This is a genomic window from Mycobacterium scrofulaceum (genome assembly GCF_002086735.1).
In the GTDB taxonomy this organism is placed as follows: domain Bacteria; phylum Actinomycetota; class Actinomycetes; order Mycobacteriales; family Mycobacteriaceae; genus Mycobacterium; species Mycobacterium scrofulaceum.
This window is the reverse complement of the sequence record NZ_MVIJ01000008.1, coordinates 56,076-113,746: the sequence shown is the minus strand read 5'-3', so window position 1 is coordinate 113,746 and position 57,671 is coordinate 56,076. Positions and strand designations below refer to the sequence as shown.

General features: G+C 69.9%; 47 protein-coding genes and 3 tRNA genes (2 of these 50 cut by a window edge). 21 read left to right on the top strand and 29 right to left on the bottom strand.

Going from position 1 to position 57,671, the window contains the following annotated elements; genetic code table 11:
- From BST44_RS07720 to BST44_RS07705, 4 genes are all read right to left on the bottom strand, one after another.
- Positions 1–3,560 carry the 5' portion of a DNA-directed RNA polymerase subunit beta' gene (locus BST44_RS07720; RefSeq protein ID WP_083176289.1) on the bottom strand. It extends 391 nt beyond the left edge of the window, so 3,560 of the gene's 3,951 nt are visible here — the first part of the coding sequence; it begins with the start codon at positions 3,558–3,560; its stop codon lies off the left edge, out of view.
- A 41-nt stretch (positions 3,561–3,601) separates the two neighbouring features.
- On the bottom strand, positions 3,602–7,132 hold the full coding sequence (gene rpoB / locus BST44_RS07715) for a DNA-directed RNA polymerase subunit beta (protein ID WP_142274395.1): 3,531 nt from the start codon (positions 7,130–7,132) through the stop codon (positions 3,602–3,604).
- Between the two features lie 394 nt (positions 7,133–7,526).
- Complete coding sequence (locus BST44_RS07710; protein WP_007167801.1) at positions 7,527–8,537, bottom strand: ABC transporter ATP-binding protein; 1,011 nt, start codon at positions 8,535–8,537, stop codon at positions 7,527–7,529.
- A 169-nt stretch (positions 8,538–8,706) separates the two neighbouring features.
- Positions 8,707–10,188, bottom strand: a complete 1,482-nt coding sequence (locus tag BST44_RS07705) for a carotenoid oxygenase family protein (protein ID WP_083176285.1) — start codon at positions 10,186–10,188, stop codon at positions 8,707–8,709.
- A gap of 62 nt (positions 10,189–10,250) precedes the next feature.
- On the opposite strand from BST44_RS07705, the gene BST44_RS07700 reads away from it, so the two are divergent.
- Entirely contained in the window at positions 10,251–10,961 is a 711-nt protein-coding gene (locus BST44_RS07700; protein WP_142274394.1) for a TetR/AcrR family transcriptional regulator, read from the top strand.
- 58 nt (positions 10,962–11,019) lie between these two features.
- Here the strand turns inward: BST44_RS07700 and rplL are convergent, their stop codons facing one another.
- The 5 genes from rplL to BST44_RS07675 form a co-directional block, all read right to left on the bottom strand.
- Entirely contained in the window at positions 11,020–11,412 is a 393-nt protein-coding gene (gene rplL / locus BST44_RS07695; RefSeq protein ID WP_007167798.1) for a 50S ribosomal protein L7/L12, read from the bottom strand.
- A 45-nt stretch (positions 11,413–11,457) separates the two neighbouring features.
- The gene (gene rplJ / locus BST44_RS07690) at positions 11,458–12,075 is read right to left on the bottom strand and encodes a 50S ribosomal protein L10 (RefSeq protein ID WP_083176283.1); all 618 of its coding nucleotides are present in this window, start codon (positions 12,073–12,075) and stop codon (positions 11,458–11,460) included.
- 275 nt (positions 12,076–12,350) lie between these two features.
- Entirely contained in the window at positions 12,351–13,259 is a 909-nt protein-coding gene (locus BST44_RS07685; RefSeq protein WP_083176281.1) for an ROK family protein, read from the bottom strand.
- Between the two features lie 5 nt (positions 13,260–13,264).
- On the bottom strand, positions 13,265–13,876 hold the full coding sequence (locus BST44_RS07680; RefSeq protein WP_083176279.1) for a DUF7158 domain-containing protein: 612 nt from the start codon (positions 13,874–13,876) through the stop codon (positions 13,265–13,267).
- Positions 13,873–18,030 carry a glycoside hydrolase family 38 N-terminal domain-containing protein gene (locus tag BST44_RS07675; RefSeq protein ID WP_083176277.1) on the bottom strand — a complete coding sequence of 1,386 codons (4,158 nt, stop codon included), beginning with the start codon at positions 18,028–18,030 and terminating at the stop codon, positions 13,873–13,875. The genes BST44_RS07680 and BST44_RS07675 overlap by 4 nt, the downstream gene beginning before the upstream one ends.
- Positions 18,031–18,068: 38 nt before the next feature.
- Here BST44_RS07675 and BST44_RS07670 point away from each other — a divergent pair, with 38 nt between their 5' ends.
- The 8 genes from BST44_RS07670 to BST44_RS07635 all read left to right on the top strand — a co-directional run bounded on the left by BST44_RS07670 (position 18,069) and on the right by BST44_RS07635 (position 25,935).
- The gene (locus BST44_RS07670) at positions 18,069–18,662 is read left to right on the top strand and encodes a DinB family protein (RefSeq protein WP_083176275.1); all 594 of its coding nucleotides are present in this window, start codon (positions 18,069–18,071) and stop codon (positions 18,660–18,662) included.
- Positions 18,663–18,703: 41 nt separating this feature from the next.
- Entirely contained in the window at positions 18,704–20,050 is a 1,347-nt protein-coding gene (locus BST44_RS07665) for an ABC1 kinase family protein (protein WP_142274393.1), read from the top strand.
- Between the two features lie 8 nt (positions 20,051–20,058).
- Positions 20,059–20,976, top strand: a complete 918-nt coding sequence (locus BST44_RS07660) for an alpha/beta fold hydrolase (protein WP_083176273.1) — start codon at positions 20,059–20,061, stop codon at positions 20,974–20,976.
- Between the two features lie 87 nt (positions 20,977–21,063).
- Complete coding sequence (locus BST44_RS07655; RefSeq protein ID WP_083176271.1) at positions 21,064–21,924, top strand: cyclopropane mycolic acid synthase family methyltransferase; 861 nt, start codon at positions 21,064–21,066, stop codon at positions 21,922–21,924.
- A 117-nt stretch (positions 21,925–22,041) separates the two neighbouring features.
- On the top strand, positions 22,042–22,923 hold the full coding sequence (locus tag BST44_RS07650; protein ID WP_083176269.1) for a cyclopropane mycolic acid synthase family methyltransferase: 882 nt from the start codon (positions 22,042–22,044) through the stop codon (positions 22,921–22,923).
- Between the two features lie 83 nt (positions 22,924–23,006).
- A complete protein-coding gene (gene mmaA4 / locus BST44_RS07645) occupies positions 23,007–23,903 on the top strand; it encodes a hydroxymycolate synthase MmaA4 (protein ID WP_083176389.1) in 897 nt (298 codons plus the stop codon).
- A gap of 105 nt (positions 23,904–24,008) precedes the next feature.
- The gene (locus tag BST44_RS07640) at positions 24,009–24,707 is read left to right on the top strand and encodes a YciI family protein (protein WP_083176267.1); all 699 of its coding nucleotides are present in this window, start codon (positions 24,009–24,011) and stop codon (positions 24,705–24,707) included.
- Positions 24,708–24,717: 10 nt separating this feature from the next.
- Positions 24,718–25,935 carry an RNA polymerase sigma factor gene (locus BST44_RS07635; RefSeq protein ID WP_083176265.1) on the top strand — a complete coding sequence of 406 codons (1,218 nt, stop codon included), beginning with the start codon at positions 24,718–24,720 and terminating at the stop codon, positions 25,933–25,935.
- A 73-nt stretch (positions 25,936–26,008) separates the two neighbouring features.
- Here BST44_RS07635 and rplA read toward each other — a convergent pair whose 3' ends face one another.
- The 12 genes from rplA to BST44_RS07575 all read right to left on the bottom strand — a co-directional run bounded on the left by rplA (position 26,009) and on the right by BST44_RS07575 (position 31,040).
- Positions 26,009–26,716, bottom strand: coding sequence for a 50S ribosomal protein L1 (gene rplA, locus BST44_RS07630; RefSeq protein WP_073878352.1), 708 nt, complete (start codon positions 26,714–26,716; stop codon positions 26,009–26,011).
- 76 nt (positions 26,717–26,792) lie between these two features.
- On the bottom strand, positions 26,793–27,221 hold the full coding sequence (gene rplK, locus BST44_RS07625; protein ID WP_068087268.1) for a 50S ribosomal protein L11: 429 nt from the start codon (positions 27,219–27,221) through the stop codon (positions 26,793–26,795).
- A 30-nt stretch (positions 27,222–27,251) separates the two neighbouring features.
- The gene (nusG, locus tag BST44_RS07620) at positions 27,252–27,995 is read right to left on the bottom strand and encodes a transcription termination/antitermination protein NusG (protein WP_083176263.1); all 744 of its coding nucleotides are present in this window, start codon (positions 27,993–27,995) and stop codon (positions 27,252–27,254) included.
- Between the two features lie 27 nt (positions 27,996–28,022).
- Positions 28,023–28,478: a preprotein translocase subunit SecE gene (gene secE / locus BST44_RS07615; RefSeq protein ID WP_083176261.1), complete on the bottom strand. Its 456-nt coding sequence runs from the start codon at positions 28,476–28,478 to the stop codon at positions 28,023–28,025.
- Between the two features lie 199 nt (positions 28,479–28,677).
- A tRNA-Trp gene (locus tag BST44_RS07610) sits at positions 28,678–28,750 on the bottom strand.
- A gap of 144 nt (positions 28,751–28,894) precedes the next feature.
- Entirely contained in the window at positions 28,895–29,395 is a 501-nt protein-coding gene (hadC, locus tag BST44_RS07605) for a (3R)-hydroxyacyl-ACP dehydratase subunit HadC (RefSeq protein WP_083176259.1), read from the bottom strand.
- A 4-nt stretch (positions 29,396–29,399) separates the two neighbouring features.
- Complete coding sequence (hadB, locus tag BST44_RS07600; protein WP_065442249.1) at positions 29,400–29,828, bottom strand: (3R)-hydroxyacyl-ACP dehydratase subunit HadB; 429 nt, start codon at positions 29,826–29,828, stop codon at positions 29,400–29,402.
- On the bottom strand, positions 29,815–30,294 hold the full coding sequence (gene hadA, locus BST44_RS07595; protein WP_083176257.1) for a (3R)-hydroxyacyl-ACP dehydratase subunit HadA: 480 nt from the start codon (positions 30,292–30,294) through the stop codon (positions 29,815–29,817). The genes hadB and hadA overlap by 14 nt, the downstream gene beginning before the upstream one ends.
- Before the next feature lie 48 nt (positions 30,295–30,342).
- Entirely contained in the window at positions 30,343–30,510 is a 168-nt protein-coding gene (gene rpmG, locus BST44_RS07590; RefSeq protein ID WP_007167776.1) for a 50S ribosomal protein L33, read from the bottom strand.
- A 44-nt stretch (positions 30,511–30,554) separates the two neighbouring features.
- A tRNA-Met gene (locus BST44_RS07585) sits at positions 30,555–30,628 on the bottom strand.
- Positions 30,629–30,680: 52 nt separating this feature from the next.
- Positions 30,681–30,753: transfer RNA gene (locus BST44_RS07580), tRNA-Thr, on the bottom strand.
- Between the two features lie 77 nt (positions 30,754–30,830).
- Complete coding sequence (locus BST44_RS07575) at positions 30,831–31,040, bottom strand: type II toxin-antitoxin system VapB family antitoxin (protein WP_007167775.1); 210 nt, start codon at positions 31,038–31,040, stop codon at positions 30,831–30,833.
- Positions 31,041–31,150: 110 nt separating this feature from the next.
- On the opposite strand from BST44_RS07575, the gene BST44_RS07570 reads away from it, so the two are divergent.
- The 3 genes from BST44_RS07570 (at position 31,151) to BST44_RS07560 (ending at position 33,479) form a co-directional block, all read left to right on the top strand.
- Entirely contained in the window at positions 31,151–31,864 is a 714-nt protein-coding gene (locus BST44_RS07570; protein ID WP_083176255.1) for an MBL fold metallo-hydrolase, read from the top strand.
- Between the two features lie 65 nt (positions 31,865–31,929).
- The gene (locus BST44_RS07565; RefSeq protein WP_083176253.1) at positions 31,930–32,763 is read left to right on the top strand and encodes a DUF8453 domain-containing protein; all 834 of its coding nucleotides are present in this window, start codon (positions 31,930–31,932) and stop codon (positions 32,761–32,763) included.
- A 20-nt stretch (positions 32,764–32,783) separates the two neighbouring features.
- Positions 32,784–33,479 (top strand): crotonase/enoyl-CoA hydratase family protein, encoded by a 696-nt coding sequence (locus tag BST44_RS07560; protein ID WP_083176251.1) that lies wholly within the window; start codon positions 32,784–32,786, stop codon positions 33,477–33,479.
- A gap of 113 nt (positions 33,480–33,592) precedes the next feature.
- On the opposite strand, the gene cynS is transcribed toward BST44_RS07560, so the two are convergent.
- Both cynS and BST44_RS07550 read right to left on the bottom strand, forming a co-directional pair.
- Complete coding sequence (cynS, locus tag BST44_RS07555) at positions 33,593–34,048, bottom strand: cyanase (protein ID WP_083176250.1); 456 nt, start codon at positions 34,046–34,048, stop codon at positions 33,593–33,595.
- Positions 34,049–34,094: 46 nt separating this feature from the next.
- On the bottom strand, positions 34,095–34,610 hold the full coding sequence (locus tag BST44_RS07550) for a nitroreductase family protein (protein WP_083176249.1): 516 nt from the start codon (positions 34,608–34,610) through the stop codon (positions 34,095–34,097).
- Positions 34,611–34,785: 175 nt separating this feature from the next.
- On the opposite strand from BST44_RS07550, the gene BST44_RS07545 reads away from it, so the two are divergent.
- The 5 genes from BST44_RS07545 to BST44_RS07525 are packed head-to-tail and all read left to right on the top strand — an operon-like array spanning position 34,786 to position 44,733.
- Positions 34,786–35,652 carry a cyclopropane mycolic acid synthase family methyltransferase gene (locus BST44_RS07545; protein WP_083176387.1) on the top strand — a complete coding sequence of 289 codons (867 nt, stop codon included), beginning with the start codon at positions 34,786–34,788 and terminating at the stop codon, positions 35,650–35,652.
- 49 nt (positions 35,653–35,701) lie between these two features.
- The gene (gene recC, locus BST44_RS07540; RefSeq protein WP_083176248.1) at positions 35,702–38,971 is read left to right on the top strand and encodes an exodeoxyribonuclease V subunit gamma; all 3,270 of its coding nucleotides are present in this window, start codon (positions 35,702–35,704) and stop codon (positions 38,969–38,971) included.
- Between the two features lie 13 nt (positions 38,972–38,984).
- The gene (recB, locus tag BST44_RS07535) at positions 38,985–42,284 is read left to right on the top strand and encodes an exodeoxyribonuclease V subunit beta (RefSeq protein WP_083176385.1); all 3,300 of its coding nucleotides are present in this window, start codon (positions 38,985–38,987) and stop codon (positions 42,282–42,284) included.
- Positions 42,281–43,999 (top strand): exodeoxyribonuclease V subunit alpha, encoded by a 1,719-nt coding sequence (recD, locus tag BST44_RS07530; protein WP_083176247.1) that lies wholly within the window; start codon positions 42,281–42,283, stop codon positions 43,997–43,999. The genes recB and recD overlap by 4 nt, the downstream gene beginning before the upstream one ends.
- An 8-nt stretch (positions 44,000–44,007) precedes the next feature.
- A complete protein-coding gene (locus tag BST44_RS07525; protein WP_083176246.1) occupies positions 44,008–44,733 on the top strand; it encodes a TVP38/TMEM64 family protein in 726 nt (241 codons plus the stop codon).
- Here BST44_RS07525 and BST44_RS07520 read toward each other — a convergent pair.
- On the bottom strand, positions 44,730–45,677 hold the full coding sequence (locus tag BST44_RS07520) for a class I SAM-dependent methyltransferase (protein ID WP_083176383.1): 948 nt from the start codon (positions 45,675–45,677) through the stop codon (positions 44,730–44,732). The genes BST44_RS07525 and BST44_RS07520 overlap by 4 nt on opposite strands.
- 158 nt (positions 45,678–45,835) lie before the next feature.
- Between BST44_RS07520 and BST44_RS07515 the strand changes: the two genes are divergently transcribed.
- Positions 45,836–48,211 carry a lysylphosphatidylglycerol synthase transmembrane domain-containing protein gene (locus BST44_RS07515; protein WP_083176381.1) on the top strand — a complete coding sequence of 792 codons (2,376 nt, stop codon included), beginning with the start codon at positions 45,836–45,838 and terminating at the stop codon, positions 48,209–48,211.
- Between the two features lie 14 nt (positions 48,212–48,225).
- On the opposite strand, the gene BST44_RS07510 is transcribed toward BST44_RS07515, so the two are convergent.
- Positions 48,226–50,856, bottom strand: coding sequence for a GH92 family glycosyl hydrolase (locus BST44_RS07510; protein ID WP_083176245.1), 2,631 nt, complete (start codon positions 50,854–50,856; stop codon positions 48,226–48,228).
- Positions 50,857–51,045: 189 nt separating this feature from the next.
- Between BST44_RS07510 and lpqN the strand changes: the two genes are divergently transcribed.
- On the top strand, positions 51,046–51,714 hold the full coding sequence (lpqN, locus tag BST44_RS07505; protein WP_083176379.1) for an envelope biogenesis lipoprotein LpqN: 669 nt from the start codon (positions 51,046–51,048) through the stop codon (positions 51,712–51,714).
- 52 nt (positions 51,715–51,766) lie between these two features.
- Positions 51,767–52,252, top strand: coding sequence for a hypothetical protein (locus tag BST44_RS07500; RefSeq protein WP_083176244.1), 486 nt, complete (start codon positions 51,767–51,769; stop codon positions 52,250–52,252).
- 3 nt (positions 52,253–52,255) lie between these two features.
- Here BST44_RS07500 and BST44_RS07495 read toward each other — a convergent pair whose 3' ends face one another.
- The 4 genes from BST44_RS07495 to galT all read right to left on the bottom strand — a co-directional run bounded on the left by BST44_RS07495 (position 52,256) and on the right by galT (position 55,590).
- A complete protein-coding gene (locus BST44_RS07495; protein ID WP_083176243.1) occupies positions 52,256–52,936 on the bottom strand; it encodes a PAS and ANTAR domain-containing protein in 681 nt (226 codons plus the stop codon).
- Complete coding sequence (locus BST44_RS07490; protein WP_158086643.1) at positions 52,921–53,289, bottom strand: hypothetical protein; 369 nt, start codon at positions 53,287–53,289, stop codon at positions 52,921–52,923. The genes BST44_RS07495 and BST44_RS07490 overlap by 16 nt, the downstream gene beginning before the upstream one ends.
- Positions 53,290–53,368: 79 nt before the next feature.
- A complete protein-coding gene (locus BST44_RS07485; RefSeq protein ID WP_083176242.1) occupies positions 53,369–54,463 on the bottom strand; it encodes a galactokinase in 1,095 nt (364 codons plus the stop codon).
- Positions 54,460–55,590 carry a galactose-1-phosphate uridylyltransferase gene (gene galT / locus BST44_RS07480; protein WP_083176241.1) on the bottom strand — a complete coding sequence of 377 codons (1,131 nt, stop codon included), beginning with the start codon at positions 55,588–55,590 and terminating at the stop codon, positions 54,460–54,462. Before galT ends, BST44_RS07485 begins: the two co-directional genes overlap by 4 nt.
- Positions 55,591–55,646: 56 nt before the next feature.
- On the opposite strand from galT, the gene BST44_RS07475 reads away from it, so the two are divergent.
- Positions 55,647–57,671 carry the 5' portion of an FUSC family protein gene (locus BST44_RS07475; RefSeq protein ID WP_083176377.1) on the top strand. It continues 216 nt past the right edge of the window, so only the first 2,025 of its 2,241 coding nucleotides appear in the window; it begins with the start codon at positions 55,647–55,649; its stop codon lies beyond the right edge, outside the window.

Genomic DNA, 57,671 nt, shown 5'->3' with positions numbered 1-57,671 from the left:
TCGAACTCCGCGCGGTCGATCAGCGAGCCGGGCAGGAACTCGGTGGCGCCCGAGTCGATGATGGTGACGCGGCGCAGCATCTGGCGAACGATCACCTCGATGTGCTTGTCGTGGATCGACACACCCTGGGCGCGGTAGACCTCCTGGACCTCGCGGACCAGGTGGATCTGCACCTCGCGGGGGCCCTGCACGCGCAGCACCTCGTGCGGGTCGGCCGAGCCTTCCATCAGCTGCTGGCCCACCTCGACGTGGTCGCCGTCGGACAGCACCCGCTCGGAACCGTCCTCGTGCTTGAACACGCGCAGTCGCTGCCGCTTGGAGAGCTTGTCGTAGACGACCTCCTCGCTCCCGTCGTCGGGAACGATGGTGATCTTGTAGAAGCGCTCACCGTCCTCGAGTTGGACCCGCCCGGTGACGTCGGCGATCGGCGCCTTACCGCGCGGGACGCGGGCCTCGAACAGCTCCTGGACCCGGGGCAGACCGCCGGTGATGTCCTCACCGACACCACCCTGGTGGAAGGTACGCATGGTCAGCTGCGTGCCCGGCTCACCGATGGACTGGGCCGCGACGATACCGACGGCCTCGCCGATGTCGACCAGCTTGCCGGTCGCCATGGACCGCCCGTAGCACGTCGCGCACACGCCGGTGCCCGTGGTGCACGTCAGCACCGAGCGCACCTTGACCTGCGTGATGCCCGCCGCCAGCAGGGCGTCGATCTCCGGGTCGCCCAGGTCCTCGCCGCGGGCGACGACGACGTTGCCCGCCTCGTCGACCGCGTCGGTGCCCAAAGTCCGCGCGTACGCCGAGGTTTCGATGTACGGGTCGCGGATCAGCGTGCCGTCGGGCTGGCGCTCGGCCAGTTCGACGACGATGCCGCGCTCGGTCTCGCAGTCGTGCTCGCGGACGATGACGTCCTGGCTCACGTCCACCAGACGACGGGTCAGGTAACCCGAGTCGGCGGTGCGCAACGCGGTGTCCGCCAAGCCCTTTCGGGCGCCGTGGGTGTTGATGAAGTACTCCAGCACGGTCAGGCCCTCGCGGAACGACGACTTGACCGGACGCGGGATGAACTCACCCTTCGGGTTGGTCACCAGGCCCTTCATGCCGGCCAGCGTTCGGGTCTGGGTGAAGTTACCCGTGGCGCCCGAGTCCACGATCGTGATGATCGGGTTGTCGCTCGGGTAGTGCTCGCGGAGCGCCTGGCCGACCTCGTCGGTGGCCTCCTTCCAGATCTCCACCAGCGCCTCGTTGCGCTCGTCGTGGTTCAAAGCGCCGCGCTGGAACTGCTTTTCGACCTTCTCGGCCCGCTCCTCGTAGTGGTCGAGGATCTCCTTCTTGCGCGGCGGAACCAGCACGTCGGCCATCGAGACCGTGACGCCGCTGCGGGTCGCCCAGTAGAAGCCGGCGTCCTTGAGCTTGTCGACGGTCTGCGCAACCACGATCATCGGGTAGCGCTCGGCCAGGTCGTTGATGATGGCGGCCTGCACCTTCTTGTGCATCTGCTTGTTCACGAACGGGTAGCCCATCGGCAACAGCTCGTTGAACAGCACCCGGCCCAGCGTGGTCTCGGCCATCCAGGCGTCGCCCGGCTGCCAGCCGTTGGCGCCGAACAGCTCGGCCTCGATCTCGGCCGGCGGACGCAGCTGGGTCAGCCGCACTTTGATCTTGGCGCGCACCGACAGCAGCCCGCGGTCCGACGCCATGATCGCCTCGGCCGGCGAGGAGTACACCCCCGCCTCCGGCTGGTCCTTGGCGGCCGGCGTGAACTCGCCCTTATCGCCGTCGACCTCGGTGGTCAGGAAGTACAGCCCGGTCACCATGTCCAGACGCGGCATGGCCAGCGGGCGCCCGGACGCGGGCGACAGGATGTTGTTACTCGACAGCATCAGGATGCGCGCCTCGGCCTGCGCCTCCGCGCTCAGCGGCAGGTGCACCGCCATCTGGTCACCGTCGAAGTCGGCGTTGAACGCCTCACACACCAGCGGGTGCAGCTGAATGGCCTTGCCCTCCACCAGCATCGGCTCGAAGGCCTGGATGCCCAGCCGGTGCAGGGTGGGTGCGCGGTTCAGCAGCACCGGGTGCTCGGCGATGACCTCTTCCAGGACGTCCCACACCTGGGGACGCTGCCGCTCCACCATGCGCTTGGCGCTCTTGATGTTCTGCGCGTGGTTGAGGTCGACGAGCCGCTTCATCACGAACGGCTTGAACAGCTCCAGCGCCATCAGCTTGGGCAGGCCGCACTGGTGCAGCTTGAGCTGCGGGCCGACCACGATCACCGAACGGCCCGAGTAGTCGACGCGCTTACCGAGCAGGTTCTGGCGGAACCGGCCCTGCTTGCCCTTCAACAGATCCGACAGCGACTTGAGCGGACGGTTGCCCGGCCCGGTGACCGGACGGCCGCGGCGGCCGTTGTCGAACAGCGCGTCGACGGACTCCTGCAGCATCCGCTTCTCGTTGTTGACGATGATCTCGGGCGCGCCGAGGTCGATCAGCCTCTTGAGCCGGTTGTTGCGGTTGATGACGCGGCGGTACAGGTCGTTGAGGTCGCTGGTGGCGAACCGGCCACCGTCGAGCTGCACCATCGGGCGTAGCTCCGGCGGGATCACCGGGACGGCGTCGAGCACCATGCCCATCGGGGAGTTGCCCGACTGCTGGAAGGCGGCCACCACCTTGAGCCGCTTGAGGGCGCGAAGCTTCTTCTGCCCCTTCCCGTTCCGGATGACGTCACGCAGCGAGTCGGCCTCGGCGTCGATGTCGAAGTTCTCGATCAGCTTCTGGATCGACTCCGCGCCCATGGCGCCGGTGAAGTATTCGCCGTAGCGGTCGACGAGCTCGCGGTAGAGGTTCTCGTCGACGATCAGCTGCTTGGGGGCCAGCTTGGTGAAGGTGTTCCAGATGTCCTCCAGCCGGTCCAGCTCGCGCTGGGCGCGGTCCCGGAGCTGGCGCATCTCGCGCTCGCCGCCGTCCCGAACCTTCCGCCTTGCGTCCGCTTTCGCACCCTCGGCCTCCAGCTCGGCCAGGTCGGCCTCCAGCTTCTGGGCGCGGGCCTCCAGGTCGGCGTCGCGCTGGTCCTCAACGGCCTTGCGCTCCACCATCATTTCGGCCTCGAGCGTGGACAGCTCGTTGTGCCGCATCTCGTCGTCGACCGACGTGATCACGTACGCCGCGAAGTAGATGATCTTCTCGAGATCCTTCGGGGCGAGGTCGAGCAGGTAGCCCAGGCGCGAGGGCACGCCCTTGAAATACCAGATGTGCGTGACGGGCGCGGCCAGTTCGATGTGGCCCATCCGCTCGCGGCGCACCTTGGCGCGGGTCACCTCGACGCCGCAGCGCTCGCAGATGATGCCCTTGAAGCGGACGCGCTTGTACTTGCCGCAGTAGCACTCCCAGTCGCGAGTCGGTCCGAAGATCTTCTCGCAGAACAGGCCGTCCTTCTCGGGCTTGAGCGTGCGGTAGTTGATCGTCTCCGGCTTCTTGACCTCGCCGTAAGACCATTGCCTGATGTCTTCCGCGGTGGCCAGGCCGATACGGAGTTCATCGAAGAAGTTGACGTCGAGCACGTAACTCCCTTTCCCCTTGCGGGTTTAGTAACTAAAAGTGATTAAGCCAGGTCCTCAACGGACGCGGATTCGTTGCGGGACAGGTTGATTCCCAAGTTGGCCGCGGCCCGCTCGAGGTCCTCGTCCTCGCCTTCGCGCAATTCGATCGCCGCGCCGTCCGACGAGAGCACCTCCACGTTCAGGCACAGCGACTGCAGCTCCTTGAGCAGCACCTTGAACGACTCGGGGATGCCCGGCTCCGGGATGTTCTCGCCCTTGACGATCGCCTCGTACACCTTGACCCGGCCGACGGTGTCGTCGGACTTGATGGTCAACAACTCCTGCAGCGTGTACGCGGCGCCGTAGGCCTGCATGGCCCAGCACTCCATCTCGCCGAACCGCTGGCCACCGAACTGCGCCTTACCGCCCAGCGGCTGCTGGGTGATCATCGAGTACGGGCCGGTGGAGCGGGCGTGGATCTTGTCGTCCACCAGGTGGTGCAGCTTCATGATGTACATGTAGCCAACGGTCACCGGGTACGGGAACGGCTCACCGCTGCGGCCGTCGAACAGCACCGCCTTGCCGTCGCCGTCGACCATCACCTCGTTGTCCCGGTTGGGCAGCGTGCAGGACAGCAGGCCCTGCAGCTCCGCCTCCCGGGCGCCGTCGAACACCGGCGTCGAGACGATGGCGTTCGGCTGCGCGTGCAGCAGATCCTCGGGCAGGTTGGCCGCCCAGGGCGGCACGCCCTCCGCAACATTGATGTTCCAGCCGGACTTGGCCACCCACCCGAGGTGGGTCTCCAGGATCTGGCCGATGTTCATCCGTCGCGGCACACCGTGGGTGTTGAGGATGATGTCCACCGGGGTGCCGTCCGGCAGGAACGGCATGTCCTCGACGGGCAGGATCTTGCCGATCACGCCCTTGTTGCCGTGCCGGCCGGCGAGCTTGTCGCCGTCGGAGATCTTCCGCTTCTGCGCCACGTACACGCGCACCAGCTCGTTGACGCCGGCGGGCAGCTCGTCGTCGTCCTCGCGGGAGAACACCCGGATGCCGATGACTTTGCCGGACTCGCCGTGCGGCACCTTCAGCGAGGTGTCGCGGACCTCGCGGGCCTTCTCGCCGAAGATCGCCCGCAGCAGCCGCTCCTCCGGGGTCAGCTCGGTCTCACCCTTCGGGGTGACCTTGCCGACCAGGATGTCGCCGTCGCGCACCTCGGCGCCGATGCGGACGATGCCGCGCTCGTCGAGGTCCGCCAGCACCTCGTCGGAGACGTTCGGGATGTCCCGGGTGATCTCCTCGGCGCCCAGCTTGGTGTCGCGGGCGTCGATCTCGTGCTCCTCGATGTGAATCGAGGTGAGCACGTCCTCTTCGACCAGGCGGTTGGAGAGGATGATCGCGTCCTCGTAGTTGTGGCCCTCCCACGGCATGATCGCGACGAGCAGGTTCTTGCCCAGCGCCATCTCGCCGTTCTCGGTGCAGGGACCGTCGGCGACGACCTGGCCGGCCTCGACCCGGTCGCCCGCGTCCACGATCGGCGACTGGTTGGCGCACGTGCCGTGGTTGGAGCGCTCGAACTTGCGCATCCGATAGGTCTGCCGGGTGCCGTCGTCGGCCATCACGGTGATGTAGTCGGCGGAGACCTCCTCGATCACCCCGGCCTTGTCCGCGACGACGACGTCACCGGCGTCGATCGCGGCGCGCAACTCCATGCCGGTGCCCACCAGCGGCGCCTCGCTGCGCACCAGCGGAACCGCCTGGCGCTGCATGTTGGCGCCCATCAGGGCACGGTTGGCGTCGTCGTGCTCGAGGAACGGGATCATGGCGGTGGCCACCGACACCATCTGGCGCGGCGACACGTCCATGTAGTCCACCTCGGACGACGGCACGTACTCGACCTCGCCCGCCTTCCGGCGGACCAGGACGCGCGACTCCTCGAACCGGCCGCTCGCGTCGATCGGCGAGTTGGCCTGCGCCACGACGTGACGGTCCTCCTCGTCGGCGGTCAGGTAGTGGATCTCGTCGGTGACCACACCGTCGACCACCTTGCGGTACGGCGTCTCGATGAAGCCGAACGGGTTGACCCGCGCGTACACCGACAGCGAGCCGATCAGACCGATGTTGGGACCCTCCGGGGTCTCGATCGGGCACATCCGGCCGTAGTGCGACGGGTGCACGTCCCGGACCTCCAGCCCGGCCCGCTCGCGGGACAGACCACCCGGGCCCAGCGCCGACAGGCGGCGCTTGTGGGTCAGGCCCGACAGCGGGTTGTTCTGGTCCATGAACTGCGAGAGCTGGCTGGTGCCGAAGAACTCCTTGATCGCGGCCACGACCGGCCGGATGTTGATCAGGGTCTGCGGCGTGATCGCCTCGACGTCCTGCGTGGTCATCCGCTCGCGGACGACCCGCTCCATGCGGGACATGCCGACCCGGATCTGGTTCTGGATCAGCTCCCCGACGGTGCGCAGCCGGCGGTTGCCGAAGTGGTCGATGTCGTCGGTCTCCACCGGCACCTCGATGCCGCCGGGGACAGTCATGACGGCGGGCTGGCCATCCGTACGGGCGTGGTGCAGCCGGACCAGGTATTCGATGGTCGCGACGACGTCTTCCTCGGTCAGCGTGGACGACGTGATCGGCTCGCCGGCGTGCAGACCCAGCTTCTTGTTGACCTTGTAGCGGCCGACGCGGGCCAGGTCGTAGCGCTTCTCCTTGAAGAACAGGTTCTCCAGCAGGGTCTGCGCGGACTCCTTGGTCGGCGGCTCGCCCGGGCGCAGCTTGCGGTAGATGTCCAGCAGCGCCTCGTCGGTGCCGGCGGTGTTGTCCTTCTCCAGCGTGCCCATCATGATCTCGGAGAAGCCGAACCGCTCGTGGATCTGCTCGTTGGTCCAGCCCAGCGCCTTGAGCAGCACGGTGACCGGCTGGCGGCGCTTGCGGTCGATGCGCACGCCGACGGTGTCGCGCTTGTCGACGTCGAACTCCAGCCACGCACCGCGGCTGGGGATCACCTTGACGCTGTGCAGCAGCTTCTCGGTGGACTTGTCGATGGTCTCGTCGAAGTAGACGCCCGGCGAGCGCACCAGCTGGCTGACGACGACGCGCTCGGTCCCGTTGATGATGAAGGTGCCCTTCTCGGTCATCATCGGGAAGTCACCCATGAACACCGTCTGGCTCTTGATCTCGCCGGTGTTGTTGTTGATGAACTCGGCCGTGACGAACAGCGGGGCCGCGTACGTCATGTCCTTGTCTTTGCACTCGTCGACCGGCGCCTTGACCTCGTCGAAACGCGGGTCGGAGAACGACAGCGACATCGAGCCGGAGAAGTCTTCGATCGGCGAGAGCTCGTCGAGCACCTCTTCGAGGCCACCCACCGGCTTGACGTCGCCGCGGGCGGCCGCGGCCGCACGCCAGCGCGGCGAGCCGATCAACCACTCGAAGGAGTCGATCTGCACGTCGAGCAGACCGGGAACCTCGAGCGGTTCGCGGAGCTTGGCGAAGGAAACTCGGTTGGGGGCTCCGGGGACGGAGCCGTTTGAGGAACTTCCGTTTGAGGAACTCTGTGGGCGATCCGTTTTGCTCTGGCGAGAATCAGCCAAGATGCATCCTTCCAGCACCTCGTGCGACTCACGAAAACCGGTACCACCGGTCTGTTCGCCGCGAATTGTGTCGGTTAGGCCGGCGAACGATCTGTCCGAGTCTCACGCGCACAACTAAAGAACTAAGCCACTAGAGGGGGCTCAGGCTTAGACCACGGTGTCAAGTGGTGGGTGAGGTGGGCAGGAGGTAGCCAGCGCAACGTCCAACAATAGCGCAGGGCGGCGCATTCCTCAACTGTCCAGCACAGGCCATCCAGGGACATCGGCGCTGGCTGGCATCTCGACTTTCCGCTGGATACATGCTGCCCAACAGACTGGCCCGTTTACGCCCCGTCGTCAAGGGGGCGGGCCGCCGAGTTACACGAAGTTATCGCGAATCCTCGGGGCGGGCCTGCTAGTCGCCGACCTCGTGCGCCCGGTACTTGTGCGTGCCCTCCATGTCGTCGATGATCGCCGCCTGCGCCTTCTGCGGCAGGGTGTGCAGGATCTCGCGCACCCGCGCCTGGCGGCGGGCGACCGCCTTGCGCTCGGGCATCCCCGGCGACGCGACGATCTGCGGGGGCACCCCCTCGATCTCCTCGACGCCGCCGGCGTGCTGCCCGGCCTCGAGGGCGGCCTGCTCCTCGGCCATGGTCGACTCGTCCTTCTCCTCGGACATGCCGATCGGCCCGATCCGGCGGCCGTTGAGGAACTGCCGCACGACCGGCTCGTCGCTGGTCAGCAGCACCTCCCGCGGCCCGAACATGACCAGCTTGCGCCGGAAGAGCATGCCCATGTTGTCCGGCACGGTGCGGGCGATGTTGATGTTGTGCGTCACGATCAGCACGGTGGCGTCGATCTGGGCGTTGATGTCGAGGATCAGCTGGCTCAGGTAGGCGGTACGAACCGGGTCCAGACCCGAGTCGGGCTCGTCGCAGAGGATGATCTGTGGGTCCATCACCAGGGCGCGGGCCAGGCTGGCGCGCTTGCGCATACCGCCGGAGATCTCGCCGGGGAACTTCTTCTCGTCGCCACCGAGACCCACCATGGTCAGCTTCTCCATGACGATGTCACGGATCTCGCCTTCCTTCTTCTTGGTGTGTTCGCGCAGCGGGAAGGCCGCGTTGTCGAACAGGTTCATCGAACCGAACAGCGCGCCGTCCTGGAACATCACGCCGAACAGCGTGCGGATCTCGTAGAGCTCCTTGGCCGAGCACTGCAGGATGTCGGTGCCGTCGATGACGACCGAGCCGCGCTCCGGCCGCAGCAGACCGATCAGGGACTTCAGGAACACCGATTTGCCGGTACCCGAGGGCCCCAGCAGGACGCTGACCTCGCCCGCGGGGATCTCCAGGGTCACGTCTTCCCAAATCCTCGACGACCCGAAGGACTTCGTGAGGCCGTTCACCTCAATCGCGACACCCATGGGAGATCCTTCCGTCGACGCTTATGCCCGCCACCTGCCCTTTTATGTGGCATGAGTCACTGTAGCGCACGCTTGCTACGCGGCATCAGGGTTGCGCGGCACAGCCGACAAATATTGGCTGAGCTGAGATCTCGCCACGGCCGGTGGCGGGCAAGCTATTCGACGCGCGTTAGCCAGTCGGCGCCCAGTTGCCGTGGAAGCCCATCGGCACCCGCTGCGGCAGGTGCACGGTGGCCATCGACTCCAGCGTCCCCGCGTCCAGCAACACCAGCTGGCCCTCGTCGCGGCCGCGGTGGTAGCCGTAGCCCATCAAGACGCCCTCGTCTTCCGCGGCGGCGCCGGGGTTGGGCACGAAGGACATCTCGCCCAGCAAAAGGTCGGGATCCAGCGGCGCGACCGCGCGGGCGCCGGTGGCGTAGTCGTGCTTGTAGAGGGCGGAGGCGCCGCCGGAGAAGTACGCACCCACGGTGTAGCCGAACCGGTGGCGCCCGCCGAGCACGTCCTCGTTGATCCGGGGGAATTCCTGCGGCTGGTCGTCGCGGCATTCGGTGGTGACCGCACCGGTCGTGAGGTTGATGGTCCAGCGGTCCAGCGTGGGGGGGGTCTCGCCGGGCCCGCGCCGGTCGCGGTCGAACATCCGCGCGTAGCGCACCACGTCGAGGACCAGGACCTCGGCGCCGTCGCGCAGCTCGGAATAGGCGTTGAGTGGGTGGTAGACGTAGCAGGGTTCGATGTCGAACCAGCGGACGTCGGAGTTGCCGCCCTCGCGGGGCATCACCCCGATGCGCGCCGGGTATTTCGGGTTCCACGCGTAGGGCATCCGGTCGGAGTGCTTCGGGTTGCGGTTCATCATCGCGTTGACCGGGCCGGGTACCCGCACGCGCCCGATCAGCGCCTGCAGCGCCAGCCGGGCCGGCAGCCCGAGCCAGCGGGGCGCGGTCACCGGCAGCACCTGCGCCGGGTCGAAGGTCACCGGCAGGTCGTAGATCACCACGTATTTGTCGGTCAGCGAGAAGTCGTGCATCATCGGCGACCCCGACACCTCGATGTCGACCGTGCGGCGGGCCCGCCCCTGGGTGTCGATCACCGAGTACTGCACGGTCCGCCCGCGGGCGAACGAGTAGGAGACGGCGTGCAATTCGCCGGTGCGCGGATCGCGGTGCGGATGGGCGGTGTAGCCGCCGCTCAGGGTGCCGTCGAAGTCGCACGTCCCGACGGTGTCCAGCTCGTCGGTGAGCTCGTAGTTGGCGACGCCGCCCTCGACCAGCGCCAGGGTGCGCCCGGCGTGGGCCAAGACGTTGGTGTTGGCGCCCAGCGAGAGCATGCCCGCCCGCGGCTCGAGCCGGGCCGGCGTCGGCTCGCCCAGGCCGGCGCACACCGAAAGGCTGCGCACCCAGCGGTTCCGGTACCAGCGCGCCTTACCGTCGCGCAGCGCGACGCCGTGCACCATCCCGTCGCCGCTGAACCAGTGGTAGGTGGCCGGGTCGACCTCCTCGGCCGGGTTCGGCCCGTTGCGCAGATAGCGCCCGTCGAGGTGCTCCGGGATGTGCCCGGTGACCGGCAGGTCGGTCGCGGTCACCTCCGCGCGCACCGGCGCCAGCACGCCGTCGAGGTAGGGATTGCGGGCTTCGGCGATTTGCGCGGACGTCATGTCTGAGCTCCTATAACATTGATATGACGTTGTTATAGGCACCGTACGCCGCGGATGGGAAGATGGCAACGATGACCGCAGAGACGAGCTCGGGCGCGACGCAGGGCGGGCAGCGCGATATCCGGGAGGGGCTGCTGTCCGCCGCGGTCAGCCTGCTGCACGAGCACGGGCCGGACGCGCTGCAGACCCGCAAGGTCGCCGGCGCGGCGGGGACGTCGACGATGGCGCTGTACACCCATTTCGGCGGGATGCGCGGCCTGATCGCCGAGGTCGCCGCCGAGGGGCTGCGCCAGTTCGACGCCGCGCTGACGCTGCCGCAGACGTCCGACCCGGTCGCGGACCTGTTCGCGACCGGCGCGGCCTACCGGCGCTACGCCATCAAGCATCGGCACATGTACCGGCTGATGTTCGGCAGCACCAGCGCGCACGGCATCAACGCGCCGGCGGACAACGTCCTGACGTTGTCGGTCGCCGACATCGAGCGGCACTACCCGAGCTTCGCGCACGTGGTGCGCGGCGTGCATCGGTGCATGCTCGCCGGCCGGATCAGCGCGGGATCGCCGGGCGACGACGCGACCGTGGTGGCCACCGCGGCGCAGTTCTGGGCGCTGGTGCACGGGTTCGTGATGCTGGAGTTGGCCGGCTATTACGGCCACGACGGGGCCGCGGTGCTGCCGCTGCTGGCGTCGATGAACTCGAATCTGCTTGTGGCGCTCGGCGATTCACCCGAGCGGGTGGCGCAATCGCTGCGGGCGGCGACGCGGACCGACTGAGCACGCGAAAGCCCCCGGGTGCCGCCAGCGCGGTCCCGGGGGCTTTCGTGCGATGGAGCTACTTGACGGTGACGGTGGCGCCGGCGGCCTCGAGCTTGGCCTTGGCCTCGTCGGCGGCCTCCTTGGCGACCTTCTCCAGCAGCGGCTTGGGCGCGCCGTCGACCAGGTCCTTGGCCTCCTTGAGGCCCAGGCCGGAGACGATCTCGCGGACCACCTTGATGACGCCGATCTTCTTGTCGCCGGCGGCCTCGAGGATGACGTCGAACTCGGACTGCTCCTCGGCGGCCTCGGCGGGGGCGCCACCGGCGGCCGGGCCGGCCGCGGCGACGGCGACCGGGGCGGCCGCGGTGACCTCGAAGGTCTCCTCGAACTTCTTGACGAAGTCGGAGAGCTCCAACAGGGTCATTTCCTTGAAGGCGTCGAGCAGGTCGTCGGTAGACATTTTCGCCATGGTGGGTGGGTCCTTCCTTGTTTTCCCAGGTTTGCGGGGGTTGGTTTATTCGGCTTCGGCCGGTGCCTCGGCCGTTTCGGCCGGTGCCTCGGGGGTTTCTTCGGCGGGCGCCGCCGGTGCTTCTGCGACCGGAGCGGCGGGCTCCGGCTCGGCGGGCTTCTTCTCCTGCAGGGCGGCCAACAGGCGGGCCATCTGCGACGCCGGGGCGTTGAACAGGCCGGCCGCCTTGGCCAGGTTGCCCTTCATCGCGCCGGCCAGCTTGGCCAGCAGCACCTCGCGCGACTCGAGGTCGGCGATGCGCTCGACCTCGGCGACGCTCAGCGCCCGGCCGTCCATGTAGCCGCCCTTGATGACCAGCGCCTTGTTGTCCTTGGCGAAGGTCTTGATGGCCTTGGCGGCGTCGACCGGCTCGCCGGTGACGAATGCGATGGCGGTGGGCCCGGCGAACAGCTCGTCGAGACCCTCGACGCCGGCCTCCGACGCCGCCCGCTTGATCAGCGTGTTCTTGGCCACCGAGTAGGTGGCCGATCCGCTCAGCGACCGGCGCAGGTCGGCCAGGTTGGCCACGGTCAGGCCGCGGTATTCGGTGATCAGGGTCGCGGTCGCTTCCCTGAACTGCTCGGCGATGTCGGCGACGGCGGTGGCTTTGTCAGCCCTGGCCATGCGTACCTCCTGATGTGAAGCCTTGCGACGTGTCGTCTGGGACCACCAAAGGAACGCCTGAAAACGAAGTACGCCCCGGCGCAGGATGCGGCCGGGGCGTGCAAGGCGCCGGCGCGAGCCGGCGTTACTGCCTCGTCCTCCTGCGTGGGCCGCCGGGATGCTCCCGGACCTTCAACCGATAACTCGGTGACCGACGGTCTTCGGTGGATCGGCAACCAGGATAGCCCGGGTCACCCCCCGCGGCCAAAACGGCGGCCCCGCGCGGGCGGTGACGGTCAGCGCAGGGACGCCAGCCTGGCCGCGCCGACCAGTCCGGCCTCGCCGCCGAGCTCGGCGGGCACCACCCGCAGGCCCGCCAGGAAGTCCAGCCGGGCGTATTCGGCCAGCTTCGCCCGCAGGGGGTCGAAGAGCAGCCGACCGGAGTTGGCGACGCCTCCCCCGATGACGACGAGGTCCAGGTCGCAGACCGCGCCGACCGAGGCGATCATCGCCGCGAGCGCGGTGGCCCCCCGGGCGAATGCCCGCTCCGCCACCGGATCCCCGGCCGCCGCGGCGGCGGCGAGGCCGCGGGCACCGGCGCCGGGCGGCGCGGACCAGCCGTTGGCCCGCGCCCAGCGCACCATCGACGGGCCCGACGCGATGGCCTCGACGCACCCGCGCCCGCCGCAGGCGCAGGGCGGGCCGCCGTCCTCCACCACCACGTGGCCGACGTGCCCGGCGTTGCCGGTGCGGCCGGTGTACGGGACCCCGCCGAGCACCAGTCCGCCGCCCACCCCGGTGGACACCACCATGCCCAGCAGGAAGTCCCCCCGGCGGCCCGCACCGCGCCAGTGTTCGCCCAGCGCCATGCACAGGCCGTCACCGCCGAGCCGGACGGGCACGCCGGGCACGGCGGCCGCCACCCGGTCGCGCAGCGGGAAGCCCCGCCAGCCCTTGATGTTGACGGGGCTGACCGTGCCGCCCGGCAGGTCGATGGGGCCGGCCGAGCCGATGCCCACGGCATCCACCGCCCCGCCGGCCGCGCCCAGCGCGTCGGCGATCGCCGCCTCGACGGCGGCCCAGACCTCTTCGGCCGGGCCGCCGCCGGGCGTGGGCCGGACGACGGTGTGCACCAGCGTGCCGTCGGGATCGGCGAGGCCGGCGGCGATCTTGGTGCCGCCGATGTCCAGGCAGAGGGTGAGCATGGCGGTCAGTGCCGGTGGGTGTTGTCGGGCTGGCGGGGGTCGCCGGGATGCTCGTAGCCGGGCGCGAGCCGTACCAGCGCGGCCCGCCGCGCGTCCAGCCAGGCCCGGAAGGCGCGGCGGCGCGCGGCGCCCTGCAGGTGGTCGGCGATCGCCGACCGCACGTCCGGCAGCGGCGGCGCGGCCCGCGGCGGGGCCCGCCAGCCGTGCCGGTCAGGGCGCGGCGGGGCGAACCGCAGCGGGTTGCGGGCGTGGTAGGCGGCGATTTCCCCGTCGCCGACGCGAACCCCGGCGGTGACGGCCGCGAACAGCGCCCGCGCGCGGGGGTCGGCCAGCGCGGCGGCGGCCACGCTGCCCAGCTCGAGGCGGGCCGTCTCGTCGGGGAGCAGCTCGGCCTCGCCGGGCGCCCCGCGTTCGCTCAGGCCGCGCGCGCCGGCCTCGGCGGCGACGACCCGCTCGGTCACGATCAGCTGGGTCAGCCAGCGCCGCAATTGGCGCCCCTCGCTGGTATCGGCGGCCGGCAGCGCGGCCGAGCGGGGCCCGCCGCGCAGCCGCGCTTCGGCCGCGTCGACCTCGCCCACCAGCACCGGCACCCCGGCCACGGTCGCGACCACGCTCATGTCACCGTCACCCGCACCGCCGGGGTGTAGAGCAGCCGGCCCGCGCAGCCGACGCGGACCAGCGCCCACCACTGGCCCGGGCCCAGCCAGGGCGGCGGGCCCACGTCGAAGCGGAGGCCGGCGGCGCCGCGGGCGGGCAGCGTCGCGCCCACGGCGGCGGGGCCCAGCCATTCCCAGGTGCCCCACGGGCTGATCAGATGCGCCTCGAGCGCCAGGTCCGCCCCGGCGCGGCTGCCGACGGTCATCGTCAGCGCCGCCGAGTCGCCGGCGGCCACGTGGACGTCGGCGGGCCCCTCGACGAGATAAACCGGCTCGGCCTGCCCGCACGCCCCGACCTCGACCAGGCAGACGTCCTCCACCGGCTGCCGCCAGGCGGCCGGCGCCTCGTCCGCGGTGATGCGGAGCCGGGCGCGGACCGGGTACAGCCCGGGCCCGGCGGGCGCGGGGACCGAGATCGCCACGTCGGTCTCCCGGTGGTCGCCGGTGCGAAGCGTCAGGGGCAGCTCGTCGGGCTTGGCCGACCAGCCTTCCGGGCACACCAGGGTCACCGTCCCGGTCAGGGTCGCGTCGCTGCAGTCGCTGACGGCGGTGAGGCGCAGCCGGACCTCGCCGCCCGGCTCGGCGCCCACCCGCGGGGGATGCAGGTGCGCGACGGCCGGCAACCCTCCGAGCGGGGCGGGGCCCCGGTTGTGCAGCCAGTAGCGCGCGTACAACGGCTCGGCCGTTTCGGCGGGCGGCGCGAGCGGGCCGGACGCCGCCGGGACGGGTTGCGCCTCGACGCGGGCCAGCACGGTGGCCACCTGGTACCCGTGCAGGTCCAGGGGGCGGTGGCCCTCGCGCGGGTTTTCGAGGAGGTCGGCCTCGCGGAAGTCGGCGAACTCGGCGACGTCCGAGCGGATCGTCACGCCGGCCCCCGCGCCCGTCGTTTCCACCAGGCGCAGCGCCACCGCGCGCGGGTCGACCGGCCGCGGGCTGCCCGCCGCCAGCGGGTTGCCGGCCGCCTTGAGGGCCGCCAGCCGCACGCCGCCGGCGGCGTCGACGCGCAACAGCGATCCGGATGCGGGCAGCGCGCCCGTGGAACGGGCGACGGCGAGCAGCGGGTGGGAGAACTGCGCGCTGCGGTCGGGGAGCTCGGCGCGCCGCCAGTCGCCCGCGCCGCAGACCAGCGCGTAGTCGAACGCGTGCGTCCAGTGCTGCAGCTGGAAGTTCGAGCCGTCCGGGGCGGTGCGGCGCGGCTCGTCGATCCAGACGCCCGACGGCCAGCCGGTGCAGGAGCGCAGCAACGCGGTGTGCAGGGTGCCTTCGGCGTCGACGGCGAAGCTGGGCACCCCGCGGTTGAGCAGGGCGACGGTGCGGTCCTCGAAGGGCTCCATGCCCGACGGGGCCCGCTGGACGACGACCACCTCGGCGTCGGCCAGGTCGTCGGTCACCGACGCGATCGCCGCGCGCAGGTCGTCGTCGTCGCGCCCGGCGATGACCAGCACGGGCAGGGCGGCCGGCGCGCGCAGGTCCGCGCCCGGCACCCACACCGCCGCCAGCGGCGTCGCGGCCGGCACCCAGACCCGGGCCCGGCGCGTCGCCGCCAGCTGGCGGTCGAGTTCCGCCGCGTAAGCCGGACCGGCCTGCGCCAGCACGGCCGCGGTGAAGGCGTTGCGGCCCGGTCCGCCCAGCGCGATCCGCACGTCGGGCAGGTTCGAGTCGACGTCGAGGTGCCCGTAGCGCGGCTTGTCGGCGCCGCTGCAGGTGGCCGTGACCCCGGCGCGGACCAGCGCGACCATCAGCTCCCGCGCCAGCGGCCCCGACTCCGCCTCGTCCGGCGAGACCACCTCGGCCACCGAGACCGCCCGCACCCCGTCGCCCACCCGGAAGCGCGCCGCCGAGGACAGGCCGAACCAGCCGTAGGCGGGGTTGTCCAGCGTCCAGGGGTGCTGCGCGGTATCGACCGATTCGGCCCCCCGTCCGGGCGGGTGCAGCAACGCGAAGCCCCGCCCGACGACGGCGTCGCCGACCTCGCTGACCGGCATGGCGCCCGGTATCGGGCAGGGCCAGCGCAGCCGCACCAGGCGGTCGGCCCCGGTGAACTCGTCGATGGTGGTGCGGCAGTCCACGCGCGCCACGCCGCGCCACAACGTCAGCGTCTGGGTGTACCGCGCCACGGTGCCGATCCGCCCGGTGACCACGAGCCGCTGCCCCAGCGGACCGTGGTAGGCCCGCGCCCGGGCCGGCGACGCCGACGAGCACACCACCGGACCCTTGGGCAGCAGGTGCCACGGGCCCTCGGCCTGCCTCGGATGCGCCGCGTACTCCTCGTAGACGGCCAGCTCGTTGCCGACCCGGCCGGCCGCGATCAGCTGGCGGCCGTCGTGCACCAGGGACACGACTCCCCCGCCGCGCGCCGGGTCGACCGCGAGGCGGTAGTGCTCGTTGGCGATCGCCGCGCCGGGCAGCGGTTCCCAGCCGGCCGGGCCGTCGTCGGCGACGAGCCGGTAGGCCCTCCAGCCCAGCGACGGCACCCCGCGCGCCAGCCAGGTGACCGACCTGCCGCCGTGCTCGACGTGCGCGGGCATCTCGGTGCCGTCCGGGTCCAGCACCCGGACGCCGGCCGCGAGCGGCGATTCGAGCCGCGCGGTGACGACGTCGGTGCGCTGCTGGGCCAGCGGGTTCCACACCACGACGTCGCCGTCGACGAGGCCGGACAGCGCCGCCAGCGACGCGTCGCGGGTCGCGCGTCCCAGCTCCCACGCGTCGCGCCAGCCGGTCAGCAGGTCGAGGTAGACCTGGTCGGACTCCGAGCCGGTGATGGCGTCGTGGTGCGCCCCGTACGCCAGCTGAACCCACGCCTTGGCCAGCGCGGCCTGCGGATACTCGGCGCCGGCCGTCAGACCGGCAAACACGGCGAACCGTTCGGCCTCCAGGACGGTGTTCTCCGCGGCCCGGTTGGCCTGCTTGGTGTCGATGTAGGACACGTCCTTGCCGGTGTAGATCGGGTTCATGTCGCGGGTCTGCGGCGACGGCGCCCGCCCGTCCTTCGCGAGTTGGGCGCGCACGGCCGCGAAGAACTCCCTCGGCAGCGCGCACACGAACCGCGGCCAGGTGTAGCGCGCGGCCCAGTCGCGGTGGATGGCGGTGACCCACTTGTTCGGCGGCGTGTAATCGGTGCCGACGGGCAGCAGCACGTTACGCGTCAGCGCGACCCGCTTGAGCTGGGCGAACACGGCGTAGGTGGCGTCCTCCGCGTCGGCGAGCGAGGCCGCCGAGTCCATCCCCCAGCCGGCCCCGTAGTGCGCGGGCATGTAATGCGTGAGCAGGCCGCGGCCCGACGGCGAGATCCACTCGAACTCGCTGCAGAACTGCATGCGGTCGACGTCGCCGCCTTGCGTCGGGCCCCACTGGTGATACGGGCCCCGCGCCCACGAGCTCGACGTCAGCCCGGCCTCGGCGGCCAGCCCCGGGAACTGCGGGTCGTGGCCGAACACGTCCAGCTGCCAGGCGGTGGCCGGATCGGCGCCCAGCACGTGACGCTGAAAACCCATGCCGTGCACCAGGTTTCGGATGGTGGTCTCGGGGCTGGTGAGGTTGGTGTTGGGTTCGTTGTAGGTGCCGCCCATCACCTCGACGCGGCCCTGCGCGAGGAACCGGCGCAGGTCGGCGCGGTCCTCGGGATGGGTGTCCCAGTAGGGCTTGAGGTAGTCGACCTCGGCCAGCACGAACTTGTATTCGGGCTCGCGGCGGGCCATCTCCAGGTGCGCGTGCACCAGCTCGAAGCTGTTGGCCTGGCGGCCCGGCGGGTCCTCGACCCACTCGCTGGTGTAGGCGCCCTGGGTGTTCCACCAGACCGGGTCGTAGTGGAAGTGGCTGACCATGAACATGGTCCAGCCGGGCTCGGCCACCAGGAATTCGAAGGCGACCTCGGACGTCCTGCCCGCGCGCAGCCGGGCGGCCCGGCGCTGACCGACGACGGGGCGGTCCACGTCGACCGGGACCTCGACGACCTCCTGACCGGCCGCGGCGAGCGCCTGCCCGCTCAGGCCGTCGCCGTCGACGCGGATCGTCGTCGGCTCGGCGCAGCCCGACAGGGTGACCCGTGCCAGCTGCAGCGGCGCGTCCGGAGGGCCGACGAACAGCTCGGTCGAGCGTGCCGAAACCAGCTGCATCCCCGCACTTTACGGCGCGGGGGACCTAATATCCGGTAATGCCCGCTCTTGCCCGGCCCGCGGCCGACGAACGAAGCGCCCTGCGCGAATACCTGGCGTATCACCAGAGCGCCTACTTCGCGGTGTCCTACGGCCTGACCGACGAACAGGCCCGGTCCACCCCGTCGGTCAGCGCGCTGTCCATCGGCGGGCTGGTCAAGCACGCCACCGGGATGCAGCGCAGCTGGATGGCGCGGGTCGCCGCGGCGCCCGACGCACCGCCCAAGGACACCCGACCGTTCGAGCGGATCGCGCAGGAGTTCGCGGACCAGCACGTGATGCGGCCGGACGAGACGCTGGACGGGCTGCTGGCGGCCTTCAGAGAACAGAACGCGGCGTCGCTGCGGCTGGTGGAGACCGCGGACCTCGACGCGGCGGTGCCCGTCCCGAAGGACATCCCCTGGTTCCCCAGGGACCAGGAGGCCTGGTCGGTGCGCTGGGTGGTCCTGCACGTGATCAACGAGCTGGCCCGGCACGCCGGGCACGCCGACATCATCCGCGAATCCATCGACGGCGCCACCATGTACGAGCTGATCGCGGCGCTCGAGGGCTGGGCGATCCAGGGCTGGGTGCAACCCTGGAGGCCGGCCTAGAGGATTGGGACTTGCCAGCGCCGATTTGGCAGACTGCTGGGATGAGTTCCGCCAAGCATCGAGAGGTGGCCAGGCTTGACCGGGTGCCGCTGCCGGTCGAAGCGGCCCGGATGGTGGTCACGGGTTGGCAGGTCACTCGCACCGCCGCTCGCGTCATCACCAAGCTGCCGGGCAGGGGGCCGTGGCAGCAGAAGGTGGTCAAGCAGCTGCCGCAGACCTTCGCCGACCTCGGCCCCACGTACGTGAAATTCGGGCAGATCATCGCGTCCAGCCCCGGCGCATTCGGCGAATCGCTGTCCCGCGAATTCCGCGGCCTGCTCGACCGGGTGCCGCCCGCCGACACCGACGAGGTGCACAAGCTGCTCGTCGAGGAGCTCGGCGGCGACCCCGCCGACCTGTTCGCCAAGTGGGAGGAGACGCCGTTCGCGTCGGCGTCCATCGCCCAGGTGCACTACGCGACCCTGCACACCGGCGAGGACGTCGTCGTCAAGATCCAGCGGCCGGGCATCCGCCGCCGGGTCGCCGCCGACCTGCAGATCCTCAAGCGCTTCGCCCAGGCCGTGGAGCTGGCCAAGCTGGGCCGCCGGCTCTCGGCACAGGACGTGGTCGCCGACTTCTCCGACAACCTGGCCGAGGAGCTGAACTTCCGGCTCGAGGCGCAGTCGATGGACGCGTGGGTCTCGCACCTGCACGCATCACCGCTGGGCCAGGGCATCCGGGTGCCGCAGGTGCACTGGGACTTCACCTCCGAGCGGGTGCTGACGATGGAACGGGTGCACGGCATCCGCATCGACGACGTCGCCGCGATCCGCAAGGCCGGGTTCGACGGCACCGAGCTGGTGAAGGCGCTGCTGTTCTCGCTGTTCGAGGGCGGGCTGCGGCACGGGCTGTTCCACGGCGACCTGCACGCGGGCAACCTGTACGTCGACGACGCGGGCCGCATCGTGTTCTTCGACTTCGGGATCATGGGCCGCATCGACCCGCGCACCCGCTGGCTGCTGCGCGAGCTGGTGTACGCGCTGCTGGTCAAGAAGGACCACGCCGCGGCGGGCAAGATCGTCGTGCTGATGGGCGCCGTGGGCACCATGAAGCCCGAGGCCCAGGCCGCCAAGGACCTGGAGAAGTTCGCCACCCCGCTGACCATGTCGACTCTGGGCGACATGTCCTACGCCGACATCGGGCGGCAGCTCTCGTCGCTCGCCGACGCCTACGACGTCAAGCTGCCCCGCGAGCTGGTGCTGATCGGCAAGCAATTCCTCTACGTCGAGCGGTACATGAAGCTGCTCGCGCCCAAATGGCAGATGATGTCCGATCCGCAGCTGACCGGCTACTTCGCGAACTTCATGGTCGAGGTCAGCCGCGAGCACCAGCCCGACCTGGAGGTGTAGGGCACTCGATGGAGATCCGCACCGGGCACGCCACGGTCTTTGATCCTCAGGGCGACCTGAAGCTGTACTACGAGGACATGGGCGACATCGACGACCCGCCCGTGCTGCTGATCATGGGCCTGGGCGCCCAGCTGGTGCTCTGGCGCACCGCCTTCTGCGAGCGGTTGGTGGGCCACGGGTTGCGCGTCATCCGCTACGACAACCGGGACGTCGGCCTGTCGAGCAAGACGCAGCGCGCCGGCTCGGGGCAGCCGCTCGTGACGCGATTGGCCCGCTCCTTTCTCGGCCTGCCGAGCGAGGCGGGCTACAAGCTCGAGGACATGGCCGACGACGCGGCGGCGGTGCTGGATCACCTGGGCATCGAGGGCGCGCACATCGTGGGCGCGTCCATGGGCGGCATGATCGCCCAGATCTTCGCCGCGCGGTTTCGCGAGCGGACCAGGACACTCGGGGTCATCTTCTCCAGCAACAACGCGGCGTTTTTGCCGCCGCCCGGTCCCCGCCAGCTGTTGGCGCTCATCAAGGGCCCCCCGCCGAGCTCGCCGCGCGAGGTCATCATCGACAACGCCGTCCGGGTGAGCAAGATCATCGGCAGCCCGCGCTACCTGGCTCCCGAGGAACAGCTTCGGGCCGAGGCCATCGAAAGCTACGAGCGAAGCTTCTATCCGTGGGGCGTCGCCCGGCATTTCGACGCCGTGCTGGGCAGCGGCAGCCTGCGGCCCTACAACCGGCGGACGGTCGCGCCCACCGTGGTGATCCACGGCCGGGCCGACAAGCTGATGCGGCCCTTCGGCGGGCGCGCGGTGGCCAGGGCCATCGACGGCGCCCGATTGGTGTTATTCGACGGGATGGGACATGATCTGCCACAGCAGTTGTGGGACCAGGTGATCGGCGTGCTGACGAGCAACTTCGCCGAAACGAGCTGAGCCGAAAACACTCGAAAGAAACGCTTCCCCTGCGATCTCAGTCCATGTCGGGGGGTTGTACGGTTGTCGAAGGAGGTGGGTCCACCAATGGCCAAGCTGAAGCCGTATTACGAAGAGTCGCAGGCAACCTACGACATTTCAGACGACTTCTTCGCGCTGTTTCTCGACCCGAACATGGTGTACACCTGCGCCTATTTCCAGAACGACGACATGACGCTGGAACAGGCGCAGCTCGCCAAGCTCGATCTGGGCCTGGGCAAGCTGAACCTCGAGCCGGGGATGACGGTGCTCGATGTCGGGTGCGGCTGGGGCGGGGCCGTGGTCCGGGCGCTGGAGAAATACGACGTGAACGTCATCGGCATCACGCTGAGCCGCAACCACTACGCGCGCACCAAGGCCCGGCTGGCCGCGATCCCCACGACGCGCCGCGCCGAGGCCCGGCTGCAGGGCTGGGAAGAGTTCGACGAGCAGGTCGACCGGATCATCAGCTTCGAGGCCTTCGACGCGTTCAAGAAGGAACGCTGGCCGGCGTTCTGGGACTGGGCCTACAAGACGCTCCCCGACGACAGCCGGATGATGATGCACAGCATCTTCACGTATCCGCAGTCGCAGTGGAAGGAGCGCGGCATCCCGATCACGATGTCGGATCTGCGTTTCTTCCATTTCCTCGGTAAGGAGATCTTTCCCGGCGGCCAGATGTGCGGCGAGCCCGACATCGTCGACAATGCGAAAGCCAGCGGCTTCTCGGTCGAGCAGATCGAATATCTGCGGCCGCATTACGCGCGGACGCTGGAGATCTGGGCGGCCAATCTGGAGGCCAATCGCGAGCGCGCGATCGCCATCCAGTCCGAAGAGGTGTACGAGCGCTTCATGCGCTATCTGACCGGCTGCGCGGGCCTTTTCCGCAAGGGCATCTCCAGCGTGGCCCAGTACACGCTCACCAAATAGCGCCGGGCGCAAAAACTCCGGCCCACACGCGCGCAAATGCCCCGTTTTCGGGGCCCGGCGAGTAGGGTCCCGCGCGGATGGCCACCTCTCAGTGGTGCCGTCCCCTCGGGAGGACAGATGTCTGACAACCCGGCCGGCGCTGTTCGTACGCGATCCAACCTGGACGACGTGCGGGCGCACTACGACCTTTCCAACGAATTCTTTGCGCTCTTCCAGGATCCGAGTCGCACCTACAGCTGCGCGTATTTCCCCCGCGAGGACATGACCTTGCAGGAAGCGCAGCTGGCCAAGCTCGACCTGACCCTGGGCAAGCTCGGGCTCGAGCCCGGGATGACCTTGCTCGACGTCGGCTGCGGTTGGGGGTCGATGTTGAAACGCGCGGTCGAGCGCTACGACGTCAATGTGGTCGGGCTGACCCTGTCCAGGAATCAGTACGCCTATTGCCGGGAAGCGCTCGACGGGATGGACACCCGCCGGTCGCGGCGGGCGCTGCTGTGCGACTGGGCCGACTTCAGCGAGCCGGTGGATCGCATCGTCACCGTCGAGGCGCTGGAGCACTTCGGCTTCCACCGCTACGACGATTTCTTCAAATTCGCCCACACCGCCCTGCCCCGCGACGGGGTGATGGTGCTGCACTCGATCACCGGATTGCACGCGAGACAGGTCATCGAGCGCGGCCTGCCGCTGACGATGGAGGTCGCCAAGTTCATCCGGTTCATCGTGACCGACATCTTCCCGGGCGGTCGGCTGCCGATGATCGAGACCATCGAGGAGCACTCGGCGCGGGCCGGGTTCGAGGTGACCCGGGTCCAGTCGCTGCGGTCCGACTTCGCCCGGACGCTCGACCTGTGGGCCGGCGCGCTGCAGGCCCACAGGGACGACGCCATCAGGATCCAGTCCGAAGAGGTGTACGACCGCTACATGAGGTACCTGACCGGGTGTGCCAAGGCCTTCCGGATGGGCTACATCGACTGCAACCAATTCACGCTGCAAAAGTAAAGTTCGGTATCGTTGCACGTCACATCCCGAGGCAAGTGCGCCCGTCATCCGCAGTGAACTTCATCCAGGAGAACAAGACGAAAATGGCTGATCAACCGGCTAGCCCCACGAAGATTCGGACGGCTCCCGAGGACATCCAGGCGCACTACGACGTCTCCGACGACTTCTTCGCCTTGTTCCAAGACCCGACCCGGACCTACAGCTGCGCCTACTTCGAGCGCGACGACATGACGCTGGAAGAGGCGCAGTACGCCAAGATCGACCTGAACCTGGACAAGCTGGACCTCAAGCCGGGCATGACCCTGCTGGACATCGGCTGCGGCTGGGGCACCACGATGAAGCGCGCGGTCGAGCGGTTCGACGTCAACGTGATCGGCCTGACGCTGTCGAAGAACCAGCACGCCCGGTGTGCGGAGGTGCTGTCGTCGATCGACAGCGACCGCTCGCGTGAGGTGCGGCTGCAGAACTGGGAGGACTTCAACGAGCCCGTCGACCGGATCGTGTCGATCGAGGCCTTCGAGCACTTCGGGCACGAGAACTACGACGACTTCTTCAAGCGGACGTTCGACATCATGCCCGACGACGGCCGGATGACCGTACAGAGCAGCGTCAGCTTCCACCCGTACGACCTGGCCGCCCGCGGCAAGAAGCTGACGTTCGAGACGGCCCGGTTCATCAAATTCATCATCACCGAGATCTTCCCGGGTGGCCGGCTGCCGTCCACCCAAATGATGGTCGACCACGGCGAGAAGGCGGGTTTCGTTGTGCCCGAGCCTCTTTCGCTGCGTCCGCACTACATCAAGACGCTGCACATCTGGGGCGACAACCTCGAGGCGAACAAGGACAAAGCCATCGAGGTCACCTCCGAAGAGGTTTACAACCGCTACATCAAGTACCTGCGCGGGTGCGAGCACTACTTCACCGACGAGGCGCTCGACGTGAGCCTGGTGACCTATCTGAAGCCGGGGGCCGCGAAATAGTCCGGGCCTAGCCCGGCTCGCGTTGTCGGATCGTCCGCGCGCCGTTCGTCAAAGAGGTAGAGAGTGAAACAGCCGGTTTCGCTCGCTACCCGGAGGTGACGACACATGCAGTACTTCGCCTTGTTGATCAGCAAGGAGCAAGACCGCACGCCCGACGACGCGGCCGCCGCGATGGCGGCATTCGAAGACTTCCACGCCAAAGCCGGCGCGGCGATCAAGGCCGGCGACGCGCTGGCCCCCGCCGCGGGCGCGACGGTCATCACCGGCGGCCCGGACGCGCCGATCACGACCGACGGCCCCTTCGCCGAGTCCGCCGAGGTGGCCTGCGGCTACTACGTGTTCGAGGCGGAGAACCTCGACGAGGCGCTGGCCCTGGCGCGCGACATCCCGGTCGCCCAGTTCGGGGCCGTGGAAGTGTGGCCGGTGGTCCACGCGATCGAACCGTCCCGCGAGCTCACCGGCAACGACTGGCTGGCCCTGCTGCTGGAGCCGCCGGCGTCGGCGCACACCCCGGGCACCCCGGAGTGGGAGGCCGTGGCCGCCCGCCATGCGGATCTGCACGCCGCCGCCGGCGACCACATCATCGGCGGCGCAGCGCTGCACGACAGGTCCACCGCCACGACCGTGCGGGTGCGTGACGGCGAGGTGCTCGTCACCGACGGGCCGTACGTGGAAGGCGCCGAGATCGCGACCGGGGTCTACCTGCTCGCCGCCGCGGACCGCGACGAGGCGGTCAAGGTGGCGTCGATGATCCCCGCCTCGACCGTGCAGGTGCGGCAGCTGGCCGGAGTCTCGGGACTGTAAAGCACTCGCGATGTCCGACCTGGACGGCGTCTTCCGGCGGGAATGGGGGCCCGCAGTCGCCGCGCTCGCGCGGTGGTCCGGCGACCTCACCGTCGCGGAGGACGCCGTCCAGGAAGCCTGCGCCGAGGCGCTTGGAAGCTGGGAACGCGACGGCCCGCCGGACAATCCAGGCGGGTGGCTGGTGACCGTCGCACGCAATCGGGCGCGCGATCGGCTGCGCCGCGAATCTGCCCGTCCCGGAAAGGAATTGGCGGCCGTGATCGACGAAATCCGGGCGCGCACCGATCACACCGACCCGTCTCCCGTCCGCGACGACGAGCTGCGGATGATGTTCACCTGCGCCCACCCCGCCCTGGACCGCCAATCCCAACTGGCGCTCACCCTGCGGCTGGTGTCGGGCTTGACGGTCGCCGAGATCGCCCGCGCACTGCTGCAGACCGACGCGGCGATCGGCCAGCGGATCACGCGCGCCAAGAACAAGATCCGCCACGCGAACATCCCGCTGCGGGTGCCGCCCGCCGGGCTGCTGCCCGAGCGGACCCCGCACGTGCTGGGGTGCGTCTACTCGGTGTTCACCGAGGGGTATTGGTCCACGGCGGGCCCGTCGGCGATCCGCGACGAACTGTGCGACGAAGGGATCCGGCTGGCCGGCGAGCTGTGCGCGCTGATGCCGCACGAGCCCGAGGCACACGCCCTGGCCGCCCTGATGCTGCTGCACGATTCGCGGCGGGCCACCCGGGTCGACGACGCCGGCATGCTGGTGCCGCTCGAGGAGCAGGACCGCCGCCGGTGGGATCGCGGGCGCATCGCGCGCGGCATGGAGCGGCTCCGCCGGGCCGAGGGTTCGCCGGGGCCCTACCTGCCGCAGGCGGTCATCGCCGCGCTGCACGCGACGGCGCCGTCCTGGGAGCAGACCGACTGGGGCACCATCTGCGCGGCCTACGACCGGCTGCTGGGGCTGACCGACTCACCGGTGGTGCGCGCGAACCGCGCCCTGGCGGTCGGTTTCCGCGACGGTCCCGATGCCGGCCTCGCCGCCCTGGACGAGGCCGCGGACGATCCCCGGCTGGGACGCTCCAATCTGGTCGCGACGGTGCGCGCCGACCTGCTCCGCCGCGCGGGCAGGCCGGCCGACGCCGTCGTCTGGTACCGGAAAGCGCTGGAAGTCAACGGCTCCGAGCCGGGCCGCCAGTTCCTGCGGCGGCGCATCGCCGAGTGCGCCGGCTAACCCCGCGAGCAGACGCGAAATCGCATCTCGCAGGCGATATTTGCGCGAGTTTGCGTCTGATCGCGGAGGGAAATCAGGCCTCTGCGAAGTTGCGGGTGACCGACGGGTCCACCGGGATGCCCGGGCCCGTGGTCGTGGACACGGTGATCTTCTTCAGGTAGCGGCCCTTGGAGGCGGACGGCTTGAGCCGCAGCACCTCGTCGAGCGCGGCGCCGTAGTTCTCCGCGAGGGCCTTCTCGTCGAAGGACGCCTTGCCGATGACGAAGTGCAGGTTGGCCTGCTTGTCGATGCGGAAGTTGATCTTGCCGCCCTTGATGTCGGCCACGGCCTTGGCGACGTCCGGGGTGACGGTGCCGGTCTTGGGGTTCGGCATCAGGCCGCGGGGCCCCAGCACGCGGGCGATGCGGCCGACCTTGGCCATCTGGTCGGGCGTCGCGATCGCGGCGTCGAAGTCCAGGAACCCGCCCTGGATCTTCTCGATCAGGTCGTCGCTGCCGACGATGTCCGCGCCGGCGGCCTGCGCCTGTTCGGCTTTGTCACCCACCGCGAACACCGCGACTCGGGCGGTCTTGCCGGTGCCGTGCGGCAGGTTGACCGTGCCGCGGACCATCTGGTCCGCCTTGCGCGGGTCGACCCCGAGCCGGATCGCCACCTCGACCGTCGCGTCCTGCTTGGCCGACGCGGTCTCCTTGGCGAGCTTGGCCGCCTCCAGCGGGCTGTACAGGTTGTCGCGGTCCACCTTCTCGGCGGCGGCGCGGTATGCCTTGCTGTTCTTGCTCATTGATTCGTCCAATCTGGTGTTGGGTCGTGGTTAAGCAGCGGGCCGAAGCTGGCCCTCCCACGGTTGGGGTGTCGAACTACTCGACGGTGATCCCCATCGACCGGGCGGTGCCGGCGATGATCTTGGCGGCCGCGTCGATGTCGTTGGCGTTGAGATCGGTCTTCTTGGTCTCGGCGATCTCACGGACCTGGTCCCAGGTGACCTTGGCGACCTTGGTCTTGTGCGGCTCGGCCGAGCCCTTGCCCACGCCGGCGGCCTTGAGCAGCAGCTTGGCGGCGGGCGGCGTCTTCAGCGCGAAGGTGAAGCTGCGGTCCTCGTAGACCGTGATCTCCACCGGGATGACCTGGCCGCGCTGGTTCTCCGTGGCCGCGTTGTAGGCCTTGCAGAACTCCATGATGTTGACGCCGTGCTGGCCGAGCGCGGGTCCCACCGGCGGGGCGGGGTTGGCCTGCCCGGCCACGATCTGCAGCTTGATCAGCCCGGCGACCTTCTTCTTCGGGGCCATGGGTGTTGGTGTTCCTTCCTAGCTAACGTTCTAAATCTTCGACACTTGGCTGAAGGTCAATTCCACGGGCGTCTCGCGGCCGAAGATCGACACCAGCACCTTGAGCTTCTGCTGTTCGCCGTTGACCTCGCTGATGGTCGCGGGCAACGTCGCGAACGGACCGTCCATCACCGTCACCGACTCGCCGACTTCGTAGTCGACCTCGATGGCCGGGCGCTCCAGCCCGCCGGCCTCGGCGGTGGTGGCGGCGGCGGCCGCGCCCTTGGCGGCCTTCTTGGCCGCCCCGCGCGGCAGCAGGAACTTCACCACGTCGTCGAGGGTCAGGGCCGACGGCCGCGACGTCGCGCCGACGAACCCGGTGACGCCCGGCGTGTTGCGCACCGCGGCCCACGAGTCGTCGGTCAGGTCCATGCGCACCAGGATGTAGCCGGGCAGCACCTTGCGGTTGACCTGCTTGCGCTGGCCGTTCTTGATCTCGGTGACCTCTTCGGTGGGCACCTCGACCTGGAAGATGTAGTCGCCGACGTCCAGGTTCTGCACGCGCGTCTCGAGGTTGGCTTTGACCTTGTTCTCGTAGCCCGCGTACGAGTGGATCACGTACCAGTCGCCCGGCTTGCTGCGCAGCTCCGCCTTGAGCGCGGCCGCCGGGTCGACCTCTTCGGTCGACTCCTCGGGGGCCTCGGCCGCTGAGGTTTCAGTGGTCTCAGCGTCCTCGGTGCGCTCTTCCACGTCGACCGCTTCACCCGCGGACGTGTCACCGTCGAAGGTAGTCACGGTTTTCAGTCCTCTCTATCTTCTCGCTCAGCCGAACACCAGCAGCACCAGCTTGGTGAGGCCGAAATCCGCGAGGCCGACCAGCGCCACCATGAAGGCCAGGAACGTCAGCACGACCGACGTGTACGTGAGCATCTGCTTGCGGTTGGGCCAGATAACCTTCCGCATCTCCGCAACCACCTGCTTGAGGTAGTTGTAGACGAAGACGAACGGGTTGGCCGAACGGTCCCCGGGCTTCTTCGGTTTTTTCGCCTTCTTGGCCTTGCCGCCCTTGGTTGCCTTGGACTCCCTGGCGACCTCGGCCTCGTCCGCCGACGCCACGTCGCCGTCCTCGGCTGCCTCCGCCGCGCGCTGCCGGGACCGCTTGCCGGTGGGGCGCTGCGGCCGCGTCACCACAGCGGTCCGACCGCCGCTAGCCCGGCCGTCCTCCCTGTCGGCGCCGTCGCTTGTGGCGTCGTTGGCTGCGTCGCCTTCGTCGCTCACCGCATGCTCCTTAGTTTGCTAGTATCCCGCGGGACGTCCCCGTGGCGGGGGGCACCATTCCAGTGTCCACCATGGCACGCATTTTCCAATGTCCGGCTCCTCCTCCGGCCGTTCCGGCCCGCATCGTCGCCAGACGTTCCAATGTCCGGCTCCTCCTCCGGCCGTTCCGGCCCGCATCGTCGCCAGACCTCGCGTTCAGCAGGGGCGACAGGACTTGAACCTGCAACCTGCGGTTTTGGAGACCGCTGCTCTGCCAGTTGAGCTACGCCCCTTCGCGGTTGGCAGGCCAACCTGCGCTTACCTGCCGGGGCTTACATGACACGCGCGCTCCCCGTTCTTTCGACTCACGGAAAGCGCGCTGCGGCTGGGAAAACCCCGAGGTCCGAGTGTACATCGACGCCGCACCCAGATACTAATTACGCCGTTCGAACGACCTGGCCGGAGTCCGGGTCCCAACGCAGGTTCTCCGACTGCTCGGCGTACTGGCTCATCAACGTGGTGTAGGCCTCCAAGACCAGCTCACCCCGATCGTTGACGCAGATGTTCTTGGTGACCACGATGTCGGCGCCGAAACGCTCGTCCACCGACACGATGTCCATCCGGGCCCACAGCTTGTCGCCGGCCTTGATCGGCTTGGCAAACACGAAACGCTGGTCGACCTGGACGATCACCAACGTCTCCATGCCGATGTCGACATGCCGGAAGAAGTCCAGCTGGACCAGCTTGGCGAAGATGGTCGCGAAGGTCAGCGGCGCCAGGATTGCCTCATGCCCGAGCGCGGCGGCCGCGCCCTCGTCGTAGTGGGCCGGGTGGCGATCCTTGACAGCCTGCGCGAACTGCCGAAGTTGCTCCCGCCCCACCACGAAGTAGTCCGGGTAGCGCCAGATCATTCCCCTGATGTCTGTTTTGAGCGCCATGTACCTATGCGAGGGTTGCGGACGCGATCGCCCTGCCGAAGATCTTCTTCCCGCCGGTGGTGGCGGTCAGCGCGATCGTCACCGATTTGGTCTCCGGGTCGACCGACTTGACACGGCCGCTGAAGACGAGCTCGGCGCCCTTGCCGTCGTTGGGCACTGGCACCACGGCGGTGAACCGCACGTTGTACTCGGTGACCGCGCCGGGGTCACCGATCCATGAGGTGACGTAGCCGCCGCCGATGCCCATGGTCAGCATGCCGTGCGCAATCGCGGTGTCCAGTCCGACAACCTTGGCCATCTCGTCGTCCCAGTGGATCGGGTTCAGGTCCCCCGAGACTCCCGCGTAGTTGACCAGGTCCTGCCGGGTCAGCGGGTAGGTCTTCTCGGGGAGCTGGTCGCCCACCTTCACGGAGCTGAACTCACGCAGTGGCATCAGAAAATCCCTCGTCTCCATCATCACCCGCACGACCCGCCAGGGTCGTGTAGGTCTCCTGCACGACATCACCGGCTTCGTTGGTGATGACGTTCTTTGTCACGATGATCTGGGTGCCGTGCGATATCCGCATCGAGTCCACGTAGACGTCGCAGTACAGCCTGTCGCCCGCGACGATCGGCGCGTTGAACTTCAGCACCTGGTCGACCTGAACGATCTGCGCGTCCTGGACAGCAACATTCGCGTACTTGAAGAACGCCGTCTGCGCCTGGTAGCCGAACACACAGATGAACGTCAGGGGGGCGAGCAGACCGTCGTAGCCCAGCTCAGCCGCCGCCTTCTCCTCGAGGAACGCCGCGTCGTCGTTTTGCACGGCGACGGCGTGTTCGCGGATCTTCTCCCGCTCCACCTCGTAATGGTCGGGATAGCGGTAATGCATCCCGACGATGCTTTCGGATAACGGCACGGCTGGAATCTACCTAGTCGATGGCGAATAAACGGTCGCGGGTCGCCGCTAGCGCGTCTCGCGGTGCGCCTGGTGCTTGCCGCAGTTCGGGCAGAACTTCTTCAGCTCCATCCGGTCCGGATCGTTGCGGCGGTTCTTCTTGGTGATGTAGTTACGGTGCTTGCACACCTCGCATGCCAAAGTGATCTTCGGCCGCACGTCGGTACTGGAAGCCATGACGGTTCTCTCTCAAATCTCTCAAAGTGTGCAGTGTTGTGTTGTAGCGATGGCCGGACTCGAACCGGCGACCTAACGATTATGAGTCGTTCGCTCTAACCGACTGAGCTACATCGCCTCTGGCCACCCCTTTTGGGGTCGGGGCCGCCACGCCTGCTCGGCGTCCGCCGAGCCCCCTAACGGAATCGAACCGTTGACCTTTTCCTTACCATGGAAACGCTCTACCGACTGAGCTAAGGGGGCCGTTCACCCGAATCCGGCGATGCCGCGGGCCTAAAAGAGGGTACAGCCTGGCTCGCAGCCGGACCAAACCACGGGCTTCACGGGGCCCCGTCGCCGCCCCGGCGGGGCTGCCAAGCCCTGAGGTCGCTGAATTCGTCGTACTCCTCGCCTGGTTCGCCGGTGTCAGCCTCGGTGAGCAGAGTGCGCAAGGCGAGATTGACGGCCTCGCGGGCGTCGGCCAGATGGAAGCGGCGTACCGCTTCGTCAATCAGATCGACGTCGACCTCGATCTCGACCTTCTTGATCATGGGGCAACAATACCCACTGCGCATCGGCCCAACCGCTGCTCGCGGGCGGTGTTCGGGGCCGTACGCGGCGGCGCCGCGGACCCCGGACGAGCACACCCTAGGCTGGTGACGTGTCAACGGATCGGCTGTACTTTCGCCAACTGCTCGCCGGTCGCGACTTCGCCGCCGGCGACATGTTCGCGACCCAGATGCGCAACTTCGCCTACCTGATCGGGGACCGCCAGACGGGCGACTGCGTGGTGGTCGACCCGGCATACGCCGCCGGCGATCTCCTCGACACGCTGGAGTCCGACGGCATGCGCCTGTCCGGGGTGCTGGTGACCCATCACCATCCCGACCATGTGGGCGGATCGATGATGGGCTTCTCGCTGCAGGGCCTGGCCGAACTGCTGGACCGCAAAGCGGTTCCCGTACACGTCAATACCCATGAGGCGCAATGGGTTTCGCGAGTCACCGGGATCGGCCTCGGCGACCTCACCGCCCACGAGAATCACGACAAGGTCAGCGTCGGCGACATCGAGATCGAGTTGCTGCACACCCCGGGCCACACGCCGGGCAGCCAGTGCTTCCTGCTCGACGGGCGTCTCGTGGCCGGTGACACCCTTTTCCTGGAGGGCTGCGGCCGGACCGACTTTCCCGGCGGCGACTCCGACGAGATGTACCGCAGCCTGCGCCAACTCGCGACCCTGCCCGGTGACCCGACGGTTTTTCCCGGGCACTGGTATTCGGCGGAGCCGAGCGCTTCGCTGTCCGAGGTCAAGCGTTCCAACTACGTGTACCGGGCCGCCGACCTCGCCCAGTGGCGAATGCTGATGGGCGGCTGAGGCGGCGATCGTTCGATCGGGGCGAGACGGTACCCGGCCTGTGATATAAGCGGAAGGTGGATTCCATGGGGTGGATCCAGGACAGCTGGCACGGAATCACGCACGTTGGGTCCAGCACCTGGATCGCGTGGGCGGCGTGGGCGGCGATCGCGCTCGCCGTCGTCACCCTCGTCTTCACCAGCCGGCAGATCGCCCGCAACCGCCGACTGGCCGCGGAGCAGACGCGGCCGCAGCTGGCGATGTTCATGGAGCCGCATCCCGCCGACTGGCACGTGATCGAGCTGGTGGTCAGGAACTTCGGCCAGACCGCGGCGTACGACATCACGTTCTCGTTCACCAATCCCCCAACGGTGGCCGAATACGAGAACGCCACCGACGGCTACGCCGACGTCGTCGAGCTGCGGCTGCCCCGCGAGTTGCCGGTGCTGGCGCCCGGCCAGGAATGGCGCATGGTGTGGGATTCGGCGCTCGACCGCGCCGAGATCGGCAGCGGCATCGAATCCCGCTTCACCGGCACCATCAGCTATTTCGACTCCCCGGAGCGCCCGCAGAGCTGGCGGTTCTGGGAGCGTGAGCGGCTGCCGCTGGAGACCCCGGTGGTGCTGGACTGGGACTCGTTGCCGCCCGTCCAGCGCATCGAGCTGATGACCACCCACGACCTGGCGAAGCGCGAGAAGCAGAAGCTGGAGTTGCTGCGCGGGCTGCTCACCTACTTCCACTACGCCAGCAAGGAAACCCGACCCGAGGTGTTCCGCAGCGAGATCGAACGGATCAACGGCGCCGTCCGGGAAACGCAGGACAGGTGGCGCACCCGCCAGCTCGACGAGCCCACCGACGTCAGCCTGCGCTGGGGTGAGGCAGAGGACGACCTGGGCAAACACCACACTCAGACCGCGTGACGGCAAGGAGCCAGCAACCGATGAGCGGCCCGGTCCACTACTCCCTCAAGGAGTCCATCGCGGTCATCCGGATGGACGACGGCAAGGTCAACGCCCTGGGCCCGACGATGCAGCAGGCCCTGGGCGAGGCGATCGACCGGGCCGAGGCGGACAACGCCGGCGCGCTGGTGATCACCGGCAACGAGCGCGTATTCAGCGGCGGATTCGACCTGAAGATCCTGACCTCCGGCGAAGCGCAGCCGGCGATCGACATGCTGCGCGGCGGCTTCGAGCTGGCCTACCGGCTGTTGTCCCATCCCAAGCCGGTGGTGATGGCCTGCACCGGACACGCGATCGCGATGGGGGCGTTCCTGCTGTGCTCCGGCGACCACCGGGTGGCCGCGCACGCCTACAACGTTCAGGCCAACGAGGTGGCGATCGGCATGGTCATCCCGTACGCCGCCCTGGAGATCATGAAGCTGCGGCTCACCCGGTCGGCCTATCAGCAGGCCGCCGGGCTGGCCAAGACGTTCTTCGGCGAGACGGCGCTGGCGGCGGGCTTCGTCGACGAGATCGTGCTGCCGGAGATGGTGGTCAGTCGCGCCGAGGAGGCCGCGCGGGAATTCGCCGGCCTGCGCCAACACGCCCACGCCGCAACGAAGTTGCGCGCCCGCGCCGACGCGCTCACGGCCATCCGCGCCGGGATCGACGGCATCGAGGCCGAGTTCGGGCTGTAGGGCGGGCCGTGTTGATGAGCTGAGTGGCGAACGCGGTGACCGGGAAAAGACCCGGCCGCCGCGTTGCTCGCCTCCTCGCGGCAAGTGTGGCACCGATGCGGCGCGCCGTCACTTCACCCTTGGGCCGAGACCCATTGATAGGGAAGGAATTTGCCGTCCAACGTCACCACGACGCGGTCGCCGGACGGGTGCGGTTTCTTCTGCAGGTCGACGCTGAAGTTGATCGCGCTCATGATGCCGTCGCCGAACTGTTCGTGGATCAGCTCCTTGATGGCGCCGCCGTACACCTGCAGGGCCTCGTAGAAGCGGTAGATGGTCGGGTCGGTCGGGACGGCGGCGGGCAGCCCGCCCCGCATGGGCGGGGCCGCCAGCACGGGCACCACCGACTCGTCCAGCTTGAGCTTCTCGACGAGAACCGTTGCCAGCTCGGGGGGAATGGGGTGCTGGCCGAGCAGCGCCGAGGTGGTCCACACCACCGGCCGGTCGATGGCGTCGGCCAGCTCTTGCCACGTCAGGCCCAGGCGCAGGCGGGCCAGGACGATCTGCTCGGTGATCTCGTGTCTGTTCATGGCCTAATCATGCACGCCCGGGGCGGCGCTGCGCCCGGCCTCCTCGTCACCAGCGACCGTGGTGGACGACCTCGGAGAAGGGCCGCCGGTTCGGCGTGCGGATCGGCACGAGGGGACGGTCGGCGGGATACCCGACGCCGAGCAGGAAGGCCACCAGCCGGTCCTCGGGGACCCCGAGGATGGCCCGCGCCCTCTCCTGGTCCCCCACCGAGGAATGCCCGGTCCCGATGCCCAGGTCCGCGGCCGCGATCATCATCGCCATCGTGGCCTGCCCGACGTCGTAATTGTCGGTGACCAGCCTGCGCTCGTCGGGCGGCACGGGCACCACGATCGCGATCGCCGCGGCGGCACCGGCGATGTGCCCGGCACCCTGCCAGACGGTGGACAACTCGTGGAGCTGCGCGCGGTCCGTGACGATCACGAAGTCCCACGGCTGTCGGTTCTTGGCCGAGGGGGCGCGCCATCCGGCCTCGGCGATGCGGTTCAGGTCGCCTTCGGAAACCGGGTCGGGCTTGTACTGCCGGACGTTGCGCCGGGCGCGGATCGCGTCCCAAGCCTCCATCTGTGCCTCCTCAAATCTCTGGCTGACACGGGTAAACGGGGGTAGCCTCATCCGAATTCCCCGCATGGGCGCCGAAGTTTGATTCCGGCATTGACGGGAAGCCATGGTGAACCAGCTGCGCCGCGCGCTCGTGAACCAGCTGAATGGCCCCGGACCTGGAAAGGCGCTAGCTGGCATGACAGAAAACCTGACTCCCCATTTCGAGGACGTCCAGGCGCACTACGACCTGTCCGACGATTTCTTCCGGCTGTTTCTCGATCCCACGATGACCTACAGCTGCGCCTACTTCGATCGCATGCGGGACATCCCGCTCGAAGAGGCGCAGCTGCGCAAGATGGACCTGGCGCTGGGCAAGCTGGGGCTGCGGCCCGGCATGACGCTGCTGGACGTCGGCTGCGGGTGGGGCGGCACGATGCGCCGCGCGATCGAGAAGTACGACGTCGACGTGGTCGGGCTGACGCTGTCCGAGCACCAGGCCGCGCACGTGCAGAAGATGTTCGACGCCATGACCACCACGCACAGCAGGCGGGTGCTGCTGCAGGGCTGGGAACAGTTCGACGAGCCCGTCGACCGGATCGTGTCCATCGGCGCGTTCGAGCACTTCGGCTACGACCGCTACGACGACTTCTTCCAGACCGCCTACCGCGTCCTGCCCGACGACGGTGTGATGCTGCTGCACACGATCACCATGCTGACGCCGGACCAGATCGTCGGACACGGCCTGCCGATGACCGAGGACCAGACCAGCTTCAACGACTTCATCGCCCGCGAGATCTTCCCGGGCGGCCAGTTGCCGCCGATCGAGATGGTGGAATTCCACGCCTCGAAGATGGGCTTCAACCTGGTCCGCAGGCAGTCGCTGCAGCTGCACTACGCCCGCACGCTCGACCTGTGGGCCGCGGCGCTCGAGGCGCACCACCGCGAGGCCGTCGAGATCCAGTCCGAAGAGGTCTACCAGCGGTACATGAGATACCTGACCGGCTGCGCCAAGGCGTTCCGGGACGGCTACATCGACATCAACCAGTTCACGCTGGCCAAGTAGGGCCTAACCACCCACCCGTGTCGGCGTCCGGGGCTATCGTGGCACCGCGATGGCGCTTCACCTCCACCGTGCCGAGCGCACCGACCTCCTTGCCGATGGCCTCGGCGCCCTGCTGGCCCACCCGCTGACCGACCCGTTCGCCCAAGAACTGGTGCTGGTGCCGGCGCGCGGCGTCGAACGGTGGCTCAGTCAGCGGTTGTCGCACGTGCTCGGGCGCGCCCGGGGCGGTGACGGGGTGTGCGCCGGGGTGGCGTTCCGCAGTCCCGGCTCCCTGGTCGCCGAGCTCACCGGCACGGCCGACGACGATCCGTGGTCGCCGGACGCGCTGGCCTGGCCGCTGCTGGCGGTGATCGACCACTCGCTGGACGAGCCGTGGTGTCGCACTCTGGCAACGCATTTGGGCCACTTCGCGCCGACCGAGACCGAGGCCGAGCTGCGTCGCGGGCGCCGTTATTCGGTCGCGCGCCGGCTGGCCGGCCTGTTCGCCTCGTATGCCAGGCAGCGTCCGCGGCTGCTCGCCGACTGGCTGGCGGGCGACGCCGGCGACCTCGACCCCGATCTGGCCTGGCAGCCCGAGCTGTGGCGGGCGTTGGTGGCCGCGGTGCCCGCCGACCCCCCGCATGTCCGCCACCACAAGACGGTGACCCGGCTGCGGGAAGGCCCCTGCGGCCTCCCGCCCCGGCTGTCGCTGTTCGGACACACCCGGCTGGCGAGCACCGACGTGGAGCTGCTGGACGCGGTCGCGGCCCACCACGATCTGCACCTGTGGCTGCCGCACCCCAGCGACGAACTCTGGCGGGCGCTGGCCGGCGCCCGTGGCGCGATCCCCCGCCGCGCGGACACCAGCCACCGCATCGTTGGCCATCCGCTGCTGGCCACCCTGGGGCGGGACCTGCGCGAGCTGCAACGCGGCCTGCCCGCCGACGCCCAGACGGACGAATACCTGCCCGCACCGGCGCGGCCCGCCACGCTGCTGGGCTGGCTGCAGTCCGACATCGCCGCGAATGCCGTTCGGCCACAAGGGCGTATCCTCGCCGCCCAGGACCGCTCGGTGCAGGTGCACAACTGCCACGGGCCGGCGCGCCAGGTCGACGTGCTGCGGGAGGTGCTGCTCGGCCTGCTGCAGGACGACCCGACGCTGCAGCCGCGCGACATCCTGGTGATGTGTCCGGACATCGAGACGTACGCGCCGCTGATCGTCGCGGACTTCGGGCTCGGCGACGTGGTGCACGGCGCGCACCCCGCGCACCGGTTGCGGGTGCGGCTCGCCGACCGCTCGCCGCTGCAGACCAATCCGCTGCTCCGGGTGGCCTCGCAGTTGTTGGCCCTGGCCGGCAGCCGGGTGACCGCCAGCGAGGTGCTCGACTTCGCCGAGGCCGCGCCGGTGCGCGCCCGGTTCGGCTTCACCGACGACGATCTGGAGGCCATCACCCGCTGGGTCCGGCAGGCCAACATCCGGTGGGGGTTCGACCAGGAGCACCGGCGGCCCTATCACGTCGACTTCGTGCACAACACTTGGCGTTTCGGCATCGACCGGGTGCTGGCCGGCGTCGCGATGTCCGACGACTCGCACGCCTGGATCGACGCGACCCTGCCCCTCGACGACGTCAGCAGTAACCGCGTCGAATTGGCCGGCCAGTTCGCCGAATTCGTTGCCCGGCTGCAACGAGTCGTCGACTCGCTGACGGGGGCCCGGACGCTGCGCGACTGGCTGGCCGCGCTGGCCGAGGGCATCGACCTGTTGACGCGCGTCGCCGACGCGGACCTGTGGCAGACCGCCCAGCTGCAGCGGGAGTTCGCTTCGACACTGGCCGACGCCGGGCCGCGGGCCGACACGGTGCTGCGGCTGCCCGACGTCCGGGCACTGCTCGACGGGCGACTCGCGGGGCGCCCGACGCGCGCCAACTTCCGCACCGGCACGCTCACGGTGTGCACGATGGTGCCGATGCGCTCGGTTCCGCATCGGGTGGTGTGCCTGGTCGGGCTCGACGACGGGGTGTTCCCGCGCCTCGGGGTGGTCGACGGCGACGACGCGCTGGCCCGCGACCCGATGACCGGCGAACGTGACATCCGTTCCGAGGACCGGCAGTTGCTGCTCGACGCCGTCGGCGCGGCCTCCGAGAAGTTGGTGATCACCTACACCGGCGCCAACGAATACTCGGGCCAGCCGCGCCCGCCGGCGGTGCCGCTGGCCGAGCTGCTGGACACGCTGGACGTCACCACCGCCGGCAGTGTCCGCGACCGCGTCGTCGTCGCACACCCGTTGCAGCCCTTCGACATTCGCAACGTCGTCCCCGGCGGGCTGGTGCCCGACGTTCCGTTCAGCTTCGACCCGACCGTGTTGCGCGCGGCGCGGGCCGCCACCGGTGAGCGCGGCGAGAAGCCCCGGTTCATCTCGGGGCCGCTGCCGCCGCCACCCGCCGAGGATGTCAACCTCGCCGACCTCGTCGGCTTCTTCAAGGACCCGGTCAAGGGTTTCTTCCGCGCCCTGGAGTTCACCCTGCCGCGCGATGTCGACGGCGTGCAGGACGCCATGCCCGTCGACCTCGACGGCCTCGAGGAGTGGTCGGTCGGGGACCGGATGCTGGGCGACATCCTGCGCGGGTGGACGCCGGACGACGCCCGCCAGGCCGAGTGGCGGCGGGGCACGCTGCCGCCGGGCCAACTGGGGTGGCGCACGGCAACCGACATCCGCGATCAGGCCGCCCTGCTGGCGGCCGCCGCCCAGCAGCACCGCCGGACCGACGCCCGCGCGTACGACGTCGACGTCGATCTCGGCTCGGGGAGACGGCTCACCGGCACGGTCTCGCCCGTCTACGGGGACCGGCTGGTGTCGGTGACGTACTCCAAACTGGACGGCAAACACCTGCTCGAATCGTGGATTCCGTTGCTGGCGTTGGTCGCTCACGATCCCTCCCGCGACTGGTCCGCGATCTGCATCGGCCGCCGCAAGCGGGGTACCGCGCCACGGATGGAGGGGCTGGGACGGCCGCGTGAGGACGCGGTGTCGGTGCTGCGCGAGCTGGTCGCGGTCTACGACGCGGGCCGCCGCGAGCCGATCCCGTTGCCCGTCAAGACGTCCTACGCCTGGGCGGCCGCCCGGCACTGCGGCGACGATCCGTTGCGGGAGGCGCAATTCCGGTGGAAGTACGAACACGAGGAGCCGGCCCACGTGCGGGCGTGGGGCAAGAACGCCCGGTTGACCGAGCTGATGCGGCCGGTGGCGGCGGGCGAGGACTGTGACGGCGAGGACACCCGGCTGGGCGCCTACGCCGCCCGGGTCTGGCTGCCGATGCTGCGCGCGCAGAGGGAGCCGTGAAATGAGCGGCGCGATGGCGCGCTTCGACCTGCTCGGCCCGCTGCCGGCCGAGCGCTCCACCACGGTGCTGCAGGCCAGCGCGGGCACCGGCAAGACGTTCGCGCTGGCCGGCCTGGTGACCCGCTACGTCGCCGAGGGCGCGGCGACGCTGGACCAGATGTTGCTCATCACGTTCGGGCGGGCCGCCAGCCAGGAGCTGCGCGAGCGTGTCCGCGGCCAAATCGTCGACGCGGTAGCCGCCTTCGACGACGGCGCGGGCGCCAACGAGTTGGTGGCGTACCTGCTGGACGGCACCGACGACGAACGCGCGGCGCGCAGGCAGCGCCTGCGCGACGCGCTGGCGGGCTTCGACGCGGCCACCATCGCCACCACGCACCAGTTCTGCCAGCTGGTGTTGAAGTCGCTGGGCGTGGCGGGCGACACCGCGGCGAACGTGACGCTGCTGGAAAGCCTCGACGAGCTGATCGTTCAGATCGTCGACGACCTGTACCTCGCCCACTTCGGGGGGGAGCGTGACGATCCGGCGCTGACCTACCGCGATGCGCTGCGGCTGGCGCGCGAGGTGGTCAGGAACCCGTCGACGCAGCTCCGGCCGCTGCACCCCGAACCGGGCTCGCGGGCCGCCGTGTGCGTGGGATTCGCGAAAGAGGTTCTCGCGGAACTGGACACGCGCAAGCGGCGGCTCGGCGTCCTGGACTACGACGACCTGCTGAGCCGGCTCGCCGATGCGCTGGCCACCGAAGACTCCCCCGCGCGGGCCCGCATGCATCACCGCTGGCCGATCGTCATGGTCGACGAGTTCCAGGACACCGACCCGGTGCAGTGGCAGGTGATCGACCGCGCGTTCAGCGGGCGCTCCACCGTCATCCTCATCGGTGATCCCAAGCAGGCCATCTACGCGTTTCGCGGCGGCGACATCGTGACGTATCTGCGGGCGGCCGAGACCGCCGGCGAGAAGAAGACGCTGGCCACCAACTGGCGCAGCGATGCCGCGCTCGTCGAGCGCCTGCAGGTGGTGCTGCTGGGCGCCCAACTCGGCGACCCCGCGATCGTGGTGGACGACGTCGACGCCTACCACCAGGGGCATCGGCTCGCCGGCGCCCCGCGCAACGACCCGTTCCGGTTGCGGGTCGTTCAGCGAGAAACGCTGGGGCGCAGCGGGCTACAGAACCTGCCGATCGACGAGCTGCGGGCCCACATCGGCGCCGACGTCGCGGCCGACATCCGCGTCCTGCTCGCGGCCGGGGCGACGTTCGCCGGCCGGCCACTGCGGGCCCGCGACATCGCCGTGATCGTGGAGAAGCACAAGGACGCCGCCGCCTGCTTCCGGGCGCTGTGCGACGCCGGGGTGCCGGCCGTCTACACCGGCGACTCCGACGTGTTCGCGTCGGACGCCGCCGAGGACTGGCTGTGCCTGCTGGAGGCTTTCGACCAGCCGCACCGGCCGGGCATGGTCCGCGCCGCCGCGGCCACCATGTTCTTCGGCGAGACCGCGGAATCGCTGGCGGCAGGCGGCGACGCGCTGACCGACCGGGTCGCGGAAACGTTGCGCGAGTGGGCCGGTCACGCCCGGGAACGCGGCGTCGCCGCCATCTTCGAGGCCGCACAACTTTCCGGGATGGGCGACCGCGTGCTGTCCGCCCAGGGCGGCGAACGGCATATGACCGACCTGGCGCACATCGCGCAGCTGCTGGGGGAGGTCGCGCACCGGGAGCGGTCCAGCCTGCCCGCGCTGCGCGACTGGCTGCGCAGGCAACGCGAGGAACGCGCCGGCGCACCCGAACGCAACCGCCGCCTGGACAGCGACGCGGCCGCCGTGCAGATCATGACGGTGTTCGTCAGCAAGGGCCTGCAGTACCCGATCGTGTACCTGCCGTTCGCGTTCAACCGCAACACCCAGGACCGCGACGTGGTGTTGTTCCACGACGACGGGGTGCGCTGCCTGCACATCGGCGGCAAGGACAGCCCGGACTTCAAGACCGTGGAAATCCTGGGCCGCAAGGAGGACGCCAGCGACGACAGCCGGCTGACCTACGTGGCGCTCACCCGCGCCCAGTCCCAGGTGGTGGCGTGGTGGTCGCCGGCGTTCGACGAGCCCAACGGCGGCCTGTCGCGGCTGTTGCGCGGCCGCCGGCCGGGCGAGGCCTTCGTGCCCGACCGGTGCGAACCGGCGAAGGTCTCCGACGACGACGCCCTCGACCGGTTGCGCGAATGGGAGGCGGCGGGCGGTCCGGTGATCGAGCGGTCGGTCGTGGCCGCGGCGCCGTCCGTGCCGCCCGAGCCGGTGCCGTCCGACCTGGAGAACCGCCACTTCCACCGCGGCATCGACGCCGGGTGGCGGCGCACCTCCTACTCCGGTCTCATCCGGGTGGCGGAAGCCTTCGAATCCACCGGGGTGGGCAGCGAGCCCGAGGTCACCGAGCTCGACGACGAGTCCGGCGACGTCCCCGTGGCTCAGGCCGCATCGGGTCCGGCGGTGCCCTCCCCGATGGCCGACCTGCCGGTGGGCGCCACGTTCGGCACGCTGGTGCACGCGGTGCTCGAGACGGCCGACCCGCTGGCCGCCGATCTGTCCGCCGAGTTGGCGTCGCAGGTCCGCACCCACTCCGTGTGGTGGCCGGTCGACGTGACCGCGGACGTGCTGGCGGCGGCCCTGGTGCCGATGCACGACACGCCGTTGGGCCCGCTGGCCGGCGGCCGCACGCTGCGCCAGATCGGGCCGGCGGATCGGCTGCGCGAGTTGGACTTCGAGTTCCCGCTGGCCGGGGGCGACGTCGGCTCGGCGTTGCCCGAGATCCGGCTGGCGGACCTGGGCGCGGCGCTGCGCGCGCACCTGCCGGCCGACGACGCGCTGGCGTCCTATGCCGGCCGGTTGCTGAGCCGCCCCCTGGGCGAGCAGCCGTTGCGCGGCTACCTCACCGGCTCCGTCGACGCCGTGTTGCGCGTGCCGGACGGCGCGGCGCAGCGCTATCTGGTGGTCGACTACAAGACCAACTGGCTCGGCGATCCCGACCGACCGTTGACGTCCGCCGATTATGACCGGCCGCGCCTGGTCGAGGCGATGCTGCACTCGGACTACCCGCTGCAGGCCCTGCTGTACAGCGTTGTGCTGCACCGGTTTTTGCGCTGGCGGGTGCCGGGCTACCACCCGGATCGGCACCTCGGCGGTGTGCTGTACCTGTTCGTGCGCGGGATGTGCGGCGCGGCCACACCCCTGGTCGACGGGCACCCGTCCGGGGTGTTCAGCTGGCGGCCGCCACCGACGCTGATCGCCGAGTTGTCCGACCTGCTCGACGGGAGGGCGGTCGCGTGACGCTGGAGGCGATCACCGCCGACGGCCTGCTCCGGGCGCACACCGAGGCAGGCGTCTTCGAGCCGGCCGATGTCCATGTGGCGCAGCGGCTTACGGCACTGGCCGGCGAGCCCGACGAGCGGGTGGCGGTGGCGGTCGCCCTGCTGGTGCGCGCGCTGCGGGGCGGTTCGGTGTGCGTGGATCTGCGGGCGGCCCCGGCGCAGGTGGACGTCGCGGACCTGGAGTGGCCCGACCCGGACGGGTGGATGGCCGCCGTGCGGGCCAGCGCGCTGCTCGGCTCGCCACCGGTGCTGCGACTGTTCGGCGACCTGCTGTACCTCGACCGGTACTGGCTGGAGGAGGAGCAGGTGTGTGCGGACCTGCTCGCGCTGTCCGCGCCCGGGGCACGAGGCGACGTGGCCGCCCTCGACCGACTCTTCCCGGCCGGATACGACGAACAGCGGGCGGCCGCCGAACTCGCCGTCTCCCAAGCGGTTACGGTGCTGACGGGCGGCCCCGGCACCGGCAAGACCACCACGGTGGCGCGGCTGCTGGCGCTGCTGGCCGGGCAGGCCGAGCTGGGCGGCCTTCCGCGTCCGCGGATCGCGCTCGCCGCGCCGACCGGCAAGGCGGCGGCCCGCCTCGCCGAGGCGGTGGCCGCGGAGGTGCGCCGGCTGGACGCGGCCGACCGGGCACGGCTGACCGGCCTGCCGGCGACGACGCTGCACCGGCTGCTGGGCGCGCGGCCGGACACGTCGGTGCGCTTCAAACACAATCGCGGCAACCGGCTGCCGCACGACGTCATCGTGGTGGACGAGACCTCCATGGTGTCGCTGACGATGATGGCCCGGCTGCTGGAGGCGGTGCGGCCCGATACGCGGCTGATCCTGGTGGGCGATCCCGACCAGCTGGCCTCGGTGGAGGCCGGCGCGGTGCTGGCCGACCTGGTGGACGGGTTGACCGCGCGCGACGACGTGCGGGTGGCGGCGCTGCGCACACCGCATCGGTTCGGCGAGTCGATCGGCGCGCTGGCCGAGGCGATCCGGGTCGGCGACGCCGACCGGGTGCTGGAGTTGCTGCGGTCCGGCGGCGAACACGTCGAGTGGCTCGACTCCGACGGGCCGGCCGGCGGGCTGCGTGCGGTGCTGGTTCCGCACGCGCTGCGGGTGCGCGAGGCCGCGCTGCTCGGCGCCACCGAGGTGGCGTTGGCGACGCTCGACGAGCACCGGTTGTTGTGCGCGCACCGGCAGGGGCCGTACGGGGTGACGCATTGGAACCGGCAGGTGGAGCGCTGGCTTTCCGAGGAGACCGGCCAGCCGGTGTCGTCGCCGTGGTACGCCGGCCGGCCGGTGTTGGTGACGGCCAACGACTATGGGCTCAAGGTGTACAACGGCGACACCGGGGTGGTCGTGGCGGGCCCCGAGGGGCTGCGGGCCGTCATCGCCGGCGCCGCCGGAACGTTGGGCTTCGCGACCAGCCGGCTCACCGACATTGAGACCATGCATGCCATGACGATCCACAAGAGCCAGGGCAGCCAGGCCGACGAGGTGACGGTGCTGATGCCGCCCGAGGACTCTCGCCTGCTGACGCGCGAACTGTTCTATACGGCGGTGACGCGGGCGAAGACCAGGGTCCGGGTGGCCGGTTCCGCGGCCGCGGTGCGGGCGGCCATCGAGCGCCGCGCCGTGCGCGCGACCGGACTGGCCCAGCGGCTGCGCGCCGCGGCGCCCGCGTGAGGGGCGGCATGGACGACGGCGACGATTCCCCGCCGGACTCTGAGCCCACGTCCCGACGGACGCACGTCGTGCGGCTCGGCGTGTTCGTCGTGTTCCTGCTCGTGCTGTTCTATCTGGTGGCCGTCGCGCGGGTGATCGACGTCGAGGAGGTGCGGCGGGTGGTGTCGGCGACGGGCCCGGCGGCGCCGCTGACCTACGTCGCGGTGTCGGCCGTCCTCGGCGCGTTGTTCGTGCCGGGCGCGATCCTGGCCGCGGCCAGCGGCCTGCTGTTCGGTCCGGTGCTCGGCGTGTTCGTGACGCTGGGCGCGACGGTGGGTACCGCCGTCGTCGCGAGCCTCATCGGGCGCCGGGCCGGGCGGGACAGCGCGCGGGCGCTGCTGGGCCGCAACCGCACCGACCGCATCGACGCGTTGATCGAACGCCGCGGGCTGTGGGCGGTGGTCGGTCAGCGCTTCGTCCCGGGCATTTCCGACGCGCTCGCCTCCTATGCCTTCGGAGCGTTCGGAGTTCCCTTGTGGCAGATGGCGCTCGGGGCGTTCGTCGGTTCGGTACCGCGGGCCTTCGTCTACACCGCGCTGGGCGCCTCGATCGGAAACCGGTCGTCGCCGCTGGCGTACGCCGCGATCGCGGTGTGGTGCATCACCGCCATCGTCGGCGCCCTTGCCGCGCGGCGGGGATACCGGAATTGGCGCGCACACGCCCGCCGGGAGGACCCGGAGGCCGAACGCCGCTAGTTCGCCGCCCGCACGGCGGCCACGAACAGGTTCCCCGGCACGGCGTCCTCGACCTCCTTGGCCGCCGCGCGCCCGTAGCCGGCCATCAGCTCGTCGGCCGGGGTGACCGTGACGCTCCAGCCGTGCCGGCGGAACCAGTCACCGACGTCCTCGCGCTCCTCGAAGTACCACAGCTCGTCGGTCCTCGGCACGTCCCGGTCCGGCGCCACCCGCGCCATCAGGGCGCGCACCCGGTCCATCCGCGCGCGACGCTTCGCGCGGAACTCCGGGTCGAGGAATTTCGGTCCCAGCGCCTCGACGGCCACCCGGCTGCCGGGAGCGGTGAGCCCGTCCACGCGCTCGAACAACAACTCCTGGGCGGCGGCCGGCAGGTACGGCATCAGCCCCTCGGCCGACCACACGCTGGGCGCCGACGGGTCAAACCCGGCGTCCCGCAACGCCGTCGGCCAGTCGTGGCGCAGGTCGACCGCGACCTCTACCCGGTTGCAGGTGGGCCGCGCCCCGTGCTGGGCCAGCGTCGACGATTTGAAGTCCAGCACCCGCGGCTGGTCGAGTTCGTAGACGGTCGTGCCGTCCGGCCAATCCAACCGCCACGCCCGCGCGTCCAGGCCGGCCGCCAAGATCACCGCCTGCCGGATGCCCGCGTGCGTCGCGGCCAGGAAGAACTCGTCGAAAAACGCTGTCCGCGAAGCCATGTAACCGACCATCGCCCGCATCTGCAGCGGCAACTGCGGTTCGGCCTCGACGACTTCGTCCGGCAGCTGCGGAGCCGAGTGCCAATTCCACACCCCGTCGCCGGCGGCGTCGAGGAAGATTTGCGCGAACGGATCCCGGATCAGTGGATCGTCGCTTCGCGTTTCGGCCGCGCGGGCGGAGGCCACCCCCAGCGCCGTCGCGCCCACGCTTTCGGTGATCTCCCAGCTGTCGTTGTCGGTTCTCGCCACGCTCACGCCCTCCGATTCGCTAGCTCGCCTATGTTTACGACCCTACCCGCGCCAAGTCGTGGGAACTGTCGCGCGGCCGGGTATCGGCGCTAAGTTGGCGGCGAGCCGGCGAGAAGATGGGTCAGCGGCGCCGAACCAATCCGAAGGATCGTCACCACATGCGAGTCGACGGGCGCGAGATCAGCGTTTCCGGCAGCTTGCTGCAGCCACTGACCCGGCGCACCAACGACATCCTGCGGCTGGCAGCGAGCGCGACCTTCCTGGCGGTGGTGATCACGAGTTCGCTGATCACCCGGCCGCAATGGGAAGCGCTGGAGAAGTCGATCTCGCAGATCGTCGGGGTGCTCTCGCCCCGACAATCCGACCTGGTCTACCTCGCGTACGGCGTGGCGATCCTGGCCCTGCCGTTCATGATCTTGATCGGCCTGGTCGTCGGCCGGCAGTGGAAACTGCTCGGGGCCTACGCCGCCGCCGCCCTGCTCGCGGCGCTTCCACTGTCGGTCGGGGGCAACGGGTTCTCGGCGCCGCGCTGGCATTTCGACCTCTCCGAACGCCTGCAGACCGTGTTGGGCCAGTTCCTCGACGACCCGCGCTGGATCGGCATGCTCGCGGCGGTGCTGACCGTCTCGGGTCCGTGGTTGCCCGCGCGCTGGCGGCATTGGTGGTGGGCGCTGCTGCTGGCGTTCGTGCCGATCCACCTCGTGGTCAGCGCCATCGTGCCGGCGCGCGCCCTGTTGGGCCTGGCGGTGGGCTGGCTGGTCGGCTCGCTGGTGGTCCTCGTCGTCGGCACCCCCGCGCTCGAGGTGCCCCTCGAGGCCGCCGTGCGCGCGATGGCCAAGCGCGGGTTCGTCGTCTCGCGGCTCACCGTGGTCCGGCCGGCCGGTCGCGGCCCGCTGGTGCTCTCGGCCGGCTGCGCGGAGCCCGACCGCGAAGCGGTGGTCGAGTTGTACGGCCCGCATCAACGCAGCGGCGGCACGCTGCGCCAACTCTGGATCAAGCTGCGGCTGCGCGACACCGAGACCGGTCCCCTGGTGACCTCGATGCGCCGCGCCGTCGAGCATCGCGCGCTGATGACGATCGCCTTCGGGGAGGCCCACCTGGCCAACACCGCGACGATCGCGGTCGCCACCCTGGATCGCGGCTGGATCCTGTACTCGCACAGGCCGCCCCGCGGCACACCGCTCGACCGGTGCGCGCAGTCGACGCCGGTGGACCGGGTGTGGCAGTCGCTGCGGGTCCTCAACGACCAGCAGATCGCCCACTTGGACCTGCGCGGGAACGAAATCACCGTCGACGACGGCGCGGTGCTCTTCGGTGGCTTCCACAGCGCCGAATACGGCGCCACCGACGCCCAGCTCCAGTCCGACATCGCCCAGCTGCTGGTGACCACCTCGGCGCTCTACGACCCGAAATCGGCGGTGGCCGCGGCGATCGACGCGTTCGACCGGGACACCATCCTGAGCGCCTCGCGTCGATTGACGAAAGTGGCCGTGCCACGGTCCATCCGGAGATCGGTCCCGAACGCGGGCGCCGTCATCTCGGGCGCACGCGCGGAGGTGAAGCGGCAGACCGGCGCCGACCAGATCAAGACCCAGACGATCACCCGGTTCACCCGCGGCCAGATCATCCAGCTGGTGCTCTTCGGCGCACTGGTCTACGTCGCGTACCCCTTCATCAGCACCGCACCCACGTTCTTCTACCAATTGAGGACCGCGAACTGGTGGTTTGCGCTGCTCGGGCTGGCGGTATCGGCGCTGACCTACCTGGGGGCCGCGGCGGCCCTGTGGGCCTGCACCGACGGGACGGTGAACTTCTGGCGGCTGTCCTTCGTCCAGGTGGCCAACACCTTCGCCGCGACCACCACGCCCGCCGGCGTCGGGGGGCTCGCGCTGTCCACCCGGTATCTGCAGAAGAGCGGGCTGACGGCGATGCGCGCCACGGCCGCGGTCGCCCTACAGCAGGCGGTGCAGGTGATCGTGCACCTGCTGCTGCTGATCTTCTTCAGCGCGGTCGCGGGCGCCTCGATGCACCTCTCGCATTTCGTGCCGAGCGCCACGATGCTGTACCTGATCGGGGGCGTGGCGCTGGGCATCGTCGGCACCCTGTTGTTCGTGCCCAAGTCGCGACGCTGGCTGGCCACGGAGGTGCGCCCGAAGCTCAACGAGGTGACCGGCGACCTGGTCAAGCTGGCCCGCGAGCCGAGGCGGCTGGCGCTGATCCTGCTCGGTTGCGCGGGAACGACTCTCGGCGCGGCGCTGGCGCTGTGGGCCAGCGTCGAAGCCTTCGGCGGCGGCACGACGTTCGTCACCGTCACCGTGGTCACGATGGTCGGCGGAACGCTGGCCTCCGCGGCCCCGACACCCGGCGGCGTCGGGGCCGTCGAAGCGGCGCTGATCGGTGGGCTGGCAGCCTTCGGCGTGCCGGCGGCCGTCGGCGTGCCGTCCGTGCTGCTGTACCGGGTCCTCACCTGCTGGCTGCCCGTGTTCGTCGGCTGGCCGGTGATGCGGTGGCTGACCAAGAACGAGATGATCTGACGGACCGCGCGAACTCACTCGGACGGGGCTTGCACCACCACGAGAATGGTTGAGGTGCGCGCACTTTGGCCGACTGACGAGGTCAAATACACCAGGTAGTACTCCTCGGACACCGATCGTGCCACCGTGATCGGCACGTCGATGCCCGCCGACCCGTCGGCGGAGAACTGGCCCGCCGCGGGCGTCACCGTGATCCCGGGGTCTGAGGCGGTGCCCGTCACCGTGTAGCCGCCGGCGTCGGCGATCATCCGTTGCGCGTCGAGCTGCACCGTGCCCGTGGTTCCCGGCGCGATCGTGACGATCGGGTCGGGGATGTTGACGGTGACCGCCGAACTGCCCGTGCCGAACGACGGCGGGGACGACGATTCGCTTGTGCCCCAACGCCTGTCGGGGTAGGCGGCGAGCGAGAAGGCCAGTTCCCCTCCGGTGCGGACGAACGTTTCCGGCAGCGACGTCTGGTCGGTGGCCCGGCCGTCGACGCGCAGGCCGCTGACGTATTTGAGGTGATGCGGCCCGGACGCGCCCGGGGCGGAGATCCGGATGGTCCTGCCCCCGGGCAGCGCGATCGCGACGCGATCGAAGAGCGGCGCCGCCACCGTGAGGATCGGCGCCCCCGGGGTGCTCGGATAGAGGCCCAGGGCCGCCCAGACGTACCAGCTGGCCAGCGCGCCCAGGTCGTCGTTGCCCGGCTCCCCGTCGGCCGTCGGGCCGAAGAGCCCACGCACCCGGTCGACCGTGCGCTGGGTCTTCCACGGTTGGCCGATGTAGTTGTACAGCCACGGCACCCCGAAGCCGGGCTCGTTGCCGGCCCACAGATAGGGCTCGTTGGGACCGACGTTGAGCTTCCTGGTGAACTCGTCGAGCCGCCCGGCCACCGCCTGGCGGCCGCCCAGCGCGGTCACCAGGCCGGCCACGTTGTGCGGCACCCACCAGACGTATTGCGCGGCGTTGCCCTCGTCGAACCCGACCTGGCCGAAGTCTTTCGGGGACACCACGAACGCCGGGCCGGCGCGAAAGAAGGTGGTCCAGCTGCGGGGAGAGATGTACCCGGTCGTCGGGTTGAACAGGTTCTGCCAGTACTGCGAACGGCGCTGGAATTCGGCGGCGGTCGCCGCATCACCGAGCGATTCGGCGAACCGCGAGATCGCGAAGTCGTCGACCGACCACTCGAGCGTGATCGAGGCGTCGGCGATCCAGCCGTCGGTGCGGAACTCGAAGGACAACGGTGCGTAGCCGAATTGCAGGTACGTGTCGATCCCCGGCCGCTCGACGTAACCGTTGAGTCCCACACCGCCTTTGGTCGCCGCGTTCACCATGTAGCGCAGCGCCGCCTGGGTGTCGAAGCCCTCGGCCCCGAAGGCGTGCAGGTTCACGATGAGCGGGACCACGTTGTCTCCGCTCATCTCCGCGGTCGCGGCGTTGGCCAGAGCCCAGCGTGGCAGCGCCCCGCTCTGCTCGGCGTCGTTCACCAGCGATTGGGCCATGTCGCCGGCCCGGTCCGGGAAGAGCAGCGCCTGCAGGGCCGCCAGGCACCGGTAGGTGTCCCAGTCGGAGAAGTTGGCGTACTGGGTGTGCCCGGCGGCCACGGTGTGCACGGCGCCGTCGAATCCGATGTAGCGGCCGTCCGCGTCGTTGAAGGTGTTGGGGTGCAACAGGGATCGGTACAGGGCGGTGTAGAACGTCTCCAGATCGCCGGCGTTGCGCCCGGCGACCGCGATGCGCGACAGCGTGCCGTTCCAGGCCCGGGACGCGGCGCCGCGGACCTCGTCGAAGCTCGCCCCGCCCTCGGCGGCCAGGTTCGCGCGCGCCCCGTCGATGCCGACGTAGGAGATGGCGGTCCGCACCTCGAGCACCGCTCCGGCCGGGAATTCCACGTATCCGCCGCTGTACGGCGAATTCGCGCTGCGGGCGCCGGGGTAGACCGCGGTGCCGTCCCAGGCCCCGTAGGAGGTGAACGGCTGGCTGAACTTCATCGCGAAATAGACGGTGTAGGTGTTGTTCTTGCCGCAGAATCCGCCGCTGGTCGCCCAGCCGGTGATCGTGGTGTTGTCCTCCCCGATCTGAATCGTCGCGCGGGAGTTACCCGCCAGCGACGCGCCCGAGCGCACCTGCAGCACGGCGGGTCGCCCATTGCGCGGGTAGCTGAACCGGCCCACACCCGTGCGCGTGGCGGCGGTGAGTTCCGCCTTCACCCCGGTGCCCGGGAACCGCACCGTGTAGTAGCCGGGCACGCCCCGTTCGGTGTCGTCATGGGCAATCCGTTCCCACGATTTCCACGGTTGGGAGCCAATTCCATTGGTGGTGGGCAACATTGAGATGTCGCCGAACGCGGCGCACCCCACCGAGGCGTGGGTCATGCTGAACCCGGTGGAGCGTGGGTTGTCGTAGTTGTAGCCGGCGTAGTTGCCCACCGTGTCGGGCGAGTACTGCACCATGCCGAACGGCACGGTGGCGCCGGGGAAGTTGTTGATCTCCCCCACCGTCGCACCGCCCGTACCGGTGCCGATCAATGTGGCGACGTGGTCGACCGGATCGGCCACGAAGGCGGGCTCACCGTCGTAGGCGATGGGGGGCGCGGCAGCGACGAACGCCATGAAGACGACCGACGCCGCCAGGAGTGCGACGAGGGCCCTGCGTGACCGCATACCTGTCTCTTACTGGACGACGGTGTATCGGGTGGGTGTTTTCCGACCGAATTGGGTAACGATTTGCGGCACGCTTCGTGCGACCGAAAAGTACCGAGAAATTCCGGCAAACTCATTCGGCATATCGACTACTGTCATTTCGGCGTGGCCGGCGCTGGTACCGGCCCCAATTTTCGGGAGATTGGATTCATGAAACATTTGCCGCTAGCAACCATTTCTGTTGCGCTTAGTTTGGCGCTGATCGGCTGCGGCCACGATCACAAATCCGGCGGCCAGTCGTCGACGACCACGTCCGCGTCGGCGTCGTCGACGACGACGGCGTCCGGTGCGGCCCCGGCCGCGAAGGCCAAATACACGATCGCCGACTACGTCAAGGACAACCACATCACCGAGACACCCGTTCACCACGGCGATCCCGGGCCGAACGTCGACCTGCCGGTGCCCAACGGCTGGCAGCTCAACCAGAACGCCGGCACGTCGTACGGCGGCATCGTCATGACCCAGCCCAGCAACCCCGCCGACCCGCCGACCGTCTCGGCGCTGTTCTCCAAGTTCACCGGCGACGTCGACCCGGCGAAGATCCTGCAGTACGCGCCGGGCGAGGTGCAGAACCTGCCCGGGTACGAGGGCAGCGGTGACGGCAAGGCGTCCACGCTCGGCGGCTTCCAGGCGTGGCAGATCGGCGGCACCTACCAGCGGGACGGCAAGACTCGCATGATCGCGCAGAAGACGGTGGTGATCCCCGGCCAGGACGCGGTCTATGTGCTCCAGCTCAACGCCGAGGGTCCGGAGGCCGATTCGGGCCCGTTGCTGGACGTCACGAAGATCATCGACGACCAGACCACCATCACCCCCTGACGCCGGCCCCGCGGCGCTAGGCCGCACGGCCGATTGGCCTTACGGTAAGCGCATGGCAGAGCAGTCACATGCGATCGACGCCGGCCACCCCCCGTCGGCCCTGCTGCGCGTCGTCAACCCGATGCTGGGTTTCCTGCTGCGCACCCCGTTCGCCGGCGCCGCCCGCAAGCAGCTGATGGTGCTGAGCTTCACCGGCCGAAAAACGGGCCGGCCGTTCGCACTTCCGGTGAGCGCCCACGTGATCGACGGTCAGCTCTACGCGCTCACCGGCGCTCCGTGGAAGCAGAATTTCCGCGGCGGCGCGCCCGTGCAGGTCGTCTACGACGGCAAGACGACCGCGATGCGCGGCGAGCTCATCCGGGACCGCGCCGCGGTGTCCGACCTCTTCCTGCGCTGCGCCGAGTCCTACGGCGTCCAGCGCGCCCAGCGCATGATCGGGCTGAAATTCCGCGATCAGCGCATACCGACCCGCGAGGAATTCGCCGAGGCGGTCGACCGGATGCACCTGGGAGCGGTGCGCCTGACGCGGGCCGGCTAACCGCTACCCGTCGGACGCGGAGACCCGCAGGTGCGCGGTCAGCAGGCGCTGGTCGAACCGCGAGCGCGACGCGATCACCTCTTGGCCCAACTCGGAGAAGTCCTTGGCGATCTGCTCGGCGAGCACGCCCAGCTTCATGTTGCGCACCTGGGACAACGACCTGAGCAGGTTGAACGCCGCCATCTCGTCGACGCCGTAGACCAGCATCAACATCCCCTTGGTCCGGTCGATGGCGCCGCGGCGCTCGGCGATCTCGGCCACCTTCGCGCTGATGTTCTCCTCGCGCCTGCGGGTGGACGACGGCGTGACGTCGACGTAGAAGCCGTGCGTGCCGATGACGTCGCCGTCGTCGTCGCAGAATTGGTCCCCCACGACGACCACGTCACGGGTGTTCCCGCGGGCGTCGACGATGCGATGCCTGGTGCTGAACGGCTGCCGGTGCTCGATCATGTCGTTGATGCTGGCGGCCAGCCGGTCGCGATCGGCGGGATGCTTGTGGGCGATCACCAGCTCGGTCGTGGGCGTGACGGTTCCCGGTTCGTAGCCGTGTATCCGGTGCACCTGGTCGGACCATTCCCAGCGCTGGTCCTCGAAGTAGAAGCGGAACCACCCGGCCCGCTGCGGCGTGCCGCCGGCCAGGGCCTCTTCGACCGCCGCCGTCTGCCCGTTCAGCTCCCAGGCCACGACCCGCCTCCCGCGTCCGGCGTCGGCGCCGAACGCGCCGACCAGTCCGTGCGTAGCTGCTGGCGGATGGCGTCGCTTTGCTGCAGGCGGAGCGCGGCCGTGCGGCACAGTTCGCGTGATCGGTCCAGCTGCTCCCGCGCGCGGCGCACGGAGGTGGCGACGGAACGCTGCAGCGACGTGCCGGCGTCGGACTGCATAGCCCTGCTCGTCGGGGAGCTTCGCTTCACGATCTCCCGCAGCACCGCCGTCCGGCGCGCCGATCGGGCACGATGCGCCTTCTGCCGGCAGGCCGACGAGCAGTAGACCGCGTCGGAACGGGCCGTGAAGCCCGTCCCGCACACCGCGCACATCATCCCCGGCACATCCGTTACGTTACAGCTATCGCGCCGCCGTCACAGCCAGGGCCGAGAATGGCGAGCGTCTTGGTGGTCGCTACGCCCGGACCGGGCCCGCGCCGGCGGCCGCGCGGGTTGCGGTGATGACCGGTTGCTCGAGACCGGCGTTGCGCACCGCGCGCCGCACCGCCTCGTCGACGGCGGCGGTGCGGTCGGTGGGCACCAGCGCGATCACACAGCCGCCGAACCCGCCCCCGGTCATCCGCGCGCCCAGGGCGCCCGCGACTTCCGCGGTGTCCGCGATCAGGTCGATGTGTTCGGTGGTGATCCCGAAATCGTCACGCATGGACGCGTGGGAGGCGGTGAAGATCCGCCCGACCGCCGCGAAGTCCGAAGCATGAAGCGCCGCAACGCAATCCAGCACCCGCTGGTTCTCGCTCAGCACGTGGCGGGCCCGGCGGGCGTCGACCGGGTCGCGCACCGCGTCGGCGGCGGCCGGCCCGCGGTCCTGGACGTCGCGCAGCGACGACGCGCCCAGATCCGCGGCCGCCCGCTCGCACGAGGCGCGACGCGCGGCGTAGTCGCCGCCGGCGTGATTGTGCCGGGCGCGGGAGTCGATCAGCAGGAGGGTGACGCCGGCGGCTTCCGGGTCGAAGGCCACCGGCGCGACGGTGAGATCGCGGAAATCGATCAGCAGCGCCGTCGCCGGCCGGCCGAACAGCGAGGCCAGCTGGTCCAGCAGGCCCGTCGGGGCGCCGACGTAGTCGTTCTCGGCGCGCTGGGCGAGCCGCGCCCGTTCGTCGGCGTCGATGCGCACGCCGGCGGCCGCCACGATCGCACCGAGCGCCGCGCATTCCAGCGCCGCCGACGACGACAGGCCCGAACCGATCGGCACGTCGCTGGTGATCCGCATCGCGCCGCCGGGCACCGGGTGGCCGGCCTGGCGCAGCGCCCACATCACACCGGCCACGTAGGCGGCCCAGCCGGTCACGCCGCCGGGGGCGGTGTCCAGCGGGATGCACACCGGCGCGTCGACACGGTCGCTGGCCACGGTGAGCGCGTCGACGGCCGAGGGCCAAAACGTCGCCACCGCGCGCTGCGGCAGGGCGATCGGCAGCGCGAACCCCAGGTTGTAGTCGGTGTGCTCGCCGATCAGGTTGATCCGCCCGGGTGCGGCGTAGCGGACCGTCACCGAAGCTCCCGCAGCCGCCGGGCCACGCTCTCGGGCGTCACGTCGCTGATGAAGGCGTCCATCGCCGACTCGGAGGCCGCCAGGTACTTGAGCTTGGTGGCGCTGCGCCGGATCGACATCAGCTCGACGTGGAAGTAGCCGTCGGTCTGGGCGTCGGTGTCGGCATACTGGTGCAACGCCGAAATGTAGGGCAGCGCAGACGAATACATCCGGTCGAACCGCCCCAGCACGTCGAGGTAGATCCGCGCGAACCCGTCCAGTTCGTCCTCGGTCAGGTCGACGATGTTGCGCACGAACCTGTTCGGGTAGATGTGCACCTCGACCGGCCAGCGCGCGGCGAACGGCACGAACGCGGTGAACAGGTCGTCGCGCACGACGATCCGGCTCCCGTCGGCGACCTCGCCGGCCAGCAGGTCGCCGAACAGGTTGGTGCCGTGACGCATTCGGTGCTCGCGGGCCCGGCCCAGCATGGCGGCGGTGCGCGGCGTCAGGTAGGGATAACCGTAGATCTGGCCGTGCGGGTGGGTCAGCGTGACCCCGATCTCCTCGCCGCGGTTCTCGAAGCAGAACACCTGCTCGATGCCCGGCGTGGCCAGCAGGTCGCCGGTGCGGTGCCGCCACGCCTCGAGGACCAGCCGGGCGTGCGCGGGCTGCAGGGCCGCGAAGGAGCCGGTGTGGTCGCTCGAGAAGCAGATGACCTCGCAGCGGCCCTGCCCCGGGGCGGTGACGAAGCCGTCGCCCGCGGGGGCGAGCGCCGCGCCGGAGCCGGACAGGCTGGGGAACCGGTTCTCGAACACGACGACGTCGTAGTCTTCGGCGGGCACCTCACTGGTCAGCCCGGTCGGGCCGGGACACAGCGGGCATTGGTCGGGCGGCGGCTTGTAGGTGCGGTCCTGGCGCAGCGCCGCGACGATCACCCACTGCCCCGTCGTCTGGTCGAATCGCAACTCGGTCTGCGGCCCGTCGCGGCCCGGCAGCGGCCGCCGGTCTTCGACCGGCGCCGGCCGGTGCCCGGGCAGCGCGAAGAACAGCAGGTCACGACCGTCGGCCAACTTCGCCCGCGTCGGCGCTGTCACGATGTCGAAGACTAGCTTGTGCCGAAGTTCGGGTAACCATGATGCGTTCAGCAGGCCAGAAGGGGGGCACGGAGATCACCGTTCTCTACGAACAAGCCGGCAACTGGGTGGTCGGCTCCGATCCCGGTTTGCTTCGGCTGCGGATGGCGACGCGGACGACGGCCGCGCTGGGCTGTTCGCTGCTGGTCCTGTACGCCTTGACCCGGGCGACGGGCCAGCCGCTGACCGTCGCGCTGCTGGGCGTCGTCATCACCATGGTCGCGTCGCGGTCCGTCAACGAGCCGGACCCGCGCCAGCAGCGGATCACCATGGCGCTGCTGCCCGTGCCCGCCGCGGCGTCCATCACGGCCGCGGCGGTGCTCGCGTCCCACCCGGTGGTCAGCGACGCGGTGTTCGTGGCGGTCGTGTTCGCCGCGGCGTACGTTCGCCGGTTCGGAGCGCGCGGCAGGGCGCTGGGCATGGTCGCGTTCATGTCGTATTTCTTCACGTTGTACCTGCGGGCGCGGATCTCGGAGCTGCCGTGGATGATCGGGGCGGTCGCGGTCGGCACCGTGTGCACGTTCGTCATGACCACCTACGTCATGCCCGATCGGCCCGAGCGCGTCCTGCGGGCGACCGTGCGCGCGTTGCGGGCGCGGATGGCGATCGTCGTCGACACCACGGCCGAGGCCGTGCGCACCGGCCGCCTCGACGAACGGCGCCGGCGTCGCATGCGGGCGCGCACCCTGCGCCTCAACGAGACCGCGCTGATGGTGCAGAGCCAGATCGAGGACAAGGCCGATCCGGCCACGCTGTGGCCGGGCGTCACCGCCGAGCAACTCGCCCCCTGGTTGCTGGACGCGGAGCTGGCCATCGAATGGGTGGCCACCGCAGGCCGCCGGGCCGCGGCGTTGGCCGCGGAGGACCCGGCCGCCATACCGGACGGAACCCGGGCCGCGCTCGTCGACGCGCTCTCGATCCTGGCACGGGCCATCCGCCTGCCCGAGCCCGACGGCCTGCGACACTCCGCCGCGCGGGCGCAGCGGCTGCTGGACGAGCAGACCGGTCCCACGGACGAAGACCGGGGCGGCGCCGCCGTGCGCCGCCTCGCCCTGGCGATCATCAACGCCGCCACGGCGACTGCCGACGTGCGGGCCGTCGTCGACCGGGCCGCCGCCGGCGGCGCGCTGCAGGGCGGCGACAGCGAGCGGCCGCCGGCGTCCGACAACGCGCCCGGGGACGAGCCCGCCGCAGCACCACCGGAGGAGGGCCTTCGGCCGACCACCCGGCAAGCCATTCAGGTCGCCGTCGCCGCGTCGCTTGCCATCGTCACCGGCGAGCTGGTGTCGCCGGCCCGCTGGTACTGGGCGGTGATCGCTACGTTCGTGATCTTCGCCGGCACCAACTCGTGGGGCGAAACCCTGACCAAGGGCTGGCAGCGCCTGCTCGGCACCTTGCTCGGCGTGCCGTGCGGCGTGCTGGTGGCCACGCTGCTCGCCGGCGACAAGACGGCCGCGCTCGCCGGCATCTTCGTGTGCCTGTTCTGCGCCTTCTATTTCATGACGGTCACCTACAGCCTCATGACGTTCTGGATCACCACGATGCTGGCGTTGCTCTACGGCCTGCTCGGCCAATTCTCGTTCGGCGTGCTGATGTTGCGGATCGAGGAGACCGCGCTGGGCGCGGTCATCGGGGCGACCGTGGCGATCGTCGTGCTGCCGACGCACACCAGGGCCGCGATCCGCGACGACACCCGCACATTCCTGGCCAGCCTGTCGGACCTGATCGACGCGTCCACCGCGAGGATGTTCGGTGCGGGCGAGGGCGTGAGCCCGTCCGAACAGGCACGCCAGCTGGACCGGGACCTGCAGCAGTTCCGGGTCACCGCCAAGCCGCTGCTGGCGGGGGTCGCCGGCCTGGCCGGACGGCGCAGCATCCGCCGCGCGCTGCGCATCTTCGCCGCGTGCGACCGGTACGCCCGCAGCCTGGCGCGCAGCAGCGAGCGGTACCAGGACCCGGTGGGCGCGGGACCCCCCACCTTCGAACTCGCCCAGTCCTTTTCGGCCGCCGCGGCACAGACCCGGCGCAACATCGACGCGCTGGCCGCCGCAATCGGCAGTGGCCGCGCGCCCACCATGGTCTCGGCCACCGAC

What these genes read in the sequence shown, in the direction of transcription:
- BST44_RS07710 (WP_007167801.1), bottom strand. Translation starts at nt 8,537, where the DNA reads ATGGGTGTCGCGATTGAGGTGAACGGCCTCACGAAGTCCTTCGGGTCG.
- BST44_RS07705 (WP_083176285.1), bottom strand. Translation starts at nt 10,188, where the DNA reads ATGACGTCCGCGCAAATCGCCGAAGCCCGCAATCCCTACCTCGACGGC.
- BST44_RS07700 (WP_142274394.1), top strand. Translation starts at nt 10,251, where the DNA reads ATGGCAACGATGACCGCAGAGACGAGCTCGGGCGCGACGCAGGGCGGG.
- rplL (WP_007167798.1), bottom strand. Translation starts at nt 11,412, where the DNA reads ATGGCGAAAATGTCTACCGACGACCTGCTCGACGCCTTCAAGGAAATG.
- rplJ (WP_083176283.1), bottom strand. Translation starts at nt 12,075, where the DNA reads ATGGCCAGGGCTGACAAAGCCACCGCCGTCGCCGACATCGCCGAGCAG.
- BST44_RS07685 (WP_083176281.1), bottom strand. Translation starts at nt 13,259, where the DNA reads ATGCTCACCCTCTGCCTGGACATCGGCGGCACCAAGATCGCCGCCGGC.
- BST44_RS07680 (WP_083176279.1), bottom strand. Translation starts at nt 13,876, where the DNA reads ATGAGCGTGGTCGCGACCGTGGCCGGGGTGCCGGTGCTGGTGGGCGAG.
- BST44_RS07675 (WP_083176277.1), bottom strand. Translation starts at nt 18,030, where the DNA reads ATGCAGCTGGTTTCGGCACGCTCGACCGAGCTGTTCGTCGGCCCTCCG.
- BST44_RS07670 (WP_083176275.1), top strand. Translation starts at nt 18,069, where the DNA reads ATGCCCGCTCTTGCCCGGCCCGCGGCCGACGAACGAAGCGCCCTGCGC.
- BST44_RS07665 (WP_142274393.1), top strand. Translation starts at nt 18,704, where the DNA reads ATGAGTTCCGCCAAGCATCGAGAGGTGGCCAGGCTTGACCGGGTGCCG.
- BST44_RS07660 (WP_083176273.1), top strand. Translation starts at nt 20,059, where the DNA reads ATGGAGATCCGCACCGGGCACGCCACGGTCTTTGATCCTCAGGGCGAC.
- BST44_RS07655 (WP_083176271.1), top strand. Translation starts at nt 21,064, where the DNA reads ATGGCCAAGCTGAAGCCGTATTACGAAGAGTCGCAGGCAACCTACGAC.
- BST44_RS07650 (WP_083176269.1), top strand. Translation starts at nt 22,042, where the DNA reads ATGTCTGACAACCCGGCCGGCGCTGTTCGTACGCGATCCAACCTGGAC.
- mmaA4 (WP_083176389.1), top strand. Translation starts at nt 23,007, where the DNA reads ATGGCTGATCAACCGGCTAGCCCCACGAAGATTCGGACGGCTCCCGAG.
- BST44_RS07640 (WP_083176267.1), top strand. Translation starts at nt 24,009, where the DNA reads ATGCAGTACTTCGCCTTGTTGATCAGCAAGGAGCAAGACCGCACGCCC.
- BST44_RS07635 (WP_083176265.1), top strand. Translation starts at nt 24,718, where the DNA reads ATGTCCGACCTGGACGGCGTCTTCCGGCGGGAATGGGGGCCCGCAGTC.
- rplA (WP_073878352.1), bottom strand. Translation starts at nt 26,716, where the DNA reads ATGAGCAAGAACAGCAAGGCATACCGCGCCGCCGCCGAGAAGGTGGAC.
- rplK (WP_068087268.1), bottom strand. Translation starts at nt 27,221, where the DNA reads ATGGCCCCGAAGAAGAAGGTCGCCGGGCTGATCAAGCTGCAGATCGTG.
- hadC (WP_083176259.1), bottom strand. Translation starts at nt 29,395, where the DNA reads ATGGCGCTCAAAACAGACATCAGGGGAATGATCTGGCGCTACCCGGAC.
- hadB (WP_065442249.1), bottom strand. Translation starts at nt 29,828, where the DNA reads ATGCCACTGCGTGAGTTCAGCTCCGTGAAGGTGGGCGACCAGCTCCCC.
- rpmG (WP_007167776.1), bottom strand. Translation starts at nt 30,510, where the DNA reads ATGGCTTCCAGTACCGACGTGCGGCCGAAGATCACTTTGGCATGCGAG.
- BST44_RS07575 (WP_007167775.1), bottom strand. Translation starts at nt 31,040, where the DNA reads ATGATCAAGAAGGTCGAGATCGAGGTCGACGTCGATCTGATTGACGAA.
- BST44_RS07565 (WP_083176253.1), top strand. Translation starts at nt 31,930, where the DNA reads ATGGGGTGGATCCAGGACAGCTGGCACGGAATCACGCACGTTGGGTCC.
- BST44_RS07560 (WP_083176251.1), top strand. Translation starts at nt 32,784, where the DNA reads ATGAGCGGCCCGGTCCACTACTCCCTCAAGGAGTCCATCGCGGTCATC.
- cynS (WP_083176250.1), bottom strand. Translation starts at nt 34,048, where the DNA reads ATGAACAGACACGAGATCACCGAGCAGATCGTCCTGGCCCGCCTGCGC.
- BST44_RS07550 (WP_083176249.1), bottom strand. Translation starts at nt 34,610, where the DNA reads ATGGAGGCTTGGGACGCGATCCGCGCCCGGCGCAACGTCCGGCAGTAC.
- BST44_RS07545 (WP_083176387.1), top strand. Translation starts at nt 34,786, where the DNA reads ATGACAGAAAACCTGACTCCCCATTTCGAGGACGTCCAGGCGCACTAC.
- recC (WP_083176248.1), top strand. Translation starts at nt 35,702, where the DNA reads ATGGCGCTTCACCTCCACCGTGCCGAGCGCACCGACCTCCTTGCCGAT.
- recB (WP_083176385.1), top strand. Translation starts at nt 38,985, where the DNA reads ATGGCGCGCTTCGACCTGCTCGGCCCGCTGCCGGCCGAGCGCTCCACC.
- BST44_RS07525 (WP_083176246.1), top strand. Translation starts at nt 44,008, where the DNA reads ATGGACGACGGCGACGATTCCCCGCCGGACTCTGAGCCCACGTCCCGA.
- BST44_RS07515 (WP_083176381.1), top strand. Translation starts at nt 45,836, where the DNA reads ATGCGAGTCGACGGGCGCGAGATCAGCGTTTCCGGCAGCTTGCTGCAG.
- BST44_RS07510 (WP_083176245.1), bottom strand. Translation starts at nt 50,856, where the DNA reads ATGCGGTCACGCAGGGCCCTCGTCGCACTCCTGGCGGCGTCGGTCGTC.
- lpqN (WP_083176379.1), top strand. Translation starts at nt 51,046, where the DNA reads ATGAAACATTTGCCGCTAGCAACCATTTCTGTTGCGCTTAGTTTGGCG.
- BST44_RS07500 (WP_083176244.1), top strand. Translation starts at nt 51,767, where the DNA reads ATGGCAGAGCAGTCACATGCGATCGACGCCGGCCACCCCCCGTCGGCC.
- BST44_RS07490 (WP_158086643.1), bottom strand. Translation starts at nt 53,289, where the DNA reads ATGATGTGCGCGGTGTGCGGGACGGGCTTCACGGCCCGTTCCGACGCG.